The 50,456-nt window shown below is 72.0% G+C and carries 35 protein-coding genes; 16 read left to right on the forward strand and 19 right to left on the reverse strand.

All coding sequences use genetic code 11. The annotated features are described in order from the left end of the window. Positions 1–525: 525 nt before the first annotated feature. Positions 526–3,735 (reverse strand): efflux RND transporter permease subunit, encoded by a 3,210-nt coding sequence (locus tag AB0B35_RS04820; RefSeq protein ID WP_361040680.1) that lies wholly within the window; start codon positions 3,733–3,735, stop codon positions 526–528. Between the two features lie 322 nt (positions 3,736–4,057). Here AB0B35_RS04820 and AB0B35_RS04825 point away from each other — a divergent pair, with 322 nt between their 5' ends. The 4 genes from AB0B35_RS04825 (at position 4,058) to AB0B35_RS04840 (ending at position 10,189) form a co-directional block, all read left to right on the forward strand. Next, the gene (locus AB0B35_RS04825) at positions 4,058–4,771 is read left to right on the forward strand and encodes a response regulator transcription factor (protein WP_360521131.1); all 714 of its coding nucleotides are present in this window, start codon (positions 4,058–4,060) and stop codon (positions 4,769–4,771) included. Between the two features lie 8 nt (positions 4,772–4,779). Further along, entirely contained in the window at positions 4,780–6,240 is a 1,461-nt protein-coding gene (locus tag AB0B35_RS04830) for a HAMP domain-containing sensor histidine kinase (protein WP_361040683.1), read from the forward strand. Between the two features lie 392 nt (positions 6,241–6,632). Then, positions 6,633–9,239, forward strand: a complete 2,607-nt coding sequence (locus AB0B35_RS04835) for a glycosyl hydrolase family 18 protein (protein WP_361040685.1) — start codon at positions 6,633–6,635, stop codon at positions 9,237–9,239. A gap of 134 nt (positions 9,240–9,373) precedes the next feature. Continuing rightward, on the forward strand, positions 9,374–10,189 hold the full coding sequence (locus AB0B35_RS04840; protein WP_360521123.1) for a patatin-like phospholipase family protein: 816 nt from the start codon (positions 9,374–9,376) through the stop codon (positions 10,187–10,189). Positions 10,190–10,372: 183 nt separating this feature from the next. On the opposite strand, the gene AB0B35_RS04845 is transcribed toward AB0B35_RS04840, so the two are convergent. Continuing rightward, the gene (locus AB0B35_RS04845; RefSeq protein ID WP_360521120.1) at positions 10,373–10,978 is read right to left on the reverse strand and encodes a DUF308 domain-containing protein; all 606 of its coding nucleotides are present in this window, start codon (positions 10,976–10,978) and stop codon (positions 10,373–10,375) included. 79 nt (positions 10,979–11,057) lie between these two features. Here AB0B35_RS04845 and AB0B35_RS04850 point away from each other — a divergent pair, with 79 nt between their 5' ends. The 6 genes from AB0B35_RS04850 (at position 11,058) to AB0B35_RS04875 (ending at position 18,986) form a co-directional block, all read left to right on the forward strand. Next, a complete protein-coding gene (locus tag AB0B35_RS04850) occupies positions 11,058–11,498 on the forward strand; it encodes a DUF6325 family protein (RefSeq protein ID WP_361040687.1) in 441 nt (146 codons plus the stop codon). Between the two features lies 1 nt (position 11,499). After that, entirely contained in the window at positions 11,500–11,982 is a 483-nt protein-coding gene (locus AB0B35_RS04855) for an SHOCT domain-containing protein (RefSeq protein ID WP_361040689.1), read from the forward strand. Continuing rightward, a complete protein-coding gene (locus AB0B35_RS04860) occupies positions 11,982–13,565 on the forward strand; it encodes a hypothetical protein (protein WP_361040691.1) in 1,584 nt (527 codons plus the stop codon). Before AB0B35_RS04855 ends, AB0B35_RS04860 begins: the two co-directional genes overlap by 1 nt. A gap of 28 nt (positions 13,566–13,593) precedes the next feature. Then, on the forward strand, positions 13,594–17,283 hold the full coding sequence (locus AB0B35_RS04865; RefSeq protein WP_361040693.1) for a hypothetical protein: 3,690 nt from the start codon (positions 13,594–13,596) through the stop codon (positions 17,281–17,283). A 62-nt stretch (positions 17,284–17,345) separates the two neighbouring features. Further along, positions 17,346–17,864 (forward strand): SHOCT domain-containing protein, encoded by a 519-nt coding sequence (locus AB0B35_RS04870; RefSeq protein ID WP_361040695.1) that lies wholly within the window; start codon positions 17,346–17,348, stop codon positions 17,862–17,864. Between the two features lie 69 nt (positions 17,865–17,933). Further along, positions 17,934–18,986, forward strand: coding sequence for an FHA domain-containing protein (locus tag AB0B35_RS04875; protein WP_361040698.1), 1,053 nt, complete (start codon positions 17,934–17,936; stop codon positions 18,984–18,986). Between the two features lie 108 nt (positions 18,987–19,094). Here the strand turns inward: AB0B35_RS04875 and rocD are convergent, their stop codons facing one another. Further along, entirely contained in the window at positions 19,095–20,315 is a 1,221-nt protein-coding gene (gene rocD, locus AB0B35_RS04880; protein WP_361040701.1) for an ornithine--oxo-acid transaminase, read from the reverse strand. Further along, positions 20,312–21,121 (reverse strand): dimethylargininase, encoded by an 810-nt coding sequence (gene ddaH / locus AB0B35_RS04885; RefSeq protein ID WP_361040704.1) that lies wholly within the window; start codon positions 21,119–21,121, stop codon positions 20,312–20,314. The genes rocD and ddaH overlap by 4 nt, the downstream gene beginning before the upstream one ends. A 373-nt stretch (positions 21,122–21,494) precedes the next feature. On the opposite strand from ddaH, the gene AB0B35_RS04890 reads away from it, so the two are divergent. Then, the gene (locus tag AB0B35_RS04890) at positions 21,495–22,253 is read left to right on the forward strand and encodes an SDR family oxidoreductase (protein ID WP_361040707.1); all 759 of its coding nucleotides are present in this window, start codon (positions 21,495–21,497) and stop codon (positions 22,251–22,253) included. Between the two features lie 164 nt (positions 22,254–22,417). Further along, positions 22,418–23,983, forward strand: a complete 1,566-nt coding sequence (locus AB0B35_RS04895) for a CocE/NonD family hydrolase (RefSeq protein ID WP_361040709.1) — start codon at positions 22,418–22,420, stop codon at positions 23,981–23,983. 130 nt (positions 23,984–24,113) lie between these two features. Here AB0B35_RS04895 and AB0B35_RS04900 read toward each other — a convergent pair whose 3' ends face one another. From AB0B35_RS04900 to AB0B35_RS04945, 10 genes are all read right to left on the reverse strand, one after another. Beyond that, entirely contained in the window at positions 24,114–24,527 is a 414-nt protein-coding gene (locus tag AB0B35_RS04900) for a hypothetical protein (RefSeq protein WP_360521089.1), read from the reverse strand. An 85-nt stretch (positions 24,528–24,612) separates the two neighbouring features. After that, entirely contained in the window at positions 24,613–25,812 is a 1,200-nt protein-coding gene (locus AB0B35_RS04905; RefSeq protein ID WP_361040712.1) for a YibE/F family protein, read from the reverse strand. A 9-nt stretch (positions 25,813–25,821) separates the two neighbouring features. Continuing rightward, complete coding sequence (locus AB0B35_RS04910; protein ID WP_361040715.1) at positions 25,822–28,194, reverse strand: hypothetical protein; 2,373 nt, start codon at positions 28,192–28,194, stop codon at positions 25,822–25,824. Between the two features lie 76 nt (positions 28,195–28,270). Further along, positions 28,271–28,870, reverse strand: coding sequence for an ATP/GTP-binding protein (locus AB0B35_RS04915; RefSeq protein ID WP_361040718.1), 600 nt, complete (start codon positions 28,868–28,870; stop codon positions 28,271–28,273). After that, positions 28,863–29,255, reverse strand: coding sequence for a DUF742 domain-containing protein (locus AB0B35_RS04920; RefSeq protein WP_360521078.1), 393 nt, complete (start codon positions 29,253–29,255; stop codon positions 28,863–28,865). Before AB0B35_RS04920 ends, AB0B35_RS04915 begins: the two co-directional genes overlap by 8 nt. After that, entirely contained in the window at positions 29,245–29,649 is a 405-nt protein-coding gene (locus AB0B35_RS04925; RefSeq protein ID WP_203695464.1) for a roadblock/LC7 domain-containing protein, read from the reverse strand. Before AB0B35_RS04925 ends, AB0B35_RS04920 begins: the two co-directional genes overlap by 11 nt. Next, on the reverse strand, positions 29,646–31,940 hold the full coding sequence (locus tag AB0B35_RS04930; protein ID WP_361040721.1) for a sensor histidine kinase: 2,295 nt from the start codon (positions 31,938–31,940) through the stop codon (positions 29,646–29,648). Before AB0B35_RS04930 ends, AB0B35_RS04925 begins: the two co-directional genes overlap by 4 nt. Before the next feature lie 173 nt (positions 31,941–32,113). Continuing rightward, positions 32,114–33,955, reverse strand: coding sequence for a 1,4-alpha-glucan branching protein GlgB (glgB, locus tag AB0B35_RS04935; protein ID WP_361040724.1), 1,842 nt, complete (start codon positions 33,953–33,955; stop codon positions 32,114–32,116). Between the two features lie 267 nt (positions 33,956–34,222). After that, positions 34,223–35,557 carry a glycosyltransferase family 4 protein gene (locus AB0B35_RS04940; RefSeq protein WP_360521738.1) on the reverse strand — a complete coding sequence of 445 codons (1,335 nt, stop codon included), beginning with the start codon at positions 35,555–35,557 and terminating at the stop codon, positions 34,223–34,225. A gap of 146 nt (positions 35,558–35,703) precedes the next feature. Beyond that, a complete protein-coding gene (locus AB0B35_RS04945; protein WP_361040727.1) occupies positions 35,704–37,665 on the reverse strand; it encodes an amylo-alpha-1,6-glucosidase in 1,962 nt (653 codons plus the stop codon). Between the two features lie 299 nt (positions 37,666–37,964). Between AB0B35_RS04945 and AB0B35_RS04950 the strand changes: the two genes are divergently transcribed. Then, positions 37,965–40,553, forward strand: a complete 2,589-nt coding sequence (locus tag AB0B35_RS04950) for a glucosidase (RefSeq protein ID WP_361040871.1) — start codon at positions 37,965–37,967, stop codon at positions 40,551–40,553. A 67-nt stretch (positions 40,554–40,620) separates the two neighbouring features. Here the strand turns inward: AB0B35_RS04950 and AB0B35_RS04955 are convergent, their stop codons facing one another. The 5 genes from AB0B35_RS04955 to AB0B35_RS04975 form a co-directional block, all read right to left on the reverse strand. Then, entirely contained in the window at positions 40,621–41,949 is a 1,329-nt protein-coding gene (locus AB0B35_RS04955) for an ATP-dependent 6-phosphofructokinase (RefSeq protein ID WP_361040729.1), read from the reverse strand. Positions 41,950–42,054: 105 nt separating this feature from the next. Beyond that, a complete protein-coding gene (locus tag AB0B35_RS04960) occupies positions 42,055–43,296 on the reverse strand; it encodes a hypothetical protein (protein WP_361040732.1) in 1,242 nt (413 codons plus the stop codon). A 187-nt stretch (positions 43,297–43,483) separates the two neighbouring features. Further along, positions 43,484–44,395, reverse strand: a complete 912-nt coding sequence (locus AB0B35_RS04965) for a formylglycine-generating enzyme family protein (protein ID WP_361040874.1) — start codon at positions 44,393–44,395, stop codon at positions 43,484–43,486. Between the two features lie 68 nt (positions 44,396–44,463). Continuing rightward, positions 44,464–45,228, reverse strand: coding sequence for a DUF308 domain-containing protein (locus AB0B35_RS04970; RefSeq protein ID WP_361040734.1), 765 nt, complete (start codon positions 45,226–45,228; stop codon positions 44,464–44,466). A 163-nt stretch (positions 45,229–45,391) separates the two neighbouring features. Next, on the reverse strand, positions 45,392–46,099 hold the full coding sequence (locus AB0B35_RS04975; protein WP_360521051.1) for a hypothetical protein: 708 nt from the start codon (positions 46,097–46,099) through the stop codon (positions 45,392–45,394). Positions 46,100–46,210: 111 nt separating this feature from the next. Here AB0B35_RS04975 and AB0B35_RS04980 point away from each other — a divergent pair, with 111 nt between their 5' ends. The 3 genes from AB0B35_RS04980 to AB0B35_RS04990 all read left to right on the forward strand — a co-directional run bounded on the left by AB0B35_RS04980 (position 46,211) and on the right by AB0B35_RS04990 (position 50,398). After that, positions 46,211–48,091, forward strand: a complete 1,881-nt coding sequence (locus tag AB0B35_RS04980; protein ID WP_361040736.1) for a sulfatase-like hydrolase/transferase — start codon at positions 46,211–46,213, stop codon at positions 48,089–48,091. After that, entirely contained in the window at positions 48,091–48,993 is a 903-nt protein-coding gene (locus AB0B35_RS04985; RefSeq protein WP_361040738.1) for an HAD family hydrolase, read from the forward strand. Before AB0B35_RS04980 ends, AB0B35_RS04985 begins: the two co-directional genes overlap by 1 nt. Positions 48,994–49,126: 133 nt before the next feature. Further along, positions 49,127–50,398: an amidohydrolase/deacetylase family metallohydrolase gene (locus AB0B35_RS04990; RefSeq protein ID WP_361040740.1), complete on the forward strand. Its 1,272-nt coding sequence runs from the start codon at positions 49,127–49,129 to the stop codon at positions 50,396–50,398. Positions 50,399–50,456: the final 58 nt, after the last annotated feature.

Below are 50,456 nucleotides of genomic sequence, written 5' to 3' on the forward strand. Positions count from 1 at the left end.
GCACCTTGCGGCTGGCTCTCCAGCATCTCGTGTTCCCTCAGCCCTGCCCGCGCCGACCGCGATCCCTCGGCAGCGGCGTCCAGCGTCCACAAAAACAGATCTTGGAGTGGCGTGGCGGTCGACCCGGCACGGCGAGGCAGCCATTTCCGGGAAACGGATCCTTGTCGAGAAACCTCTGCCCTCGCGGACTTCTCTACCCCGATCCCGGCCGGGATCTGGCGCGAACCGGCTGCCGGAGACGCGGGGCGGGCCGGTGTCGGACCTGAGGAGGCGTGGCTACGCCGCGGCTGGTCGAGCTTGCCGCCCCCGCGGGCGGGTTCGCCGCTGACGACCCGACGGCAAGCCGGCCGAACGCGCAGACGCGTGATGACGGCGGAGGAGCGGGTGTGGTGAGCAGGTCACCGGCTGTGGCGCGTTAAGAAGGGCACCTTCTATATCGCGGAGCGATAAGAAGGTGCCCTTCCTTTGGTTGCTGCCCGTCCCGGGGAGGCGGCCCCGGGACGGGCAGGGTTGGGGGGACCGGCGTCAGCGGAGGGCTTCGGCCAGGTCCTCGTCGGTGAGGTCGGTACGCGGCTGCTGGGCGACGGTCGCGGCGGTCGCCTCGGTGTGCTGCTCAGGGCCCGGGGCGGCGTGCTTGCCGCCGTTGCGCTTGCGCTTGACCCGGGCCTTGAAGCCCTCCACCAGGGAGTAGAGGACCGGCACCAGGACCAGCGTGAGCAGCGTGGAGCTGACCAGACCGCCGATCACCACGACAGCCAGCGGCTGCGAGATGAAGGCACTCGACTCGGTCAGGCCCAGTGACATCGGCAGCAGCGCGAAGATGGTCGCCACCGCCGTCATCAGGATCGGGCGCAGGCGGCGGCGGCCGCCCTCGATGATCGCGTCACGCGTGGTGTAACCGTCGGCCCGGTACTGGTTGATCAGGTCGAGCAGCACGATCGCGTTGGTGACCACGATGCCGACCAGCATCAGCAGACCGATCATGGCGGCCAGGCCGAGCGGCTGACCGGTGACGGCCAGCAGGCCCAGCGCGCCGGTCGCCGCGAACGGCACCGAGATCAGCAGGATCAGCGGCTGCACCAACCCGCGGAACGTGGCGATCATGATGATGAACACCAGGGCGATGGCGACCAGCATGGCCAGTCCGAGATCACCGAAGGCGTCCTGCTGAGCCTCGGTGACACCGCCGATGGAGTACGTCGCGCCGTCGGGCAGGTCGAGGCTCTTCAGCTTCTTGTCCAGCTCGGCGTTGATCGTGCCCAGGGCCTCCTGGCTCGGGGTGCCCGTCACCTTGGCGGTGCGGACCTGGTCCACGCGGTTGATCTGGCTCGGTCCGGCCACCGTGTTGACGTCTGCGACGTCGTCCAGGGTGACGCCGGGGCCGATCGGCAGGGCGCGCAGCGCGGCGATGTCGGCCGGGGCCGCACCGGTACGCAGCACGACCGGCTGCTCGATGCCGTTGAGCACGACGCGGGTGAGCGTGGTGCCGCGGAACGCCTGCCCGACCAGCTGGCCCAGCGCGGCGTCGCTCAGCCCGGCCCGAGCCGCGGCGGCCCGGTCCAGGGTGACCTGCACCTGCGGGGTGTTGGCGGCCAGGTCGCTGTCGACCTCGGTGACGTTGGGCAGCTCGGCCACGGCTGCGCGGATCTGCTCGGCCGCGGCGCGCAGCGTGGCATCGTCGGCCGCCTCGACCGCGACCTCCAGGCCGTTGCCGCCGAAGCCGCCCTGCACCGCGCCGACCACGACCTCGCCGACGGCGCTGTCGTCCAGCGCGTCGATCTTGTCGCGTAGCGCCTCGGTGAGCTTCGCCTGGTCGGTGCCGGTCTCCGAGGTCACCTGGAAGCGGGCCTGGGTGGTGTTGGCGCCGCCGCCACCGCCGAAGATGCCGCCGCCGCCACCGACGGTGACCTGGTACGACTTCACGCCGTCGGTCTCGTCGAGGATCTTCTCGACCCGCTTGGCGGCCTCGTCGGTGCTGGCCAGCGAGGTGCCGATGGGCATCGTCTGGCTGATCGAGAACGAGTTGCCGGAGCTCTCGATGAAGCTGGTCTCGATCTTGGTGGCGAGGTAGCCGGTGCCCGCGATCACGCCGAACGCCAGCAGCAGAGTCACGAAGCGGTGGCCCAGCGACCAGCGCAGCACGGGCACGTACACGCGCTGGAGCGGGTTGCGCAGTTCCTTGGCCTCGGCCTCGGCCCGGACCTTCTCCAGCTCCTCGGCGGTGCCCTGCGGCGACTTGAGGAACCAGTACGCCATGACGGGCACGATGGTCAGCGACACCAGCAGCGAGGCCAGCAGCGCCGCGGTCACGGTCAGGCCGAACGGGCCGAACAGCTGGCCGACCATGCCGCCGACGAGCGCGACGGGCAGGAACACCGCGACCGTGGTCAGCGTCGAGGCGGTCACCGCGCCGGAGACCTCCTTCACCGCGGTGAGGATGGCCTGCTTCTTGGGTTCGCCGTACTCCAGGTGGCGTTTGATGTTCTCCAGGACCACGATCGAGTCGTCGACCACCCGGCCGATCGCGATCGTCAGGCCGCCCAGGGTGAGCAGGTTGAGCGAGTAGTCGCCGGCCCACAGCGCGATCAGCGCGATGACCACGCTGACCGGGATCGACACGGCGGTGACCAGGGTCGAGCGGACCGACAGCAGGAAGACCAGGATCACCAGCACGGCGAAGGCCAGGCCGAGCGCGCCCTCGGTGGTCAGGCTGCTGACCGAACGCTCCACCTCAGGGGCCTGGTCGAAGATGACCTGCAGCGCGCCGCCCGCGCCGAGCTGCGCGGCGAGTTCGGGCAGCTTGTCGTTGACCTGGTGCGAGATCTCGACGGCGTTCGCGCCGGGCAGGGCGGTGACGCCGACGCCCAGGCTCGGTTTGCCGTTGGTACGGGTCAGCGTGGTCGCGTCGGCGGGCGCGGAGGTCACCGTGGCGACGTCCTTGAGCTGCACCGGGGCCGCGGCGGGCTTGCCGGCCACGGGCCGCTGGCCGCCGGCCGCGCCGAGGTACAGGTTGCCGATCTCGTCGACGGTGCTGAAGCGGCTGCCGACCGCCACGGAGTAGACCAGGCCGCCGTCGGTGATCACGCCGCCGGGCATGCTGATGCCGTTGGCGGTCAGCGCGCCGGTCACCGCCTGTGCGGTCAGGCCCTTGGCGGCCAGCTTGGCCGGGTCCAGGTCGACGGTGACCTGCGGGGTGCGGTCGCCGGACAGGGTCGCCTCGCGTACGCCCTCGATGTTGTTGAGGGCCGGCAGGACGGTGGCCCGCACGCGGCGGGCCAGCTCCTGGTCGTCGCCGCCGGCGCCGCTGGCGGCCAGCTGGATGACCGGGATGTCGTCAGTGGTGCCCGCGAAGACCGCCGGGTCCACGTTCTGCGGCAGGCGGGCGTCGATGCGCGCCAGTGCCTGCTGGATGTCGCCCTCGACCTGCTCGACGTCCGCGCCGTAGTCGAAGCTGACGCCGATGGTGGCGGAGCCGTTGCGCGACGTCGAGGTCACGTTGGTGACGCCGGTGACGCCCGCGACCGCCTGCTCGATCGGGATGGCGACCTGCTGCTCGACGATCTCCGGCGTGGCGCCGGGGTACGCGGCGACCACGGAGACCATCGGGAACTGCAGGTCAGGGAACATCTGCTGCCGCAGTTGCGGCAGCACGAAAGCGCCCGCGCCGAGGATCGCCACGGTGATCAGCGCGACGAGCCCGCGGTTGGCGAGGCTCAGCCTGGCCAGGAAGGACATGACGACTCCAGGTGCAACACGGTCGAGCGGTATGGGGAATGCGACCGCCGCAGTCAACCAGCCCAACGCGCAGGAACTGTGAACCGAACCTGAAAGCCAGCCGAAAGCCGCTTCGAGTTCGTCACAGTCGGTCCTCGCCAGTTGCCCGGGGGGACAGGGGGAACGAGTCCCCAAGGTACGCGCCGCCGACCGGCGAATCAGGCGATATCGGGCGTGAGCTCGGTGACTTTCAGCATTTATTCGGGTTCTCTGCAGGGGGCATGCGGGCCGGACCGGGCACACTTGCCACGCCCGACGAAGCGCGCACCCCTGGGAGCTGTCGATGAAACCCGAGAAGGGCGAGCAGCGCCGCCTGCTCGTGGTGGACGACGAGCCCACCATCGTGTCGCTGCTGTCGGCCAGCCTGCGGTTCGTCGGCTTCGAGGTGCGCACCGCCGCCACCGGCGCGGAGGCGCTCGCGGTGGCCGCCGAGTTCAAGCCCGAACTGCTGGTGCTCGACGTGATGCTGCCCGACTGCGACGGCTTCGAGGTGGTCCGGCGGCTGCGGGCCGGCGGCGCGCACGTGCCCGTGCTGTTCCTGACCGCCCGCGACGGCGTACAAGACAAGATCACCGGGTTGACCGTCGGCGGCGACGACTACGTCACCAAGCCGTTCAGCCTGGAGGAGGTCGTCGCCCGGATCCGCGCCGTGCTGCGCCGCACCTACACCGGCGCGGCCGCGCCCACCGACGACACCACGCTGCGTTTCGCCGACCTCGAACTCGACGAGGAGACCCACGACGTGCGCCGGGCCGGCAAGCTCGTGCGGCTCAGCCCGACCGAGTTCAAGCTGCTGCACTACCTGCTGGTCAACTCCGACCGGGTGGTCAGCAAGGCGCAGATCCTCGACCACGTCTGGCGGTACGACTTCGGCGGCGACGCCCGCATCGTCGAGTCCTACATCTCCCTGCTGCGCCGTAAGGTCGACACGGTCGACCCGCCGCTCATCCACACCCTGCGCGGGTTCGGCTACTCCCTGCGGCTGCCGAGATCGTGAGGCGGCTGATGCGCGGGCCGAAGCGCTGGTCACTGCGAGCCCGGTTGCTGGCCGGGGTGCTCGCGCTGGTCTGCGCCGGCTTCGTCGTCGCCGACATGGCCAGCGTGTCGCTGCTGCGCATGTACATGATCCAGCAGATCGACGACCAGCTCGACCTCGCGATGCACGACCTCACCGCACGTGACCGGAGCGAGTTCACGCAGGACGAGGTCGACAAGTTCACCAAGGACAAGGCCGACGGCAGGTCCTTCTTCGACGCGTACGTCCTGGAGCTGCGCGACAACGACGGCGGCGTCCAGGCGCAGTACGGCCGCGATCAGCGCGGCGGGCCCGCCCTGCCGCGCCTGGACATCGAGTCGGTGCGGCGGCTGGCCGGCAAGCCGTTCTTCGTGCCCAACGAGGTCTCCTACCACCGGCACCCTGGCTACCAGGTGCTGGTGGGGGAGCGGCTCGACGGCACGGGCAGCGTCGTCATCGCCTACGACCTCACCGGGGTGGCCAAGACGATGGCCCGGCTCGGGGCGATCGAGATCGCGGTGACGCTCGCGGTGCTCGGCCTGGCCACCGCGCTCGGCGTATGGGTGATCCGGATGGGTCTGCGGCCGCTGACCGAGGTCGAGCAGACCGCAGAGGAGATCATCGCGGGCGGCGACCTGTCCCGCCGGGTGCCCGAACAGGTCGCCCCACGCACCGAGATGGGACGGCTCTCGCGCACCCTCAACACGATGCTGGCCCAGATCGAGGGTTCGTTCGCCGAGCGCACCGAGTCGGAGGCGCGGTTGCGGCGCTTCGTCGCCGACGCGTCGCACGAGCTGCGCACCCCGCTCGCGGGTATCCGCGGCCTGGCCGAGCTGCACCGCCAGGGCGTGGTCACGGACCCGGCCGAGGTCTCGGCGCTGCTGGCCCGGATCGAGACCGAGGCGACCCGGATGGGCCTGCTCGTCGAGGATCTGCTCATGCTCGCCCGGCTCGACGAGCAGCGGCCGCTGCGCAGCGAACCCGTCGACCTGGTGCCCATCGCCGCCGACGCCATCGAGTCCGCGCAGCTTCGCGAGCTGGACCGGCCGCTGCGGCTGGAACTGCTCGACGGCGAGCCGCCCGTCGTCCTCGGCGACGAGGACCGGCTCCGCCAGGTCGTCACCAACCTGCTCGGCAACGCCCTCACCCACACCCCGGCGGGCACGCCGGTGACGGTGCGGGTCGGCGTCGAGGACAACCGGGCCGTGCTCCAGGTCATCGACCGTGGTCCCGGCCTTTCCCCGGCCCACGCCGAACGGGTCTTCGAACGCTTCTACCGCGCCGACCCGGCCCGCGCCCGCGACCACGAGCGCTCGCCCGCGGCCGGTTCCGGCCTGGGCCTGTCCATCGTGGCCGCCCTGATCGCCGCCCACGGCGGCGAGGTCTGCCACCGCCCGACCCCCGGCGGCGGCGCCACCTTCCGCATCACCCTCCCCCTCTGGGCCTCCTGACCCCTCCGCCTCCGCCTCCGCCTCGGTGCGAAGGAAGGGCACCTTCTTATCGCTCTGCGTAGAGGAAGGTGCCCTTCTTAACGGCGAGTGGCGGTGGCCTGCGGCGATGATCGCGGTCTGCGGTCAGAAAGTGCGGTCCGAGCCCACTTTCTGACCACAAACAGCGATCATCGCCAGGCGTTCTTCACGCAACACAAGATGATCATGAAGTTGGGGCCGCGACACGCCGCCGAGCCGTGCCATAGGTTCATGATCAACTCGGGTGGGTGGGGAACCTTAAGCGCGGGTTAAAGATCGGCAGTCACCTCTTGTGTGGCCGGGGTCACCGGATTAACTTTTAGCAAACTTAACTAACGGTTTCCTCATAGCTGCTTCGCCCCAGGAGGGTGATCGTGCAACGCAAACCGCTCCTCAACATCTTCGTCGCCACGGCGACGGCGCTGGTCGGGACCGCTGTCGCCATCGCGGTGTCGGGCACCGCCGGTGGCGCGGCCGTCGACCACAACGCCTGCCGGCCGGATGGTCTGTATCAGACGCCCGGCGTGACCGTGCCCTACTGCGACGTCTACGACACCAACGGCCGCGAGTCGATGGGGGCGGGCCACCCGCGCCGCATCATCGGCTACTTCACCAACTGGCGCACCGGCAAGAACGGCGCCCCGGCGTACCTGGCCAACCAGATCCCGTGGACGAAGATCACGCACATCAACTACGCGTTCGCGCACGTGGACGGCACCAACAAGATCTCGATCGGGAACCCGGCCGAGGCCAACAACGCCTCGACCAACATGACCTGGCCCGGCGTGGCCGGCGCGGAGATGGACCCGGCGTTCCCGTACACCGGGCACTTCAACCTGCTCAACAAGTTCAAGAAGCAGTACCCGGACGTCAAGACGCTGGTCAGCGTCGGCGGCTGGGCCGAGACCGGCGCGTACTTCGACGGCAGCGGCGCGCGGATCGACTCCGGCGGCTTCTACCGGATGACCACCAACGCCGACGGTTCGATCAACACGGCCGGCATCAACACCTTCGCCGACTCCGTGGTGACGTTCCTGCGCACGTACGGCTTCGACGGCGTGGACATCGACTACGAATACCCGACGTCCAACAAGGACGCCGGCCACCCGCTGGACTTCGGCCAGTCGAACGCGCGCCGGGCCGGCCTGAACGCGTCGTACCAGATCCTGATGAAGGCGCTGCGGGAGAAGCTGGACACGGCCGCCGCGTCCGACGGCAAGTACTACATGGTCACCGTCGCGGCCCCGGCCTCCGGCTGGCTGCTGCGCGGCATGGAGTCGTTCCAGGCCACGCAGTACCTCGACTACATCAACATCATGTCGTACGACCTGCACGGCGCGTGGAACCAGTACGTCGGCCCGAACGCCGCCCTGTACGACGACGGCCAGGACAACGAGCTGACCGCGGGCGGCGTGTACAACGCCTACGCCGGCATCGGCTCGCTGAACACCGACTGGGCCTACCACTACTACCGCGGTGCGGTGCAGAGCGGGCGCATCAACATCGGGGTGCCGTACTACACCCGTGGCCACCAGAACGTCACCGGCGGCACCAACGGCCTGTGGGGCACCGCGGCCAAGACGGCGAACTGCCCGATCGGCACGCAGAGCCCCTGCGGCAACGGCGCGATCGGCATCGACAACCTGTGGCACGACCTGGACACGGCGGGCAACGAGGAGCCGGCCGGCTCCAACCCGATGTGGCACGCCAAGAACCTGGAGAACGGCATCGCCGGCTCCTACCGGGCGGCGTACGGCCTCACCCCGGCGACCGACCCGGCCGACACGCTGACCGGCACCTACGTACGCAACTACTCCTCGACCCTGGTCGCACCGTGGCTGTGGAACGCCACCAAGAAGGTCTTCCTGTCCACCGAGGACGAGCAGTCCATCGGGGTCAAGGCCGACTATGTGGTGAACAAGGGCATCGGCGGCATCATGATCTGGGAGCTGGCGGGCGACTACGCGTACGACTCGGCGGCCGGTGAGTACCGGATGGGCAACACGCTCACCAACACCATCGCCGCGAAGTTCGCCACCGCCTCGGCATACGGCGCGAGCCGGTCGAACACGGCGCTGCCCGCCCAGACCATCAACGTGGACGTGCAGCTCGGCGGGTTCGCCCTGGGTGACTCGAACTACCCGATCAACCCGAAGCTGAAGCTGGTCAACAACACGACCACCACCATCCCCGGCGGGGCGGTGCTCGACTTCGACTACGGCACCTCCGCCCCGGGCAACATGAGCCAGCAGTCCGGCTGGACGATGGCGGTCACCCCGGGCCACACCGGCAACAACGTCGGCGGCCTCAAGGGCGATTTCCACCACGTGAAGCTGACCCTGCCGAGCTGGCAGACGGTGGCCCCGGGCGCGTCGATCGAGCTGACGCTCAACTACGTGCTGCCGATCGCCTCGCCGTCGAACTACACGCTCACCTTCGGCGGGCAGACCTACAACCTGGCGGTCAACCGCAGTCGGGGCGGGGTCGCGCCGACGGTGTCGCCCTCGGGCTCGGTCCAGCCGAGCGCGTCCGCGTCGCCGAGCACCCCGCCCGGCACCTGCACCGACCCGGTGTGGAGCCCGACGCAGGTGTACACCGGCGGCAACCGGGTGTCGTACAACGGCCGCGCCTACCGCGCCCAGTGGTGGACGCAGGGCGAGACCCCGGGCGTCGCGTCGGTCTGGGTCGACCTCGGCCTGTGCACGGGCGGCAGCGCCTCGCCGTCGGCCTCGCCCAGCGCATCGCCGTCGACCAGCCCGTCGGCCTCGCCGAGCGTGTCGCCCAGCGCTTCGCCGAGCGTTTCGCCGAGCGCCAGCCCGTCCACCTCGCCCGGGGCCTACCCGGCGTGGGCGCCGAACACCGCGTACGCGGTCGGCGCGCGGGTCACCTACGGCGGCCGGTCGTACCAGTGCCGCCAGGCGCACACTTCCATCACCGGCTGGGAGCCGCCGAACGTCGGCGCGCTCTGGCTGGCCCTGTAACCGGTCCGGCCCGGCGCGCCGCCCCTTCCAACCGGCGCGCCGGGCCGGCCCTCATGCCGTGAAAATGTGCTGCCGGTCACCGTCTGAGCAGGTCTGACAGCTCGGACGGGGCCGGCATCGGGCATGATGGCGGCGTGGGGACTACCGCGTTCGTGCTCGGCGGCGGTGGCGTGCTGGGCGCCGTCGAGGTCGGCATGCTGCGCGCGCTGTTCCGCGCCGGCATCCGCCCCGACCTGGTGGTGGGTCTGTCCATCGGCGCGATCAACGCCGCGCTGGTCGCCGCGGACCCCGAACCCGAGGTCACCGACAAGCTTGTCCGGCTGTGGGCCACCCCCGAGATCAGCGAGGTGTACGGCGACTCGGTGCCGCGCCAGCTGCGCCGCCTGGCCACCCGAGCCCACCTGCACTCGCCCGCCCCGCTGCAGCGCGTGCTGGAGCGCTCGATGCGGGCCGGGGTGACCTTCGAGGACATGCGCGTGCCGCTGCACCTGTGCGCGGCGAACGTGGAGCGCGCCGAGGCGCACTGGTTCAGCACCGGCCGGGTCGTGGACGCGGTGCTGGCCGCGGCCGCCCTGCCCGGGGTGCTGCCCCCGGTGGAGATCGGCGGCGAGCACTACCTCGACGGCAACCTCGTGGCGTACCCGATCAACCACGCCGTGGAGCTGGGCGCGGACGAGGTGTTCATGCTCCAGGTCGGGCGGCTGGAGCGGCCGTTGCAGCCGCCGCAGCGGCCGTGGGAGGCGACCAACGTCGCCATGGAGATCGCCCGCCGGGTCCGCTTCACGCGCGAGCTGGCCGCGGTTCCCGAGGGCGTACGGGTACACGTCCTCCCGGGTGGGGCCGGCGCCGACGAGAGCCCCTGGGCGTACCGCGACGCCGCTGCCGTGGGCCGCCGTGTCAGCGCCGCCTACGCCGCCTCCCGCGACTACCTCACCGCCGTCGGCCACTGACCCGCCGCCCGCCGCCCGCCGCCTGCCGCGGCCCGGCGTGGGCGCGGCGCGAGATCATCCGACTTGCCGGGCAATCGTGCGTATCTTGAACGCGCATTCGCCCAAGTGCCTGGCAAGTCGAGCGATCTTGAGCGGTGCCGCGCCGCGGCGCGCCCCCGCGACGCGGGGTGGGGTCGGGTGGGGTCAGGCGACGCCGGGGACGGAGTTGGAGCGGGCGGCGCGTTTGGCGGCGCGGCCGGAGGTGAAGCCGAGGATCAGCTGGATGATGCCGAGGGCGATGAGCCAGAAGCCGGTGATCCAGACCAGCACGGTGAGCGTGATGCCGGGCCAGAAGAACAGGATCAGGCCGGCGGCGATGCTGAGCAGTCCCATCAGCACGGTGCCGATCTTCGGCCAGGTGCCGTGTGTGCGGGCGAAGCCGGTGACCACCTCGGCCACTCCGCCGACGATCCAGACCAGGCCCAGCACCACGGCGAGCACCTTGATCGAGTCGGCGAGGTGCCGCAGGCAGATGATGCCGACGACGATGTAGAGCACGCCCATCACGGCGATCAGGGCGCGGTGGCCGCCGCTGACTCCCTTGGCGGTCAGGCCCTCGGCGATCCGGAAGATCCCGACGACGACGAGCCAGACGCCGATCAGCGCCGCGATCAGCACGATCGTCTTCTCGGGCCAGAAGGTGAGCGCCAGACCCGCGGCGATGGAGATCAGGCCGCCGATGATCGACATGCGTTTGAACGAACGCAGGGCGCTGGCCTCTAGTTCGGCATCTCCGTACGGATCAATCATGGTGCGAAGATAACTCGCAATATCTGTGATTTCTCCCTTTTCGGATGAGTAGCCTCAGTCTGAGATGAAGGGGGCAGTGATGAAGAGGGGTCCGCTCGAGTTCGTGGTCGTCGAGTTCGCCGGCCGCATCCCCGGGCGCCGCATCGCGCCCGAGCTGCATCGCCTGGTAGACCAGGAGATCGTCCGCATCATCGACATGGTGGTCGTCGACCGGGCCGCCGACGGTGCGGTCACCTCGCACGAGCTGCGGGATTACCAGGGCGACGAGGACTTCGAGGCGATCGACCCCGCGATCCAGGCGGTCGACGGGCTCATCTCGGAGCGGGACGTGCAGGACCTGGCCGAGGCGATCACGCCCGGCGCGCAGGCGCTGGTCCTGCTCTTCGAGCACCGGTGGCTGGCCGGCGTACGCGCCGTGGTCGCGGAGGCCGGCGGCGAGATCGTGCTCGCCGAACGCATCCCCGCCCCGGTGGTCGACGCGGTCGAGGCGGTGGTGCATCCGGCACCGGTGGGAGGCTGACATGCTGCTACGACGTCCCGTGGGGACCCGGCGCGGTCCGGGCCTGCTCGGCTCGATGGCGCGCACCGCCGTCGTGGCGGGCACGGCGACCGCCACGGTGGGCGCGGTGCACCGCTGGTCCGAGCGCAGGCAGGCGGAGGCCGCCGAGGTCCGGGCCGCTCAGCAGGCTGTGCACGACCAGCAGATGCAGCCTGACGATCAGGTTCAGGCCGACCGACAGGTGGAGCAGGGTGAGCAGCGGGCACAGCCGCTCGGCCAGGCCCAAGCCGACCAGCGGATGCAGGGCGAGCAGCAGGGTCCGATCACGCGACCGGATGGCCGAGCCGGGGCCCAGCCGACGCAGGACAGGGCAGCGCGGGCCGGTTCCGTCACGCCTGGCGTGGACCTCATGTCGCAGCTCAGGCAGCTCGCGGACCTCAGGGCCGCGGGCGTGCTGACCGAGGCGGAGTTCACCGCCGCCAAGGCGAAACTGCTGGGCACCTGATGACGGAGCCCGAGGACCCGGCGCCATCCGCGTGGGAGCGGCGGCTCGCCGGCGCCGTCCACGACGTGCCCGAGCCGGCCGAGCCGGTGGCCCGGCGGCCCGGCGGCACCGCGCGCACGCTGCGCTGGGCCGGGGCGTTCGTGCTGGCGCTGCTGTCGGCGGTGCTGGTGCTGGCCTCGGTGACGGCCCGCTTCGCCCGCGCCGAGCTGCTCGACACCGACCGGTACGTGGAGACCGTCGCGCCGCTGGCCACCGATCCGCAGGTGCAGGCGGCGGTCACCGACCGGGTCACCGACGAGATCATGGCGCGGCTGCCGCTGGAGAAACTCGCCGGTGACCTGGCCGCCGCGGTCGACCTGCCGCGCGTGGAGGCGGTCATCCAGCTGGTGCTGCCCGCGGTCACCAACTGGCTGCAGGGCCAGATCCACAAGGTGGTGGGCGAGCTGGTCACCTCACCCCGCTTCCCCGCGGTGTGGAACCAGGTCAACCGCATCGCCCACCAGAACCTCGAGGGCCTGCTCACCGGCCAGGGCACGCCGATGCTGCACAGCTCCGGCACCGACGTGGTGGTGGACCTGGGCCCGGTGCTGGCCGCCGCACGGCAGGAGCTGGTCGCCCGCGGCTTCGGCCTCGCGGCCCGCATCCCCGACATGTCCATCCCGTACACGGTCGCGCAGGTGGATCAGTTGCCCGAGATCCAGCGCTACGTGCGCCTGCTCGACGTCAGCGCGAACTGGCTGCCGCCGCTGGCGCTGGTGCTGCTCGGCCTCGCCGTGTGGGCCGCCCCGAACCGGCGGCGCGGGCTGATCCTCGGCCTGACGCTCAGCGCGCTGATGCTGGTCGTGGGACTGATCGCCAACCAGATGGCGCGCGACAAGGTGGCGCAGCGGGCGACCGAGCGAGGCCTGGACCGCACGGTGACGCTGGACGTGTACGACACGGTGCTCCGGTTCCTGCTCACCGCCCTGGTCACGGTGCTCGTGGCGGCGCTGCTCGGGGTGCTGTGGGCGCTGCTGGCGGGTCCGTCACGGCCCGCGGTGCTGCTGCGGCGGGGCGTGAACGCCGTCGTCGACCGGGCCGTGCGGCCGCTGGCGCGGGAGCCGTGGGCGGTGCGGACCGGCGCGTTCGTACGCCGTCACTTCCGCTGGTTCGCGATCGTGCTCGGCGTGCTGGCCGGATGGTGGCTGCTCGCCCGGCCGTCGATCGCGACGGCGGTGTGGGCGTTCGTCCTCGCCGGTCTCGTCACGCTGGTGCTGACCATGGGCCGCCGCATGCCGGCCACGGTCCTGGAGCCGCTGCCCGCGGGCCCACCGGTCGGCGCCGACCTCGCCGCCGCCGAACCTGAGACCGCCGCCGGACCCGCGACCGTCGCCGAGGCCGCCGAGCGGGATCTCGCGGACGAGTCGACCCCGTGGGAGCTGTCGGAGCCGCTGCCCACCGAGCAGGCCGCCAAGGCCGAGGGCGATGAACCGGACTCCGCGCCGGAAGAGCCCGGCAAGCAGCGCGGAGCCGGCCCGGCCGGTCCGCCGTCGGCTTCGGACAGGTCACCGACAGACCCCACCGACCGAGCGGTCGATCCCTGATTGGCGCGACTACGGCATGCTGACCGGCATGACCGAGCACGCGTCGTACCCCTGCCCTCGCTGCAGAGCCGCTGCCACGCTGGACGGACCCTGCCCGGGTTGCGGCCGTGCGCCGGACCCGGACGCCGCGGCGGTGCTGGCCTACGACGCGCAGATCGCCGTGCTCGCGCCGCAGGTGGAGCAGGCTCGCAGCACGTACGAGTCGCTGTCGGGCCGGCTCTCGCAACTGCGCCGGGACCGCGAGGCGTACGCCACGAAGGTCCGGGTCGCGGTGGCCCGGGAGCAGTCGGCGCACCAGCCCACCCTGCTCACGCTGCCGCCCACCGCCGGCAGCACTCCGCCGGGGACCGTCCCGCCGGTCGCTGCCGCCGTGCCGGGCCGCGGGCCGGAGTCCTCGCCGCGCACCGTGCAGAACCTGCTGTTCATCCTGGGCGGGCTGCTGCTCGGCATCGCCGCGATCGTGTTCACCGCCGTGGCCTGGGCGACGTTCGACGTGGTCGGCCGGGCGCTCATCCTCGGCGTGCTCACCGTCGGCGTGCTGGCCGTGCCGCCGCTGGTGCGCCGCCGCGCGCTGACCGCGACCGCGGAGACGTTCGCCGCGCTGGGGCTGCTGCTGGTGGTGCTCGACGGCTACGCCATCTGGTACGTCAACCTCGGCGGCGTCGCCGACCACTGGGACCGCGGCTTCTACGCCGGAGCGGTGGCCACCTTCACCGCCCTGCTCGGCTACGGGTACGCGCGGGTCGTCGGGACGAGTGCGACCCGATTCGGCGCGCTGCTGGCGGCGCAGCCCGCGCTCCCGCTGTTCTTCCTGGAGTCCTCGGCCGACGTGGCGGGCTGGTCGGCGGTCTTCACCGCGGTCGCGCTCGGCGACCTGCTGCTCTACCGGGCGCTGCGGCCCGCCGCCCCTGCGCCGGAGGCCGGCCGGCCGGCCCCGGGTGAGGCGGACCTCGGCACGGCCGGGTCGGCCGCCTCGTCCAGCCGGCCGGACGAGCCATCGGTGGCGGCGGCGTCCGTGCCGAGGCAGTCCGGTCAGGACCTTCCTGCGGCCGGTCCGGCCGTGCCGCCGGTCGCGGCTTCGGCGCGGGTGGCGGCGGAGCTGCCGGGCAGGACCGGGCTGCGGGTACTGGCGCTGCTGGCGTACCTGGCGATGCTCGGGATCGGCGGCCTGCTGTCGCTGATCGCATGGCTGCTCGGGGCCGATCCGGACACCGCGGTCACCGGTTCGCTGGTGCTGCTCGCGGCAGCCGGGGTGCTGGCAGCGGGGCTCTGGCTGGCAGGCGCCGGCAGCGCTGCGGCGTTCGCCCTGCCGACGGCCGGCGGGGCGGTCACGGCGGCGCTCGCCGCGGCGCTGGTGCGGCCGGCGCTGGTGCAGTGGCAGCACTACTGGCTGCTGGTGATGGCGAGCGCGGCCGCGCTGGTGGCGGTGCTGGTGACCGTGCTCGGCGGCGCGCTGTCGGCCCGGTGGCCCGGGGTCCGCGCCGGGATGATCGGCGGCGCGGCGCTGGCGCTGAGCGTGCCCGCGCTGTGTTCCATCGGCTGGGCGCTCGGCGCGGGCTGGCAGTCCGTCGCGGACGCGACGCCGTGGTGGGCCGCCGATCCCGCGCCGTTCGACGGCTCGTACGGCTGGCAGTTGCCGGTGAGCCTCGCCCTGGTGGCCGCCGCGGCCTGGCTGCTGACCGGGCCGCCCGTGCCGGAGCCGGTGCGGGCCTGGGTCGCCGCCGGGGCGGTGCTGCTGCTCCCGCTGACGGTGCCGGGGCACCCGGCGCTGACGCCGTGGTCGGCGCTCGCCTGCGACCTGGTCGCGGTCGCCGTGGCCCTGGCCCTCGCCCTGCTGCTGCGCCGCCACGTCGTGCTCTGGGGCGTGGTGGCCGGGCTGCTCGCCGGACACGCCATGCTCGTCGGCGCGGGCAGCCGGGTGCTGTCGGCGTGGGCGCTGGGCGGCGTGGTGGTGCTGGGGCTGGCCGCGGCGGCGGTCGGCTGGCGCAGCGCCCTGGTGCCCGAGAGCGGCACGAGGAGCGTGGCCGGGGCTGGCACGGTGAGTACCGCGAGCGCGCTGCACGGCGTACGCGTGCTGGGCGGGGTGAGCGGCGCGGTGGCGCTGGCGCTGCTGCCGCCGATGACGCACAGCATGGTGGCCGCGGCCGGGGTGGACGATCCGTGGTCGCGCCGCGCGCTGCTGGCCGCCGCCCTGCTGTCGCCGCTGTGGGTGTACCTGTCGCCCGCCCGGTTGCGGGACTACGCCGTGGTCGGCGGTCTGGCGGGGGCGTTGTGGGCGCTGCCGGGCGGCCAGCCCGCGAGCGACTCCGCGGCGGTCTACGCCGCGCTGTGCACGGTGGCCCTCGCGCTGGTCGCGGTGCAGTCCCGCTGGGCGCGGGCGGAGCTCCCCGCGCAGGTCGTGCTGGCACTCACGCTGCTGATGTGCGCCGAGGCGCTCTACCTGATCTTCATCGGGCCGTGGAGCTGGCTGGGCCGCGTCTGGGCGGGGGACCCGGTCGGCACCGGCCTGACCGCCTATCCGAGCGACCGGCTCCCCTGGTCGTACGCGGTCGCGCTGCTGCTGCTCGCGCCTGCCGTCGCGCTGTGGTTCCGCCGGGGCGGGACGCGCCTGATGGCGGCGGCCGGCGGCGTCGTCGCCGGGGTCGCCGGGCTCGCGGCACTGGCCGCCGCACAGGCGCCCTGGCCGGCGATCAGCGCCGTGCAGCTGGTGCTCGGCGCGGCGCTGCTGGTGCTGGCCGGGCTGCGGCCGTACGGCGCGCTGACGCTGGCGGGCGGGCTGTTCGGGGTGCTGCTGACCGGGGCCGGTCTGGCCGGCTCGCTCGCCGAGAAGTGGTCGACGGTCGCCGCGCTCGCCCTGGTGACCGTGGTGCTGGCCGTCATCGCGGTGGGCGGACGGACGCGGCCGGTGCGCACCGCGGGCTGGCTGACCGGGGCCGCGGCGAAGGTGCTGCTGGCGATCGCCATCGGCGAGGCGGCCGAGCTGAGCTTCGAGTTCGTCGCCTACCTGGTGCTCGGGGTCGCGGCGATCATCCTGGGTCTGGCGTACGCGCCGTTCGCCCGGGAGCAGCGGGCCGCGGCGGAGGCGGCGGCTCACTCGGCGGCGCTCGTGGCGCTGACGCTGTGCCACGGATACCCCCGGTCGATCGCTCTGGTGCTGGCGGTGTGGGGGGTCGCGGTCGGACTGACCGTGTTGGCCGCGCCGCGCGGGCAGCGGGTGCTGCGTGCCGCCGCGGCCGCCGTGGCGGAGGGCGTCGCCTGGTGCGTGATCCTCGCCGCGCAGGGTGTCGGGCTGCTGGAGGCGTACACCCTGCCGGTGGCGCTGCTCGCGCTGGCTGTCGGCTGGTACGCGGCGCGGGCCCGGCCGGACCTGTCCAGCTGGCTGTTCGCCGGTCCGGCGCTGGCCGCGGCACTGCTGCCCAGCCTGGCCGGGGCGCTGACCGAGGAGTCGGGCACACCGCTGCGGCGGCTGCTGCTCGGGCTCGGCGCGCTCGCGATCACGGTCTTCGGCTCGGTGCGCCGCCTGCAGGCCCCCGTGCTGCTTGGCGGCGGCACGCTGCTGGTGCTGGCGCTGCACGAACTGCTGCTGGTGTCGCGGCTGCTGCCGACGTGGGTGCCGATCGCGGTCGGCGGGGCGGTGCTGCTGGCGCTGGCCATCACCTACGAGCGCAGCCGCCGGGACGTGGCCAGGTTGCGGGGTGCCATCGGCCGGATGCGGTAACCACCTCCCGCTGAGGCACTCTGCCCGCAAGAATGGGGGAGAGTGCCACATTAGGGGGGAAGATGGACTTCTGGGACGTCTTCTGGCTGTTGCTGATCTTCATTCCGCTGCTGCTGATCTGGGCCTTCGCGATCGTGGACATCTTCCGCCGCGACGACCTCTCCGGTTGGCTCAAGGCGCTGTGGATCGTGGTCGTCATCCTGCTGCCGTTCCTCGGCACCCTGATCTACCTGATCTTCCGGCAGCCCGGGGCCACCGCCCAGGAACGTCGGGCGATGGACCAGGCCAGCCGCGAGTTCGTCGAGAAGTACTCGCCGAGCGACTCGGCGCAGCAGCTCAAACTGCTGGCTGACCTGCACGACCGGGGCAAGCTGACCGATGCGGAGTTCGCCGAGGAGAAGTCCCGCGTGCTCGACTCCGCCCGCGCCCACGACGCCGTCCAGACGCGCGACACGTCGCCCGGCGGTGCCGTCGGCTCGCCGGCAGTCCCGGGCACCGGCGAGCCGAGCGGACCCGCCGCGCCGCCCCCGGCCACGGGCGGCAGCGAGCCGCCGCGCCGGCCCCGGGGCTTCGGCGCATAGACGGCAGGCTGTGACGCTGGACGTTTGCGGGTTGCGGCAGGTCGCGCACCGAACCTAGGGTCTTGGACTATGAGGTTCGAGGTCAGTCATGTGCTGGATGCGATCGAGCGGCGGCTGGGCACCGACCCGGCTCTCGCCGCCGGGGTGCTCGACGTGGCTGAATTGATCTATTGCGCCGACCTGGACGGCGGCCGCCCCGCCAACCTGGTCCGGCTGGGCATGGTGGTCGACGGGCTCGCCCGCCAGGTCGGCGAGGAGCACGTCTCGGCATACTGCGTCGTCGACAAGTCCCTGCTCTCCAACCAGGACCTGACGTCCAACGAGCGCATGGTCATGCGCCGCTGGGGTGACGACGGCATCGTCGAGGTCGTGGTCGGCGCGGCCGCTCGCGTCGTCGAGGTCTCCGAGCTCACCGGCCTGCCGATCGTCTCGCGCGTGCTGCCCGCGGTCTGGTCGCCGCTGCCCGGCGCGGGCGGTGTCGTGCTGCAGCCACGCGGACCCGTGCCGACCGGCCCGTCGCCGGTCGGCCGCCAGCTCACCGCGCGCTGGTGGCACTGCCCGGACCCGGACTGCGCCAACTTCGGCCCGGCCCGCCGCGGCAGCGGCCAGCCCGTGCCGCGGCTGCGCAACGGGCAGCCGATCTGCCCCCGGCACGACGCGCCGCTCGGCGACAACGGGCCGCGTCCGCCGCAGCAGGTGCTCGCGGTACGCGTCGACGGCGTGATCCGGACCCGCTTCGTGGTCACCGCCGCCGGCCCGGTCGTGGTCGGCCGCGCCCCCGACGGCGGTCAGGGCCAGGTCGGCGTGCAGCTCGGCCCGTGGCTCAGCGAGGACGCCCGTGCCAAGGTCAGCCGCGCCCACGTCTCGGTGTCGCTGAGCCCGCAGGGCATCTCCGTCACCGACCTCAGCATGAACGGCACCCTGGTCCGCCTCGGCGGCGCCGCGGACGGCGAACTCCAGCTCAGCCGTGGCGCGAGCCGCCAGCTCGGCGTCTCCGACATCGTCGAGCTCTTCCCCGGCGTCGAGATCGGCCGCATCGGCGCCCTCGCCAGCAGCCGCCCCCTCGACTCCGCCTCCGTCATGTCCGACGCCCCCACCATGACCTTCCGCCCCGGCTACTGAAAGGAAGGGCACCTTCTTATCGCTATGCGTAGAGGAAGGGCACCTTCTTAACGCAAAGGCGCTCCCTGCCAGGCAGGGAGCGCCTTTCGCTTGCCGGTGCGCGGTGGGTCAGGCGGCGCCGATGACTTCGGCGAGCTGGCGTACCGCCCAGGTGATCTCGTCTTCTTCGATGACCAGGGGCGGGGCCAGGCGGATCGTGGTGCCGTGGGTGTCCTTGGCGAGCATGCCGCGGCCCATCAGCTTCTCCGACGCCTGGCGTCCGGTCATCACGCCCGGGTCGATGTCGACACCGGCCCACAGGCCGCGACCGCGCACCGCGGTGACGCCCCGGCCGACGAGCGCCCGCAGCTGCTCGTGCATCATCGCGCCGAGCTGTGCCGAGCGCTGCTGGTACTCGCCGGTTTCCAGGAGCTTGATGACCTCGATGCCGACAGCGCAGGATAGCGGGTTGCCGCCGAAGGTCGAGCCGTGCTGGCCCGGCTTGAGCACGCCGAGCACCTCGCGGCTGGCCGCGACGGCGGAGACGGGCACGATGCCGCCGCCCAGCGCCTTGCCCATGATGTGCATGTCGGGCTTGACGTCCTCGTGGTCCACGGCGAACGTACGACCGGTGCGGGCCAGGCCGCTCTGGATCTCGTCGGCCAGGAACAGCACGTTGCGGCTGCTGCACAGGGCACGCACACCGGACAGGTAGCCGTCCGGCGGGACCAGCACGCCGGCCTCGCCCTGGATCGGCTCCAGCAGCACCGCGACGGTGTAGTCGTCGATCGCCTCGGCCAGCGCCTCCAGGTCGCCGTACGCGACGATCTCGAAGCCCGGGGTGTACGGCCCGAAGTCGGCGCGCGCGTCCTCGTCGGTGGAGAAGCTGATGATCGTCGTCGTGCGGCCGTGGAAGTTGTCCGCCGCCACAATGATCTTCGCCTGGCCGTCCGGCACGCCCTTGACCTGATATCCCCACTTGCGGGCCACCTTGATCGCGGTCTCCACGGCCTCCGCGCCGGTGTTCATCGGCAGCACCAGGTCCTGGCCGGTCAGCGCGGCCAGGCGCTGGCAGAACTCGGCGAACTGGTCGTGGATGAACGCGCGGCTGGTCAGCGTGAGCCGGTCCAGCTGGGCGTGCGCGGCGGCGATCAGCGCCGGGTGCCGGTGGCCGAAGTTCAGCGCCGAGTATCCGGACAGGAAGTCCAGGTAGCGCCGTCCGTCCACGTCGGTGACCCAGCAGCCGTCCGCCTCGGTGATCACGACGGGCAGCGGATGGTAGTTGTGCGCCGTGTACCGCTCCGCCGCGTCCACCGCGGACGGCGTACGGCTGTCGACGATCGAATTCATGACCGCAGCTCCAGGGTGCAGCACTTGGGGCCACCACCCGCCAGTCGCAGCTCGGAGACGTCGACTCCGATCGGCTCGTAGCCGGCCTTGCGCAACTCCTCCGCGAGGTGGGTGGCCTGGACCGGCAGCACGACGTTCTCGCCGTCGCTGACCGCGTTGAGTCCCAGCACCTCCGCATCCTCGATGTTAGCGATGACGGCGTTCGGGAACAGCTGACGCAGCACATTCTGGCTGCCCGGCGAGAAGGCCTCCGGCAGGTACGCGATGTTGGCCGGCTTGCCGTCGATGCCGGTCGACAGCACGGCGAGCGCGGTGTCGAGGTGGTAGAAGCGCGGGTCCACCAGCTGCAGGGTGATCACGGGGCGGCCGAAGATCTCCTGGACCTCGGCGTGCGAGGCGTGCGCGGTGCGGAAACCGGTGCCCGCCAGCACGTACTCGCCGGCCAGCAGGATGTCTCCCTCGCCCTCGTTGACGTGCTTGGCGTCGTGCACCTCGTACCCGGCGCGCTCGGCCCAGTCGCGGTAGGCGGGGCCCTCGTCGGCGCGCTCGGCGTGCCGGAACTGCGCGGTGAACATCCGGCCGTCGATCACCGTGCCGCCGTTGGCGGCGAAGACCATGTCGGGCAGGCCGGGGATGGGGTCGATGAGCTCGATCTGATGTCCCAGGTTCTCGTACGTGGCCTTGAGGCTCTCCCACTGGCTGATCGCCAGGGTGGTGTCGTACGGCGCGGCCGGGTCCATCCAGGGGTTGATCTTGTAGGTGACGGCGAAGTGGGTGGGCCGGCACATCAGAAAGCGCTTCTGCATGGCCCTAACGCTAGAGGGGAAGATCGCAGCATAACCATCATTCGCTCATGCTTATGACCTTGGTTTCTTGCGTAGTTCACCCTGTCGACCAACGATCCGTTGCGTCAACCCCGGCAGGCGCTTTCCGGCCGCCGGGCCGAGCGCTCGCTCCCGCCGACCGTAGCTCGCTTCGGCGCGGCGCGAAGGCGCACCATGATCGTTCGACTTGCCAGGCAGGTGGGCGAAAGCGCGGTCAAGATACGCACAGGTGCCCGGCAAGTCGGATGACCTTGGGCGGCGCGGCGTGGGGCGGCGCGCCCGGCGGTGTGGGGCGGCGCGCCCAGTGGTGCGGGGCGGTTCCGTGGGGCGCTGAACTGTCGTTAAAGTGCGGCGCATGACTGACAGCCAGAGAGTAGCGATCGTCACCGGTGCGGCCCGGGGCATCGGCGCGGCCACCGCCCGGCGGCTGGCCGCCGACGGGTTCGCCGTCGCCGCCGTAGACCTGACCGAGGACAACTGCGCGGACACCGTCGCCGCGATCGCCGCGGACGGCGGCCGGGCCATCGCGGTCGGCGCGGACGTGTCCGATTCCGCCGCCGTGGACAACGCGGTCGCGCACGTCGCCGCCACCCTGGGCGCGCCGTCCGTGCTGGTCAACAACGCGGGTGTGCTGCGTGACAACCTGCTGTTCAAGATGAGCGACAGCGACTGGGACACCGTCATGTCGGTGCACCTGCGCGGGGCGTTCCTGTGCAGCCGGGCCGTGCAGAAGCACATGGTCGAGCAGAATTACGGCCGCATCGTGTCGCTGTCCAGCACCTCGGCGCTCGGCAACCGGGGCCAGGCCAACTACGCCGCCGCCAAGGCCGGGTTGCAGGGCTTCACCAAGACCCTCGCCATCGAGCTGGGGCAGTTCGGCATCACCGCGAACGCGGTCGCGCCGGGCTTCATCGTCACCGAGATGACCGCCGCGACCGCGGCGCGCGTCGGCGTCGACTTCGAGGCGTTCCAGGCCGCGCGCGCGGCGGAGACCCCGGTGCGCCGCGTCGGCACGCCCGCCGACGTCGCCCACGCCATCTCGTACCTGGTGAGCGAGGGCGCCGGCTTCGTCACCGGCCAGGTCATCTACGTCGCGGGCGGCCCGCGCGGCTGACCCTGTAGACGGTGGCCTGTCTCATCGGCTATTCGTAGATCGAATTCGATGAGATAGGCCACCGTCCATTAAAAGCTACTCGCGGGTATTGTGATCTAGCTCACGGCGTGGTTACCTCTCGGTAACTTGTTCGAAGCAAGGCCGACACCCCCGTGAGGTCCGCCGTGAGGAAGCTCCCCTCCCTCCTGACGGTGGTCGTGCTGGCACTCGTCACCTGGGCCGCTCCCGCCCAGGCCGCCGCCCCGACCACCGGCTTCCGCTTCATCGACATCACCGTCCCCGACGGGACCGTGCTCAAGGCCAACGTCATCGAGCCCACCACCCCGGGCCGGCACCCCGCCGTCGTCTTCCCGGCCAGCTGGTCGCTCAACGACCTGGAGTACATCGCCCAGGCGAACGCGCTGGCCCAGGGCGGTTACACGGTCCTGTCGTACACCCCACGCGGCTGGTGGGCCTCGGGTGGCGAGATCGACACCGCCGGCCCGAAGGACATCGCCGACGTGTCCCGGGTGCTCGACTGGCTCGTCGCGAACACCACCGCCGACCCGTCCCGCATCGGCATGGCCGGGGTCTCGTACGGCGCCGGCATCAGCCTGATCGCGTCCGGCCACGACAGCCGGATACGGGCCGTGGCGGCGCTGTCCGGCTGGAGCGACCTGGTCGCCTCGCTGTACGGCGGCGACACCCGTCGGCTGCAGTCCTCGGCGCTGCTGGTCGGCTCGGCGGCGCTGCTCGGCGACACCAGCGACGAGTTCGACGCGATCATCGACGACTTCTACGCCAACCGGAACATCGCCGGGGTCAAGGAGTTCGCCCGGCTCCGTTCCGCGGGCACGTACCTGGCCGGCATCAACGCCAACCGTCCGGCGGTGCTGCTGGCCAACGGGTACGGCGACAGCATCTTCCCGCCGAACCAGCTGATCGGCTTCTACGGCGCGCTGGCCGGTCCGAAGCGGCTGGAGTTCGCCCCCGGCGACCACGCCATCCCCGAGTTGACCGGGCTCATCGGCCTGGACAACCACGTGTGGACGTCGGTGCGGCGCTGGTTCGACCGGCACCTGTCCGGCATCGCCAACGGCATCGACACCGAGCCGCCGGTGGTGCTGCGCTCGCTGACCGGCGGTCCGGCCGAGTCCTACCCGAACTGGGCGGCGATCAGCACCACGACCGGCCGGTACGGCCTCGGCGAGGTCAACTGGCTCACCGGCACCGGCAGGCTCGGCGGCGCGGCCACCACCGGCTGGTCCCGGCGGACCTGGTTCAACGACGACACGATCGCCGCGGGCGGCCTGGTGCTGCTGTCCAACGGCCTGCAGGCGCTGACCGGCATCCCGCCGACGGCCTGGCTGCCCGCGGTGGACCGGGACAACGCCGGGGTCTGGATCGGCGACCAGGCGACCGGCACGGTACGCATCCGCGGCAGCGCCACCGTGCACGCCCGCTTCACCCCCACCGAGCGCAGCGGCACCATCGTGGCGTACCTCTACGACGTCGACGCCCTCGGCACGGGAAAGTTGATCACTCACGCCCCCGTGTCGTGGCTCGACGCCACCGCGAACGCGGCCCGCACCGCCGACATCCCGCTACCCGCGACCAGCTGGGACCTGCCCGCCGGCCACCGCCTCGCCCTGGTGATCGACGGCCACGACGGCCTCTACCTGGATGAGAACGGCTGGCTCGGCTCCGTCCTCTTCTCCGGCCAGTCCTGGCTCGACCTCCCGACCCGCTGACCGCCGCCCCCAGCCCGCCCCTCCGCGCCGCAACTCTTGAAGGGTCGCGGCCTCGCAACGGTCCGAAAGGCGCGACTCTTTAAGAGTTGCGCCTTTCGGGCGGGCCGGTGGCCGGTGGCCGGTGGGTGGGTCAGTCGGCGGTGCTGCCGCGGGGTGGGACTACGAGGGCGTAGATGACCAGGATGCAGAGGCCGATGTTGATGAGGGACCAGAACGGGTACACCGGCAGGTAGAGCATCTGGAGCAGGGCGGTCGCGCCGGCCAGGCCGATGCCCGCGCCACGGGCCCACTCCTTGCCGGACCAGATGCCCGCGCCGACGGCGATCAGCACCGCGCCGAGCAGGACGTGCAGCCAGCCCCAGGTGTGCAGGTTGAACACGTACAGCTCACCCTGGGTGGACGTTGCGTACGCGGCGTACCGGTCGTTGGCGATCGCGAAGATGCCCTCCACCACGTTGAACACCCCCAGGAGCAGAATGAGCAGGCCGGCGAAGGACAGCCAGCCCGAGCCGATGCGCTCGGTCGCTTTCGCCACGGTCGACATAGCACCCACCTTCGTGCGAAACGGACGAAGCACCTTCACGTTAACGCCGAACGCTTCCCTGATCAGGGCGAACGACGGAAACAGCTCAGGCGGCGTCCGGTTCGGGATGGCTGTGCGGGTGGTCGGCCCGGTGCCGGTGTGAGCGGGCGACCGCCCAGGCGGCCAGCGCGGTCGTGATCGGAACCGCGGCGATGAGGCCGATCGTGCCGACCACACCGCGGACGATCTCGGCCGCCATCACCTGCGTGGAGAGCACGTCGCGGGTGCCCGTGCCCGCTGTGACCAGCAGCAGCATCAGCGGCAGCGACGCACCGGCGTACGCCAGGATGATGGTGTTGACCACGGAGGCGACGTGGGACCGGCCCACCCTGATCGCCGACCGGTACAGCTGCCGCGCGCTCAGCGTCGGGTCGGCCAGGGACAGCTCGCCGACGAGGGCCGTCTGGGTGATCGCGACGTCGTCCAGCACGCCCAGCGTGCCGATGATGATGCCGGCCAGCAGCAGCCCGCGCAGGTCCACCCCGGCCAGCACGTTGGCGAGGATCGCGGCCTCGTCGCTGCCGGAGCCGGTCAGGTGCAGCAGGTTCGTGGTGAGCAGGCCGAGCAGCCCGGTCAGCACCAGCGCGGCGAGCGTGCCGAGCAGCGCCATGGAGGTGCCCACGCTGACCCCGTGCGTCAGGTAGATCACCGCGAACATGATCGCGGCCGAGCCGACGATCGCCACCGCCAGCGGCGGCTCCCCGCGCACGATCGCGGGCAGGATGAAGACCAGCAGCACCGCGAAACTCACGACGAGGCCGACCAGGCTCGCCACCCCGCGCCAGCGGGCGAACGCGATCACCGCTGCCACGAACAGCGCGACCAGCGCCAGCAGCCAGCCCCACCGGTCGTGGTCGACCACCGCATAACGCTGCCCGCCCTCGGCGTCGACCGAGGCGATCAGCACGACGTCGTCGCCGACACCGACCGCGGGCGCGCTCGGCCCGGTCGGCACCACGGCGTCGACCACCTGCTCGCCGATGCGCACCTGAGCGGTGCCGCAGTCACCGCCAGGCTGGGCCGGGACCTCGCGCGGGCAGGCGGGCGTCGCCGACACGATCTCCCCGTGCAGCCGCTGCGTGGTGTCCGACGCCTGCTGCGGGCTCGGCCCGCGAGGCCACAGCACGATCAGCCCGATAAGGGTCGCCACGACCAGGGGCACGATGATCATCGTGACGATGCGGCGCAGGTCGGGCGGGGCAGGTGGCAGCGTCTCACCAGGCTCGTGACTGTGTCCGGCCCCCATGAGCCGAACCTAGCCGTCGAACCCCGCGCAGTAGGGGCCTTTGCCCGGGTTGGGCGGCCCGGTCACCAGCACGGCGTACCGCCGGCCACTGTCGGAGTACGTCACCAGCACCTTGCCGTCGCCGCTGGTCACCAGCGCGACGTGGAACAGGTCGCCGGTCAGCAGCGGCAGCGCCACCCGGCGGGCCCGGTCGGCCGAGCCGGGCGGGCAGTGCCAGAGCACCAGCCGGCCGGTGCCGTACTCGGCGGGGGCCAGCGGCACCGGGGCCGCCAGATCGGACTCCGTGCCCAGCACGTACAGGCCGGGGCCGCCCGCGCCGATCGCCACCGGCGCGTGGAAAGTGATCGCGTCGCCGCCCGCGACCAGCCGCGGTGTGCTGCCCGGCAGCAGCACGGCCTGGTCGGTGGCGCGTTCCGGAGCGCCGATCTCGGTGATTTTGGCGGTGTCGCAGGCGGCCGTCGGGCAGGTCGCGAGCCAGGCCCGGCGTCCGGCAGGGTCGCGCAGCAGCACCGTCGGCCGGTCCGACGCGTCGAGGGTGAGCTGCAGCAGCGGGGCGTACGCGGGCGCGGCCACCATGCCTTCGGGCAGCCAGGCGCTCAGCTCGACCTCGACCGTGCCGAGCACGTCCAGCGAGCGGCGGTTGCAGTGCACCGTGTTGCACCGGGTGACCGCCAGCTGGACCTTCGGCCGGGTTCCGCTGCGCACCTGGAGCGGGCGGGCCGTGGCGACCACGACCGAGCCGTCGGGCCCGGCCGCCACAGCCAGGTGTGCCTGGCCCTCGTTGCCGCCGCTGTGCCAGCGGGTGATGCCGTCCTCACAGCTGCCCGGCTTCGGTCGGGCGGTGGCCGGACCCCAGGGCGCGGTGCAGCGCTGCATCTGCACCGCGTCGTCGCCGTCGGTCTTGACCGCCTGGCTCTCCCGGCCGCGGATTCCCGCAGAGACCACGTCGCCGTCGGCGGTGATCGCGGTCGCGGGCATCGGCGCGCCCAACATCAGCGGTTCGGAGCTGCGCGATCGGACGGAGTGGCACCCGTCGTCGAGGCACCAGTGCGGGCCGTAGTCGGTGACCACGACCGGGTGGCGGCCCGCCGGCCAGGCTGTGGCCAGCACCTCGCCGCTCCACGAGACGCTGTGCCGGCTCGCGTGCGGGCTGTCCCACGGGTCGGTCGCCGCGAAGCCCAGCCCCAGCAGCGCCGGCAGCAGCAGCGAAGCCAGCGCCGCGACCAGCGCGGGACGGCCGGTCCAGGGCCGGCCGAGCGCGGCGTAGGCCCGGCCGAGCGCGGCGGCGGACCGGCGGAGTGCGGCGAGCAGCGGAGCGGGCAGGGCGAAACGTCCCGGGCGCGCCACCGCGCCGTGCCGTGGGCCGGTGGCCCGCACCGCAGCGGTGCGGGTCGACCTGGTGGGGTCGGTCAGGGCGTGGGCGGCCGATGCCTTCGCGCTGTCGGCCGAAGCGAGGGCGGTGAGGGACGGCGCCGCCGAGGGCACCGTGTCGTCAGCCGGGTCGTCTCCGGCGCGGGCCGGGCCCGCGGACGCGGGGGACAGCGCTGACAGCGTCTGGTCGACCCGGTCGAGGTCGGCCTCGGAGCCGCGGCTGCCCGCCGGGCGGCGCTGCAGGTAGACGGTGACCAGCACGGCGGCCTGGACGGCGGGCACGATGACCCCGGCCAGCGCGGCGAACAGCAGGGCGAAGGCCGGTTGTGCCTGCGTCAGGGCGGCCGCGCCCATGCCCACCAGCGCCGGGGCCACCACCACGCCGGTCGCCAGCGCGCCGCCGGTCGTCAGCATCCGGCCCGCGGCGAGCGCGTGCGCGTGCAGCAACCAGGAGACCGCGCCGTCGCCCAGCACGATCGCGGGCACCGACAGCAACCGGCTGGCCAGCACGACCAGCGTCAGCACAAAAAGGCCGAAGACGGCCGCGGTGGCCACGTCCTGCGGCAGGGCGATGTCGAAGAAGGCGACCGCGACCAGGGTGAGCACCTGCAGCCCGACCGCGGCGACGGCGATCAGCAGCAGGGCCGGCACCAGTGCGGGCAGCCGGCGCAGGGCCAGTAGCAGCGCGGCACGCGGATCGACCGGGATGCCGCGCAGGCCGCCGGACGCCACCGCGATGCCCGCGACCAGTGCCACGACCCAGCCGAGGCCGAGCGCGACCAGTCCCGCCCCGCCGGCGGCCGCCGCGGGCGCCGGGGTGAACGTCCCGTCCACCACCGTGGCGTTGGTGTTGAGCGCGAACAAGCCGATGACCTGGCGTGCCAGCAGCGCCGGCACGAGCGTGGCCGCGGCGACCACCAGCAGGCCGCGCCACTGCCTCAGGGCGAGGTCGGCGGCGTCGCGCAGGATGGCCGGCAGGCTCCGGCTGGCGAGGCGGTCGGCGTTCGGCACCGGCGCAGCGTACCGGCGACACGCGTGTCACGCCTATGGCTGAGACGTCCTCCGAAAAGTCGGCACGGGCGACAGGTCAGCTCGTACCGGCCACGGCGGTGTGCGCGGGGCCGAGCGTGATCGCGCGTACGTGCTCGATCAGGGTCACCAGCACCTCCCGCCCCGAGCGGCGGTCCCGCACGTCGCACATCACCACGGGCACGTCCGGGTCGAGCGACAGTGCCCCGCGCACCGCGTCCACACCGAACGGCTGGTGGCCGTGGAAGCAGTTCACCGCGACGACGAACGGGATGCCCCGGCGCTCGAAGTAGTCGATGGACGGGAAGCTGTCCGCCAGCCGCCGGGTGTCGGCCAGCACGACCGCACCCAACGCGCCGATCGCCAGCTCGTCCCACAGGAACCAGAACCGGTCCTGGCCCGGTGTGCCGAACAGGTAGAGCACCGCGCTGTCGCCGATGGTGATCCGGCCGAAGTCCATGGTGACCGTGGTGGTGCGCTTGCCCTCCACCCCGGACAGGTCGTCGGAGTCGGTGCCCGCGGAGGTGAGCACCTCCTCGGTGTGCAGGGGCAGGATCTCGCTGACGTTGCCCACCATTGTCGTCTTGCCGGCGCCGAAGCCCCCGGCGACCAGTATCTTGATCGCCGTGGGAATGGACCGGGCACGCTCGTCACGCATGACGGAGGCCAAGGATCACCGCCTGGAGGATGTGGTCGTCCGGAATGTGGCCGGGGGCCACTGCGGGTGCCATACGGGTGACGGCGCCCTCGTCGAATAGGTCTGCGAGGAGTACCCGGACCACGCCGAGGGCAAACCCGGCACGGGAGGACAGCTCGGCGACCGAGATGGGTTCCTGAGCGAGGGCGAGGACCGCCCGGTGCTCGGGTTGCAGGCGGACGGCGTGGCGGCGTTGCCCCGCCGGTGTCGCCACGACATAGGTGAGCAGGTCGAACGTGCTCGCTCCGGGGCGTGCCCGGCCGCCGGTGACCGCGTACGACCGCACCAGCGGCCCGGCTTCGGCATCGAGCCACTCGTGCGCATCGTCTTCGTCGTCAGCGCGCATGGGTGGAGGTGGGCCGCGGCTGCGTGCCGAGGCTGTGGCCGATGCGCTCGACGACCATCGCCATCTCGTACGCCACCATGCCGATGTCGGATTCGGCGTCGCTCAGCACCGCGAAGCAGCTGCCCTGGCCGGCGTCGGTGACGAGCAGGACGGCCTCCTCCATCTCGATCACGGCCTGGCGCACCGGGCCGGCCTTGAAGTGTCGGCCGGCGCTGCGCGACAGGCTGGCGAAACCGGCCGCGATCGCGGCCATGTGATCGGCGTCGGCCTGGGACAGGTCGCGGGACGCGCCGAGCAGCAGCCCGTCCACGGAGAACACGACGGCCCGCAGCGCCGCGGGTATGCGGTCCACGAAGTCGTCGAGCAGCCAGTCCAGGCCCGCGGGATTGCTCATGATGTCGACTCCTCAGGCGGTTCGGCCGCTGCCGGGGTGTCAGCGGGAGGGGCGGGGACGGTGCTCACCGCGGCCGCGGACCGGCCCCGGTGCGCGCCCGCGAGCAGGGACGTCAGGATGCTGCGGGTGCGCTCGGCGGGGCGCACCGGCGAGGCGGGCCCGGTGCCGCCCGGCTCGCCGTCGAGCACGATCACCGGTTCCTCGCGCAGGGGCGCGGCGAGGTGGGTCTGCGGCGCGCGTACCGGCAGTTCGGCCTCGGTGGTGGGGCCGCCTTCGAGCACGTCGGCGGGAACCGGTGCGGCGGCCGGCGCCGTCGGAGAGCCCGTGGTCAGGGCCGCGATCGGGGTGGCCAGGGCGGGCGGCGCGGCCGGGGCCTGCGCCGGGGTGCTCGTGTTGCCGTCGACGACCAGTTCGCGCGGCAGCAGCACCACCGCGGTGAGGCCGCCGTACGGGGAGGGGCGCAGGGTGACCTTGACGCCGTGCCGGGCGGCCAGCTTCGCCACCACGAACAGGCCCAGCCGGGAGCTGTGCGCCGGATCGAAGTCGGGCGGGTCGGCCAGGCGCTGGTTGGCCTCGTCCACAGCGGAGGCGGGCATGCCGACGCCGCGGTCCTCGATCTCCACCGCGTACCCGTTGGGCAGCAGTTGCCCGGCGACCGTGACGTGGGTGTCGCGCGGGGAGTAGGCGGTCGCGTTCTCCAGCAGCTCGGCCAGCAGGTGGATGACGTCGCTGACGGCCCGGCCGCGCAGCGCCAGCTCCTGCGGCGGCACCACCGTGATCCGGGTGAACTCCTCCACCTCGGACACCGCCGAGCGCATCACGTCGTGCAGCGGGACCGGGTGCCGCCAGCCCCGGCCGGGCTTGGCCCCGGCCAGGATCACCAGGTCCTCGGCGTGGCGGCGCATCCGCGCGCCGAGATGGTCGACGCGGTACAGGTCTTCGAGGTCCTGGGGGTCGGTGGTCCGCCGCTCCATCGCGTCCAGCAGGGCGAGCTGACGGTGCAGCAGCACCTGGCTGCGCCGCCCGATGTTGAGGAAGACCTGGTTGAGCCCGTTGCGCAGGGTCGCCTCCTGCACGGCCGAGGCCACGGCGGTGCGCTGCACCTGGGCGAACGCGTTCTCCAGCTCGTTGAGCTCGTCGTCGACCGCACCCGGCGGCGGCACCTCGGCGTCCACGTCCACGTCCGTGCCCGCGCGGAGCCGGGCCACCACGTCGGGCAGGCTGTGCTCGGCGACGTGCAGGGCCTGCGCGCGCAGGGCGTTGATGCGGCGGATGATCGAGCGCGCCACCCGGAACGAGACCAGGGCCAGCACCACGATGGCGATCAGACCGGCCCCGCCGGCCAGGCCGAGCCGGACCAGGATCGCGGTGGCCGCGGGCATGGTCGCGTCGATGGTGCGGGACGCGGTGGCCGACTCCAGCTCGTACAGCTTGCCGTCGACGGTGGCGTAGTCGGCGGACCACTGCTTGGCGTCGATCGCGGGAGCCGGGCGGCCGAGGTCGGCGAGCCGGTCCTCGACGGCCCGCATCCGCAGGTAGGCCGCGCTGTCCAGGATGGCCGTGTAGTGGACCGCGTCGTCGGGGTGCAGGTAGCGCGTCGCCGTGTCGTGCGCGCGCCGCTGCAGGCCGATCAGCGACACCGCCTCGGAGCGTTCCGCCGCGGACATGCCGCCACCCGCGATGGCGGCGCTGATCAGCGCGTTCTCGCGGGCGTAGAGTTCGCGCGCCTCGGTGAGCGCGATGACCGTGCCCGCCTGCCGGTTCAGCTCGTGGTCGTCGAGGCCGGAGACCGAGCCGTACAGGCCGAAGGTCTTGTCGATGATCCCGCTGTACAGCCGCATGATCTGCACCCGGTCGTACTGCCGGGTGTCCACCACGGCCCGGCCCAGCGGCAGCTCCTCCAGCGCCTTGCCGACCGCGGCCAGGTGCTGCCGGGTGAGCGGGCTCGCCGCCGACTCGGCGTCGTCGCTGCCGGTGAGCCGGCGGAACTCGGCCAGCGCCATGTCGGTCTCGGCCCGCTGGGTGCCCAGTTCGGTCGCCACGACCGGGCCGCCGCTGAGGAAGCGCATGGACAGGGCCCGCTCGGCCTGCAGCTCGCTGACGAGTTCGTAGGCGGGTGTGCCGAACATGTCCACGCCGGACTTGACGTCGAGCAGGTTCGCCGCCGGGCCGACCGTGACGGTCGTGCTGAACAGCCACATGCCCAGCAGCGGCACCAGCGGCGCCAGCAGGAGCAGCATCACCCGTGACCTGATCGACCAGCTCTGCTGGGAGAAGAAGCGTCGGGGCATAAACGACCTCATAAGCGCACCGGGGGCGGGACCACGCGAGGGAAACGTGGAAATACTACTGATCTCACGGCCCCGGCACACCTTTCGGGTGTCGCCAGTTCACCAGGTAGGACGCCGAAAACACGATGACCGGCACCGATGCCGGCGCCGGTCACGTGCTGACGTAGATCGTTTTATGCCGGGGCGAACCAGACCGCGCCGTACGGTCCGACCGCGACGGCGGCGTTGCCCTCGGCGTCGGTGCGGATGCGGCCCATGTTGCCGACCCCGGAGCCGCCGTACACCTCGGCGTCGGTGTTGAGCACCTCCAGCCACGCCCCTGTGCGCGGCAGCTTGATCCGGTGGTCGTGCAGCGGGATGCCCGAGAAGTTGGCCACGCAGGCCAGCAGCTTCTTCGAGGTCTTGCCGTGGCGGACGAAGGAGACCGTGTTGCTGCCCGAGTCATGCGGGTCGATCCAGCTGAACCCGCCCGGCTCGGTGTCCCGGGCCCACAGCGCGGCGCTGTCCCGGTAGATCCGGTTCAGGTCGCGCACCAGGCCGCGCACATCACCGTGATAGTCGGCGTGCGCCCAGTCCAGCCCGAACTGCTCGCTCCATTCCGACTCCTGGGCCAGCTCCGCGCCCATGAACAGCAGCTTCTTGCCGGGGAAGGCGTACATGTAGCCGAGCAGCCCGCGCAGGCCCGCCAGCCGCTGCCAGCGGTCGCCGGGCAGCTTGCCCAGCAGCGAGCGCTTGCCGTGCACCACCTCGTCGTGGCTGAGCGGCAGCACCCACTGCTCGTCGAAGGCGTAGCAGCTGGGCCAGGTCAGCTGTGCGTGGTGGTAGCTGCGGTGCGCCGGGTCCTTCTTCAGGTACTCCAGCGTGTCGTGCATCCAGCCCATGTTCCACTTCATGCCGAAGCCCAGGCCGCCGAACTCGACCGGGCGGGAGACGCCCGGCCACGCCGTCGACTCCTCGGCGATGGTGAGGATGCCCGGCTGGTCGGCGTACACGGCGGTGTTGAGCTCCTGGAGGAAGTCGACCGCCTCCAGGTAGGTGTTGCCGCCGTACACGTTGGGCGTCCACTGCCCGGCCTGGCGCGAGTAGTCGAGGTAGAGCATCGACGCGACGGCGTCCACGCGCAGGCCGTCGACGTGGAACTCCTCGCACCAGTAGCGGGCGTTGGCGATGAGGAAGTTGCGCACCTCGCGCCGGCCGTAGTTGAAGACCAGCGTGCCCCAGTCGGGGTGCTCGCCGCGCTGCGGGTCCTCGTGCTCGTAGAGCGGGGTGCCGTCGAAGCGGGCCAGGGCCCACTCGTCCCGGGGGAAGTGGGCGGGCACCCAGTCCAGCAGCACCCCGATGCCGGCCTGGTGCAGCCGGTCCACGAGGTGGCGGAACTGGTCCGGGTCGCCGAAGCGGGCGGTCGGCGCGTAGAACCCGGTGATCTGGTAGCCCCACGAGCCGCCGTACGGGTGCTCCATCACCGGCAGGAACTCCACGTGGGTGAAGCCCAGGTCGGTGACGTACGCGACCAGCTCGTCGGCCAGCTCCTTGTAGGACAGGCCCGGCCGCCACGAGCCCAGGTGCACCTCGTAGGTGGACATCGGCCGGGCGTGGTGATCGGCGCGCTTGGCCCGCCCGGTCATCCAGGACTCGTCGTTCCAGGTGTAGGCGGAGGAGAAGAGCACCGAGGCGTTCTCCGGCGGGCACTGCGCCGCGACGGCCAGCGGGTCGGCGCGGTAGGTCCAGCGGCCGTCCGCGCCGTGCACCCGGTAGCGGTAGCGCTGGCCGGCCACGGCGTCCGGCACGGTCGCCGCCCAGACCCCGCTGCCGCCCTGCGGGCTCATCGCGATGCCGTCGCCCGGCCACCAGCCCGAGAAGTCGCCGATGACCTGCACCTCGCGGGCGTTGGGTGCCCACACCGCGAAGCGCCAGCCCTGGCCGTCGGGCTCCGGGTTGGCCCCGAGCACCTTCCAGAGCCGCTCGTGCCTGCCCTCGCCGATGAGGTAAAGATCAAGATCGCCGATCAGGTTCATCGCTTCTCCTCGCCGTTCCGGTTGCCCCGTTGACCAACGAGCCGACGCCGTATCCGCACCGTCTTCGCTGCTCATCGCTTCGCTTGCGGTAGGGGTGGGGCGGGCCTGGCCGTCGGTCGGGCCCGCTGCGCGCGCGCTCATCGCGCCGCCTCCGGCGTCGCGATGAGCCAAACGGTGCCGATGATTCGCTCGCTCCGCTCCCTCATCGCGCCGCCTCCGGCGTCGCGATGAGCCAAACGGTGCCGATGATTCGCTCGCTCCGCTCCCTCATCGGAGGAGGTTTCCGTCAGGCACGATGATCTGGGGACGTTCACCGCCGGCCTGCTCGGCCAGGCGCTCGACCTGGAACGCGGGTTCCTGCGCGATGGCGCCGCGGTAGGTCTGCACGGTGCTGGCCGCGATGGTCTGCCAGCCGTACCGCTTGGACACCATGGTCAGCGCGCGCTTGGCGATCTGCTTGGCCTTGACCGGCTCGGCGAGCAGCGTGCCCACGGCGCCGGCCAGCGCCTCGGGGTTGCTGTGCGGGAAGGTCATGCCGGTCACGCCGGGCTCGACGATCTCGGCCAGGCCGCCGGTGTCGGCGACGGCCAGCGGTGCGCCGGCCGCGGCCGCCTCCAGGGCGACCATGCCGAACGGCTCGTAGAGGGACGGCACCACGGTGGCGTCGGTCGCCGCGAGCACGGCGGGCAGCTCGCGCTCGGACAGGAAGCCGATGAAGCTGACCTGCTTCTCGATCTTCAGTTCGTGCGTGGCCTCGACCAGCTGCTCCCGGTAGGGGCCGTCGCCCGCGATGACCACCCGCAGGCCCGGGTGCTCGTCGGCGAGCTGCGGCACGGCGCCGACCAGGTGCTGCACGCCCTTCTCGTACACCAGCCGCCCGGCGAAGCCGACCAGTGGACCGTCCCCGGCGAACCGCGAGCGCGCCTCGCGCACCGCCTGCGCGGGGGCCTTCCAGACCCGGCCGTCGACGCCGTTGGGGATGACGTCGACCTTGCTGATGGGCAGGTTGAGCAGCCGGGTGACCTCCCAGCGCATGTACTCCGAGCAGACCAGCACCCGGCAGGCGCGGTGGCCGAGCCACCACTCGACGGAGTGGATGCTCTTGTTCAGGTCCTCGGGCAGCCACCCCTGGTGCCGGCCGGCCTCGGTGGCGTGGATGGTGGCGACCAGCGGCTTGCCCAGGTGCTCGGCCAGGGTGACCGCGGTGTGCGTGACCAGCCAGTCGTGGCCGTGGATCACGTCGTAGTCGTCGGACTCGGCGGCCCGCAGCGCCGCCCGGGTGAGCGTGTGGTTGAACGCCATCGTCCAGGCCAGCAGCGTCGGGGTGGCCAGCGGGAACAGCGGCGGGTCCTCCGGCGCGCGCACGACGCGCACACCCTGGAAGCCCGGCGCGGGCGGAGGTGCGTACTCCTCCAGCGGGGCACCGGGCGCGTGCCGGGTGACCACGGTGACGTGGTGCCCCGCCAGCACCAGCGAATTGGCCAGCGCGTGCACGTGCCGACCGAGGCCGCCGACCACAACCGGCGGGTATTCCCAGGAAAGCATCATGATCCGGAGCGGCTTCGCTGCCGTCGACGGACCCGATGGAACGGGAAGGTTCATGGTCATGCGGCCCCCTCGCAGACTCCCGGGCATACGGAACTAGGCACCGGACACTCGGTGCCGTACGCCATTGGGGTTGTACAAAGTCTGACTGATACCAATTTCGAGCTGGGGACCTTGTGTTTCGTGTCTGTTACGCTCTGCTACTACTCAGTAGACGTGAGGTGAGCACGCAACGTCTCGGCCACGCTCCACGCCTGGAACGGGCAGCCCGTCGCCCCGTGCGGCGCGTCCCCGTCGGCGGTCTCGCTGACCGAACCGAGACCGAAGTCACCCAGGTGCGCCAGCAGGCCCGTCAGCACCTCCCGGGTCGGCAGCCCGGCCTTGCGCCGCGCGTCGGCCAGCGGCCCGATCAGCCACGGCCACACCGTGCCCTGGTGGTACGCGAGATCGCGCTCACGCAGCGAGCCGCCGTGCCGCGGCCGGTATGCCGGATCGGCCGGGTCCAGGCTGCGCGGCCCGAGCGGGGTGAGCAGGGCGTCGGTGATCCGGCGCAGCGCCACCGGGTCCGGCTCCATCGGGGCGTACGGCAGCGACCAGGCCAGCAGCTGGTTCGGCCGCAGCGCGGCGTCGTCCGGGTCGATCACGTCGTAGAGGTGCCCGTCCGGCGCGGGGAAACGCCGCCGGAACGCCGCCTCCGTCACCGCGTGCCGCCGCCGCACGTCGTCGCTGTGCCGCCCGGCGCGCTCGCGCAGCGCGGCCAGCGCCGCCAGCCCGTTGCACCACAGCGCGTTGATGTCGACGGCCTTGCCCGACCGCTGGGTCACGCCCATCCCGTCGACGCGGGCGTCCATCCAGGTCAGCGCCTCGCCGTCGGCGCCCTGCACGAGCAGCCCGTCGCTCTCGTCGACCTTGATGCCGTACCGGGTGCCGCGCAGGTGCGCCGCCAGCACCTCGTCCAGCGCGGGCACCAGCTCCGCGGCGAGATCGTCGTCGTCGGTCGCGCGCACGTGCCGGTCGATCGCGTGCAGGAACCACAGCGTCGCGTCGGCCGTGTTGTGCCCGACCGCGCCGCCGTCGGCCGTGTTGGCCAGCATGCCCTCCGACAGCGTCGCCGCGTACGCCCGCAGCAGCTCCCGGCCCAGCGCGGCGCGTCCGGTGATCAGGAACAGCCCTTCGTAGGAGGTCATGGTGTCCCGGGACCACGCGCCGAACCACGGGTAACCCGCCACGACGTCCGGTCCGTTCGCCGTGGTGACCACGAACGTGTCCGCGGCCAGTGTCAGTTCCGCGGTCGCGTCGACCGCGCCCGCGGTCAGGATGCGCCGGCGGTCGCGTTCGGCGTCCACGATCGCCGCAGCGGGCGGCGGCTCGACGGCCAGGTCACCGGCCCACGCGGTGATCTCCAGCGCGTCGCCCGGCTCGGCCAGCCTCGCGGTGAAACGGCCCGCCAGCAGCAGGTCCTCGTTCGCCACATAACCGCGGGCGGCCTCCATACGATGGTGCACGTTCAGCAGCCAGGCGCCGTCCGGAGCCCAGACCGCGTCGGCCTGCCGCTCGACCCACGGCCGGGTGTCGGGCGGCCCGGCGGGAGCCGTCGCGGCACGGCCGCCGCTCGCCAGGCGGCCCCGCAAGCGGTACGCGTCGGCGACGACCGCGCCGCCCGCGACTTCGCGCACCGGCAGGTCACCCGCACGGCGCTCGCCGTGCTGGTCGCGCCAGGTGCACAGGGCCTCCAGCGACAGCTCGACCGGGCCGCCACCGATCAGCCGGTCGACCACGGCCACGCAGGACGAGCCGTGGCGCATCGCGAGGGTGCGTTCCAGGACGGTCGCGCCGATCCGCCAGCGCCACCGGGGCAGCCCGTCCACCAGGGCGAACTCTTCCAGGAGCAGGTCTCCGCGGGGAGCGAGCGTGCCGTCGGCCCACTCGTGGGCGCCCAGCCGCACGACCCGGCCCTCGGGCAGGCGTACCACCGGATCCAGGGCGGCGAGGCCGACGTGCCGCGACGCCGGAGTGTCCCCGGCGACCACCAGCAGCCCGTGGTAGCGGCGGGTGCGCAGCCCGCTCACCGTGCCCATCGCGTAGCCGCCGCGCCCGTCGGCCACCAACCACTCCCGCGCCGCGCCGAGGGCCGGCTCACCACATACCTGGGTACCGAATCGCATGCAGCAACTCTGTCAAAAAACCGGGGCAATCGGGATGGTGATCGCGCGACTCCGCCAAAGTTACGCAGACCCGTAACAGACGCAGGAGACAATCACGGGGTGGGCGGCAGAGCGAGGTCAGCAGGTGGCGGGGCGGTCATGCGGGTGACGGGCGGAGCGAGGAGCACGCGTGAGCGAGCGCTGCGAGCGAACCAGGTGGCAGGCGCACACGCGGGTGACGAGCGTAGCGAGGAGCACGCGTGACTGACGCGGAGCGCGGACGGCTGGCCGATGCGGACGCCGGGGCGGAGCCGTGGCGGATGTGGGGGCCGTACCTGTCCGAGCGGGCCTGGGGCACTGTGCGCGAGGACTACAGCGAGCACGGCACGGCCTGGGAGTACTTCCCGCACGACCACGCCCGCTCGCGTGCGTTCCGGTGGAACGAGGACGGGCTGGCCGGCATCTGCGACGAGCGGCAGACGTTCTGCTTCGGCCTCGGCCTGTGGAACGGGGCCGACCCGATCCTCAAGGAGCGCATCTTCGGGCTGACCGGCAACGAGGGCAACCACGGCGAGGACGCCAAGGAGTACTGGTGGTACACCGACTCCACGCCGACGCACTCGTGGATGTCGTGGCGCTACCACTACCCGCAGCGCGAGTTCCCGTACTCGGAACTGGTCGCGGTCAACCGGCAGCTGGACCGCTCCGAGCCGGAGTACGAGCTGGCCGACACCGGGGTGTTCGCCGACGACCGCTACTGGGTCGTCACCGTCGACTACGCCAAGGCCACCCCGACGGACCTGTGCATGCTGGTCTCGGTCACCAACCGGGGCGCGGACCCGGCGTCCCTGCACGTGCTGCCCACCCTCTGGTTCCGCAACACCTGGTCGTGGGGCCTGCCGGGCCGGGACGACAAACCGGAGATCGTCGCGGAGCGGGTCGACGGCGGCGGCGAGCTGCGCGCCCAGCACCGCATCCTGGGCCGGCTGACGCTGCAGGGCGACGGCGCTCCCGAGCCGCTGGCCTGCGACAACGAGACCAACGCGGCGCGGCTGTGGGGATACGAGGAGACTCCCGACTATCCGAAGGACGGCATCGCCGACCACGTGGTGCACGGCCTGCCGACGGTCAACCCGCGGCGCACCGGCACCAAGGCCGCGCTGCACTACGTGCTGACCGTGCCGCCGGGCGAGACGGCGCAGCTCAGGCTGCGGTTGACGCAGATCGCCGCGCCGGGTGGCAAGGCCCGCCCGGCGCCCTCGCTCGGCGCGGAGTTCGACCACGTCATGGCCACCCGCAAGGCCGAAGCCGACCAGTACTTCGCCTGGCTGGTCCCGCCGGGCACCCCGCCCGCGCAGGCGCAGGTCGTGCGCGAGGCCGTCGCCGGGCTGATGTGGGGCAAGCAGTTCTACCACTACGACGTCGCGCGCTGGCTGGACGGCGACCCGGCCTCGCCCGCGCCGCCGGAGGGCCGCCGGTTCGGGCGCAACAGCGCCTGGCGGCACATGACCAGCTTCGACGTCATCTCCATGCCGGACCCGTGGGAGTACCCCTGGTACGCCGCCTGGGACCTGGCCTTCCACTGCGTCGCGCTGGCCCGCGTCGACCCGCACTTCGCCAAGGAGCAGATCCTGCTCCTGCTGCGCGACTGGTACCTGCACCCCAACGGGCAGGTCCCGGCGTACGAGTGGGCGTTCGGCGACGTGAACCCGCCCGTGCACGCCTGGGCGGCACTGCGGGTGTTCGAGATCGACGGCGGGCGCGACTACGCGTTCCTCGCCCGCGTCATGCACAAGCTGCTGCTCAACTTCACCTGGTGGGTCAACCGCAAGGACACCGGCGGCAACAACCTGTTCGAGGGCGGCTTCCTGGGCCTGGACAACGTCGGCCCGTTCGACCGCTCGGCGTCGCTGCCCGTGCCCGGCGTGCTGGAGCAGTCCGACGGCACCGCGTGGATGGCGATGTACGCCCTCAACCTGCTGGAGATCTCACTGGTCCTGGCCACCCACGACCGGGTGTGGACCGACATAGCGACCAAGTTCCTGGAGCACTTCGCGTACATCGCCAACGCCGCCTCGCACCAGGGGCTGTGGGACGACGAGGACGGGTTCTTCTACGACCTGCTGCGGCGCACCGACGGGCGGGAGGTGCCGCTGAAGGTCCGCTCGGTCGTCGGCCTGCTGCCGCTGTGCGCGACGACGACACTCAGCTCGGTGACGCTGGTCCGGCTGCCGGAGATCGCGGCGCGGCTGCGCTGGTTCCTGACCAACCGGCCCGAGTTCACCGAGGTCGTCGGGGCGCGGCGGATCTCCGACGGGGGTCAGCAGCAGCGGCTGCTCGCGGTGGTCGGGCCGGAGCAGTTGCGGCGGATACTGAGCCGGATGCTGGACACCGAGGAGTTCCTGTCGGACTACGGGCTGCGTACGCTGTCGCGGGCTCATCTCGACAAGCCGTACACGATCCGGCTCGGCGGGCACGACTACACGGTGGGGTACGAGCCGGCCGAATCGACGAACGGGCTGTTCGGCGGCAACTCCAACTGGCGCGGGCCGATCTGGTTCCCGACGAACTACCTGCTCATCGAGGGCATCCGGCACTACGCCCGGTTCTTCCACGACGACCTGCTGGTGGAGTATCCGACCCGGTCGGGGCAGAAGCTGACCCTCGACCAGATCGCCGACGACCTGTCCGACCGGCTCATCGCGCTGTGGCTGCCCGACAAGGACGGCAACCGGCCGTACCTGCCGAAACATCCGATGCTCGGTGACCACCCGGACTGGACGGCGCACCTGACGTTCCCGGAGTTCTTCCACGGCGACAACGGCATGGGCCTGGGCGCGACCCACCAGTGCGGCTGGACCGCCCTGGTCCTCGACCTGATCCTCACCCGCAACCGCCCCGGGCGCTAGCGCCGCGTTCAGAAGGGCACCTTCTTATACGCGGAGCGATAAGAAGGTGCCCTTCCTTTGCTCGGGGTCAGGCGAAGCGGCGGGGTTGGCCGGTGGTTTCGAGGACGGACATCCAGAGGTCGCCGGCCGGGTCGACCTGGTTGCGCTTGCTGATGGCGAGGGCTATGGGGACGTGGACGAAGCGGCCGCGCCAGCGGCCGACGACCATCGCGGTGCGGCCGGCCATCGCGGCGTGCACGGCAGCGTGGGCGAGGCGGATGCAGTACACGCTGTCGTACGGGTTGGCGGGCACGCTGCGGATGGCGTAGCTGGGGTCGATGTACTTGAGGCTGGTCTCCATGCCGTGCGCGGCGAAGTCGTCGGCGATGCGCCGGCGCAGGTAGAGGCCGATGTCCTTGAGTTTGCGGTTGCCGGACTTGTCGACCTGGCCGGGCTCGTCGGACTCCAGGTATTCCTGCCCGGCGCCCTCGGCGGCGACGACCACGGCGTGCCCGCGCCGGTCGACGCGGCGGCGCAGGTGGGCCAGGAAGCCGTCGTCGCCGTCGAGCTGGAACGGCACCTCGGGGATGAGCACGTAGTCGGCGTCGTTGTTGGCCAGCGCCGCGTAGCAGGCGATGAAGCCGGAGTGGCGGCCCATGACCTGCACGAGGCCGACCCCGTTGGGCACCGCGCGGGCCTCGACGTGGGCGCTGCGCAGCGACTCGGTGGCCTTGGAGAACGCGGTCTGGAAGCCGAAGCTCTGGTCGATGTACGGGATGTCGTTGTCGATGGTCTTCGGCACGCCGATCACGGCGATCTTCAGGCCGCGCTCCTTGACCACGTCGGCGATGGTCAGCGCGCCGCGCATGGAGCCGTCGCCGCCGATGACGAAGAGCACGTTGATGCTCATCGACTCCAGGCAGTCGACGATCTCGTACGGGTCCTGGCTGCCCCGCGAGGTGCCGAGGATGGTGCCGCCGTACTCGTTGACGCCGCTGACCGCCTCGGCGTCGAGGTCGATCGGCGGGTGGCCGTACTTGGCGATGAAGCCCTGGTAGCCGTTCTGGAAGCCGTAGATCTTCGTGACGCCGTAGTGCGAGGTCAGCTCCAGCACCAGGCCCCGGATGACGTCGTTGAGGCCGGGGCACAGGCCGCCGCAGGTGACGATGCCGACGCGGGTCTTCGACGGCTGGAAGAAGATCTTGCGGCGGGGTCCGCCGGGCTCGAAGCCGGGCAGCGCGTCCAGCTTCGCCTTGCGCGCGGCGACCATGTTCACGGTGTCGTCGAACAGCACCCGGTCGTTCTCGTCGACGTAGTGCTCGGTGCTCTCGGTCGAGGCCAGCAGCGGTGCCAGCGGTGATTCGATGCGGCAGTCGCCGAGCGTGCGCACGGTCAGGTCAACGGACTCGGGAGCCATCGCCGTCCTCCAAGCAGCTGCCGCAGCAGGGGCGAGCAGCCTATCGAGACAATGTTTCGCCAGGTGCGCGGCTGCGCCGCCACGCACTGGCAGGTGGATCATCGCTCAGAAAAGCAGCCAGGTCGAGAAGAGCATGCCCATCGGCAGCGCGATCACACCCGCGACGGCGGCGTACGGCCACAGCAGGCGGGCGGGCAGGTGCCGCAGCACCAGCAGCGCGGGCAGCAGCAGCGTGTGCGACCGGTACTGCGACACCCCGGGTCCGGCGATCAGCGGGCCGACGAACATGGCCACCGCGTACAGCGCGAGCCCGGCGTCGTACGGCCGCAGCCGCCCGCGGCCCGACGCGACCACCGCGGCGGCGACGGCCAGCAGCGCCAGCGCCAGCGCCCACCACAACTCGGCGTCGGTGAACGTGTGCAGCACCCAGAGCAGGTCCTGCCGCGGCTCGGCGATGACGATCACGGATGGCTCGATCGCCAGCTTGGCCAGCGAGTGCAGCGGGTTGTGCACGCCGTTGCCGTAATGATCCTGGATCAGCAGGTACGCGTTCCAGTGCCCGAGCATCAGGTGGTGCAGGCCGAACACCGCGCCCAGCCCGGCCAGCGGCAGGCCCACCACGGCCAGCCCGGCCCGCAGCGCCGCCCACGATCGCAGCTCGCGGCGGCCGATCAGGGTCACCACCGCGCCGAAGCCGATCGCGGCGACCGCGACCCCCATCGGGTACGCCGCGGCGACCAGCGCGCCCGCCACTCCCGCCAGGACCCACCGGCGGGCCGCCACGAGCGTGACGCAGCCCAGCAACAGTGCTCCGGCCAGCGCCATCGGGAACACGGCGTGCAGGTAGACACCGGCCGGCAGCAGCGCCGCCAGGGCGAGCACAGCCACGGCGACCGGCCGGCGTGTGTCCCGCAGCAACCGCCACAGCAATACGAACGACAGCAGCAGGCTGACCTCGGTGATGATCAGCGCGGCCGGGTAAGCGCCGAGGCCGGTCGATGTCAGCAACCGGATGAGACCGGGGTAGAGCGGGAACCAGCCCGCGGTGCCGCACCACGCGCCGGGCGCGAACTGCGGGGCCAGGATCGGATCGCTGTCGCACAGGAACAGCTCGTACCCCTGCTCGGCGATCTTGACGTAGAGGCCGGAGTCGGCGCGGACCCGGCCGGTGATCGGCAGGAACGGCTCGGCGACCAGCGCCCCGGCCACCGTGTACACCAGGTGGCCGACCAGGTATGCCAGCACCGGCGGCAGCAGCGCCAGTCCTCGGTCGCGCCACGTCGGCGTGCCCCCGGGAGCCGTCGCCGGTGCCTCGGGTGTGAGGACGGCGGCGGGCACTGAGGACATGGACAGAATCCTCCCCGGACCCCGTCCCCGCCCGCAGCCCGGGTCCCCGCCCGGCGGCCGCCGTCACCCAAGGTCATCCGATTTGCCCGGCAGATGTGCGTATCTTGAGGTCGAATACCCACAGGTGCCAGGCAAATCGGGCGATCATGGCGGGCGACGGCGACGCGGCCCGCGCGGTCACGGCGGGTCAGGGGCGGTTCACCAGGCGGAAGCCGAGGTGGCAGGTCGAGGTGTCGACGGCCTGGGGCATGCGGGCGGCCGGGCGGTAGCGGCGGCAGTAGTTCGGCGCGCAGAGGAACGAGCCGCCCTTGCTCACCCGGCGCGGGATGCGGACCTCGGGCGTGGCCGGGTCGTAGCTGGCCTGCTCGGCGTTTCCGCGCGGGCGCGCCGGGGCGCAGCAGGCCTGCTGCCTGGCGGGGTCGTGGAGGCCGTACCAGTCGGACGTCCACTCCCACACGTTGCCGATCATGTCGGACAGCCCGAAGGCGTTCGGCGGGAAGGAGCCGACGGGCGAGGTCGCCTCGTAGCCGTCGGCGGCCAGGTTGAGCACCGGGAACTCGCCCTGCCACAGGTTGGCCAGGTGTTCGCCGCCCGGGGTCAGCTCGTCGCCCCAGGCGAACTCGGCCGGCTCGCTCGCGCCGCCGGACGCGGCGTACTCCCACTCGGCCTCGGTCGGCAGGTCGCCGCCCGCCCAGGCCGCGTACGCGGCGACGTCGGCCCAGGCCACGTGCACGACCGGGTGGTCGTCGAGGCCGCGCAGGCCCGAACCGGGGCCGTACGGGTGACGCCAGTCCGCGCCGGGCACCAACTGCCACCAGTGCCGTATCTCGCGCAGGTCCACCCGCCGGGACGGCCTGACGAACACCACGGACGCGGGGACCAGCAGCGCCGGGTCGGCTCCCGGATAGTCGGCCGGGTCGGGGGCGGTCTCGGCGACGGTGACGTGGCCGGTCTGCCGGACGAACTCGGCGAACCGCCGGTTGGTGACCTGGTGCCGGTCGATCCAGAAACCACCGACCCGAGCCTGGTGGGCGGGGGCCTCCTCCGGGTAATGCGCGTCGGAGCCCATCCGGAACGTGCCGCCGGGCAGCCACACCATGCCCGGCCGGGGCGGCGGGCCCGGGGCTTCGCCGTCCCGGCCGGGCCGGGTCAGGGTGATCGGTTCCGTCACGCGGTGACCACCGTGCCGCCGGGGCCGGACAGCCCCTGCTCGGCCTTGTGCTTCAGGTCGCGCATCCGGAACGCCATGATGAAGTCGGTGATGCCGCGGGCCAGGCAGATCGCGCCGACGAACACGATGAGCAGGAAGAACGAGCGGGTGAACCTTCCTGCGGCCCAGAAGCCGAGCAGGATCTCGATGATGCCTACGACCAGGCCGAGCCACCAGCCGTCGTGCTCCTTCTTGGTGAGGAAGGCCAGCACGATGTCGGCGGCGCCCTTGAACAGCAGGTACCAGCCGATGAACGCGGCGAGCCAGAACACCGTGCCGCCGGGGTTGATCCAGCAGATGAAGCCGGTGATCAGGAACAGCACGCCGAGGATGGCGTGCAGCCAGCGCCAGCCGGGCGCGGTGAACGCCTGGAACAGCTCGAAGATGCCGGCGACCAGCACGACGATGCCGGCCAGGGTGGCGACGACGCCGATGCTGCGTACCGGTGACTGGTTGAATGCCAGCACGAACCAGCTGACGATGATCCAGCAGACGCCGGTGATGAGGAACAGCCACCACGGCACGCGGGACGCGGGCAGCGGTGTGGCGCCGCTGAACATGTCGCCGGTCGCCGTCGTGCCCGGTGGGACGGGACCGGGCCTGGTCCCGGTGGCGGCCGCTGCGGTGCCGGTGGCCACGCCCTCCTTCGCCGCGTGGGCGCCGGCCGCGGCGGCCTGGCCCGGCTTACCCGTGCCGGGGCTGCTGGGCGATGCGGTGCTCATGCCTTCTCCTCACTGCGTTCGACGGCCGTTGGAGCCGACCGCGTCAGAAGTGCTCGCAACGCCTGCTCATGCGTACCGCCGGAAGTAAGAGCCATCCGGTTGCAGACTATGCACCGTCTCATTCTGATATGAGGTGATTCAGTAATTCTGTGCCGACATTCGGCTAGTCCAGGGCCGACAGCGCGCCGGCCACCGCGAAGCCGAGCACCGCCAGCAGGCCGGTCGCCTTACCGCCCTGCCGGTAGGCCTCCGGGATCATCGAGTCGGCCAGCATGGTCAGCACCGCCCCGGCCGCGAACGCCTCGACGTAACCGCCGTCGGCCCGCGGCACCACCCGGTACGCCAGGTAGCCGAGCGACGCGGCGAGCGCCGACGCCGCCACGATGGTCCACCAGACTCGGTACGCCTGGGCCTTGGTGTGACCGTGGGCGCGCATGGCGGCGGTCGCGCCGAGGGCCTCGGGCAGGTTGGACACGAACACCGCGACCAGGAAGGCCACCGCGACCTCGCCGCCCATGGCCACGCCGACGCCCAGCACCAGCGACTCCGGCACGCCGTCCAGCAGCGCGCCGATCACCAGGGACCGCTCGGCCGAGGCCGCGCCCATGCTGCGGCGGCCCGCGACGACCGCGTCGGCCACGAAGAAGACGACCGCGCCCAGGCCGAACGCGGAGAACAGCAGCACGTCCTGGTGGAACCCGGTGGGCACCAGCTCGTACGCGATCGCCGCGAGCATTGCGCCGGAACCGAAGCCCATCACCATGCCGACCCGCGACGGGGGCACCGGGGTCGGCCGGTACGCCAACCACGCCCCGATGACCAGGGAGAACGCTGCGAGCGTTGCCCACCCGGCCGCGGCCAGCACGCCCATGGGACCTCCATCGTCTGCATCCGACGGTATCAACGCATTCCGTCGATAACGGAAATATGGTTCGCATCTCCGGAATACTGGACCGCGGTATCCGTGTCTCTGGGAGGCGACATGCCGCGTACGCAGCCGACGGCGAAGAAGGTCCCCGCGAAGAAGGCGGCGGCGAAGCGGGCGACCGAGAAGACGACGGCGGCGAAGCAGGCCACCCCGGTGAAGAAGGCCGCCACGAACGCGCCCGCACGCAAGTCCGCCACCACGGCGAAGGCGGTGCCGACGGCGAAGGCCGCACCGGCGAAACGGGCGCGCGGGACGACCGCGGCCGCGGGCCCGTCGTCCGGCGGCCCGGCCGCTCGCAAGGCGGGGCCGGGTAAGAAGGCCGTGGCACCCGTACCCGCCAAGAAGGCCCCGCCCTCGCGCGCGACCACCCGCACCGCGGCGGACCGCGGCCCGGCGCGCAAGTCCGCGCCACGGTCCGCGGCGGCCGGCGCGGGTGCCGGCCGCAAGCCCAACATCCTGGTGATCTGGGGCGACGACATCGGCATCACCAACCTGAGCTGCTACAGCGACGGGCTGATGGGCTACCGGACCCCCAACATCGACCGGATCGCCGACGAGGGTGTGCGCTTCACCGACTACTACGGCGAGCAGAGCTGCACCGCGGGGCGGGCCGCGTTCCTGACCGGCCAGGCGGTGTTCCGCACCGGCCTGTCGAAGGTCGGCATGCCCGGCGCGGACCTGGGCCTGCAGGCAGCCGATCCGACCATCGCCGAGCTGCTCAAACCGCACGGGTACGCCACCGGCCACTTCGGCAAGAACCACCTTGGCGACCGGGACGAGTTCCTGCCGACGGCGCACGGCTTCGACGAGTTCTTCGGCAACCTCTACCACCTCAACGCCGAGGAGGAACCGGAGCAAGAGGACTACCCGGACCTGCGGCGCTTCCCCGATTTCCGCAAGAACTTCGGCCCGCGCGGGGTGCTGCACAGCTGGGCGCTGCCCGGCGGCGGCCAGAAGATCGAGGACACCGGCCCGCTGACCCGCAAACGCATGGAGCTCATCGACGACGAGGTGTTCGAGCACGCCTCCGACTTCATCCAGCGGCAGGCCGACGCGGACACGCCCTTCTTCGTCTGGTTCAACACCACGCACATGCACTTCAAGACGCACCCGCGCCCGGAGATCAAGGGGTGGGCCGGGCCGTGGCAGTCCGACTACCACGACGTGATGGTCGACCACGACCGGATCGTCGGCGAGCTGCTCAACCTGCTCGACCAGCTCGGCATCGCCGACGACACCATCGTCATCTACGGCACGGACAACGGCCCGCACATGAACACGTGGCCCGACGCGGGTATGACACCGTTCCGCAACGAGAAGAACTCCAACTGGGAGGGCGCCTACCGGGTGCCGGCGATGCTGCGCTGGCCCGGCCGCATCCCCGACGGCTGGGTCTCCAACGAGATCGTCAGCCACCTGGACATGCTGCCGACGCTGCTGGCCGCCGTGGGCGATCCCGACATCGTCGAGGAGCTCAAGGCCGGGCACGAGGCCGCGGGCAAGACGTTCAAGGTGCACCTGGACGGCTTCAACCTGCTGCCGTTCCTCACCGACGACGAGCCGCACAGCCCGCGCGAGGGCTTCTTCTACTTCTCCGACGACGGCGACCTGACCGCGATCCGCTTCGACAACTGGAAGCTGGTCTTCATGGAGCAGCGGGCCCCTGGCACGCTGCGGGTCTGGGCCGAGCCCTTCACGGTGCTGCGGGTGCCGAAGATCTACAACCTGCGCACCGACCCGTTCGAGCGCGCGGACGTCACCTCCAACAGCTACTACGACTGGCTGCTCGACCGGGCGTACCTGGTGCTCGCCGTGCAGAAGCTGGCCGGCGACTTCCTGGCCACGTTCCGGGAGTTCCCTCCACGGCAGGAGGCGGCGAGTTTCACCATCGACCAGGTGGTGAAGAAGATGACGGAAGGGATCGGGAGTCACTGATGGCGTTCCTGCCCTCCTGGCGGCCGGGCCCCGCCCGCGACGCGATCACGTCGTTCCTGGACGAGTCGCTGGCGCTGCCCGCGGAGCAGCGGGTGGCCGTGCTCGACAACGACGGCACGCTGTGGTGCGAGAAGCCGGACTACATCCAGTACAGCTTCCTCGTGCGCACGCTGCACGACGCCGTCGAGCACGACCCCGGCCTCGGCGAGCGCGCCGAGTACCGGGCGCTGCTCGACAGCGACCACGCGGCGCTCGGCGAGCTGGGCCTGCAGCGCATCGCCATGGCACTGCTGGAGCTGTGCGCGGGCTGGACACCGGACGAGTTCACCGCCCGGGTGCGCGACTTCATGGCGCAGGAGAAGCACCCGGACCGGGGCGTGCCCTACCCGAAGCTGGTCTACCAGCCGATGCTGGAGCTGCTGGACGTGCTGCGCCAGCACGACTTCGATGTCTTCATCGTCACCGGCGGCGGCACCGAGTTCGTCCGCGCGATCAGCCGGGAGCTCTACGGCGTGCGCCCCGACGACGTGGTCGGCACGCTGGTCGAGTACCACCACGAGCAGCACGGCGACGGGCCCGCGCTGGTGCGCACCGCGCAGGCGCAGGGCGAGGTCAACGAGGGCTGGGCGAAGGTCGAGCACATCCAGACCCAGCTGGGCCGCCGCCCGATCTTCGCGGCCGGCAACAGCGCGGGCGACAGGGAGATGCTGGAGTACGCCCGCGCCGCCGGCATGCCCAGCCTCGCCGTGCTCATCGACCACGACGACGCCGAGCGCGAGTACGCGTACGCCTCGGCCGCGGTGACTCTCGCCGACACCGAACCGATCACGACCACGGCCCGCCGTCTGGGCTGGACGGTGGTGTCCATGCGCGACGACTGGTCGACCGTCTTCCCGCTCTGACCCGCACTAAACTCACACCAGCACCGACAGAGCACGGAAGGGCATCGTCGGCTCGCGTCAGCGAGACGAGCGGCGGCTCGGCACATCGCTTTGCGTCGTGCAAGGTGCCCTTCCCCACCGGAGGAGCGCTGGCATGCCTTACGACCTGCTGTTCGTGGGCGGGCGGGTGATCGATCCGGACGGTGGCCGCGACGGCACGGCCGACGTGGCGGTCGCCGCCGGGCGGATCGCCGCGGTCGGCGCGGACCTGCCCCGCGCGGCCGCCCGCGAGGTCGTCGACGTGACCGGACGCCTGGTCACGCCGGGCCTGGTCGACCTGCACACGCACGTGTTCCCCGGCGCTACCTACTGGGGCATCGACCCCGGCCCGGCCGCCTGGTGCTCCGGCGTCACCACCTGGGTCGACGCGGGCTCCGCCGGGGCGTACGGGCTCGACGCGCTGCGCACAGCGATCCGCGGCTACCGGGTGCGGGTCCCCGTGCTGCTCAACATCTCCGCGGTCGGCCTGACCGGGCTCACCGGCGAATCCCGCGACCTCACCGCCTGCGACACCGACCTCGCCATCACCACCATCACGGCCAACCGCGACCTGGTGTACGGCGTCAAGGCACGCATCGACGCCAACACCGTCGGGGCGAACGGGCTGGAGCCGCTCCGCCGGGCGATCACCGTCGCCAGGGCCTGTGACCTGCCCGTCATGGTGCACGTGGGTATCGCCCCGCCCACCGTCGCCGAACTGCTGCCGCTGCTCGGCGCGGGCGACATCGTGACCCACTGCGCCAGTGGCATCGCCCTGGGCCGGGGCGGCCTGGACCCGGCGCTGCGCCGCGCGTACGACGCGGGCGTGCTGTTCGACATCGGACACGGCTCGGGCGGCTTCGCGTACGACGTGCTGGAAGCCCAGCTCGCCGCTGACATGCCGCCGCACGTCGTCTCCACCGACCTGCACGCGCGCTCGCTGCACGGCCCGGCCTTCGACCTGCCGACCACGATGGCCAAGCTGCTCGCGGTGGGCCTGCCGCTCAAACAGGCCGTCGCGGCGGCGACGTGTGCGCCCGCCCGCGCCCTGGGGCTGCCCGTGGGCACCGGCACGCTCGCCGTCGGCGCGCCCGCCGACCTGGCGGTGTTCGCCGTGGAGCAGGGCCGCTTCCCGCTCGCCGACGTGCACGGCCAGCTCCGGAGCGCGCCGATGCGGCTGCGCAACGAGGCGACGTACGTGGCCGGGCGGCTGCTCCCACCGAGCCTGCCCGGCCCGCCGCCGCCGTGGATTCCACTCACCGCCGCCCAGCGCGACGCGCTCGCCCGCCGCGACCGTACGATCCGCGACCTGCTCACCACACCCCTGGTCACCCCCGCCGGCCTGGCGGAACAATTCCCGCGCGACTCACAGCCTGGGCAGATCTAGAAGAGTTGTGGTCGCCCCAGTCTTCCCGGACCTGAACACCGGCAACAACACGTACAAG

Source organism: Catellatospora sp. NPDC049133, assembly GCF_040648455.1.
GTDB classification, from domain to species: domain Bacteria; phylum Actinomycetota; class Actinomycetes; order Mycobacteriales; family Micromonosporaceae; genus Catellatospora; species Catellatospora aurea.

What these genes read in the sequence shown, in the direction of transcription:
- AB0B35_RS04925 (WP_203695464.1), bottom strand. Translation starts at nt 29,649, where the DNA reads ATGAGCAATCCCGCGGGCCTGGACTGGCTGCTCGACGACTTCGTGGAC.
- AB0B35_RS04940 (WP_360521738.1), bottom strand. Translation starts at nt 35,557, where the DNA reads ATGAACCTTCCCGTTCCATCGGGTCCGTCGACGGCAGCGAAGCCGCTC.
- AB0B35_RS04850 (WP_361040687.1), top strand. Translation starts at nt 11,058, where the DNA reads ATGAAGAGGGGTCCGCTCGAGTTCGTGGTCGTCGAGTTCGCCGGCCGC.
- AB0B35_RS04890 (WP_361040707.1), top strand. Translation starts at nt 21,495, where the DNA reads ATGACTGACAGCCAGAGAGTAGCGATCGTCACCGGTGCGGCCCGGGGC.
- rocD (WP_361040701.1), bottom strand. Translation starts at nt 20,315, where the DNA reads ATGAATTCGATCGTCGACAGCCGTACGCCGTCCGCGGTGGACGCGGCG.
- AB0B35_RS04930 (WP_361040721.1), bottom strand. Translation starts at nt 31,940, where the DNA reads ATGCCCCGACGCTTCTTCTCCCAGCAGAGCTGGTCGATCAGGTCACGG.
- AB0B35_RS04975 (WP_360521051.1), bottom strand. Translation starts at nt 46,099, where the DNA reads ATGGGCGTGCTGGCCGCGGCCGGGTGGGCAACGCTCGCAGCGTTCTCC.
- AB0B35_RS04860 (WP_361040691.1), top strand. Translation starts at nt 11,982, where the DNA reads ATGACGGAGCCCGAGGACCCGGCGCCATCCGCGTGGGAGCGGCGGCTC.
- AB0B35_RS04970 (WP_361040734.1), bottom strand. Translation starts at nt 45,228, where the DNA reads ATGAGCACCGCATCGCCCAGCAGCCCCGGCACGGGTAAGCCGGGCCAG.
- AB0B35_RS04960 (WP_361040732.1), bottom strand. Translation starts at nt 43,296, where the DNA reads ATGTCCTCAGTGCCCGCCGCCGTCCTCACACCCGAGGCACCGGCGACG.
- AB0B35_RS04965 (WP_361040874.1), bottom strand. Translation starts at nt 44,395, where the DNA reads ATGGTGTGGCTGCCCGGCGGCACGTTCCGGATGGGCTCCGACGCGCAT.
- AB0B35_RS04865 (WP_361040693.1), top strand. Translation starts at nt 13,594, where the DNA reads ATGACCGAGCACGCGTCGTACCCCTGCCCTCGCTGCAGAGCCGCTGCC.
- AB0B35_RS04915 (WP_361040718.1), bottom strand. Translation starts at nt 28,870, where the DNA reads ATGCGTGACGAGCGTGCCCGGTCCATTCCCACGGCGATCAAGATACTG.
- AB0B35_RS04980 (WP_361040736.1), top strand. Translation starts at nt 46,211, where the DNA reads ATGCCGCGTACGCAGCCGACGGCGAAGAAGGTCCCCGCGAAGAAGGCG.
- ddaH (WP_361040704.1), bottom strand. Translation starts at nt 21,121, where the DNA reads ATGCAGAAGCGCTTTCTGATGTGCCGGCCCACCCACTTCGCCGTCACC.
- AB0B35_RS04950 (WP_361040871.1), top strand. Translation starts at nt 37,965, where the DNA reads ATGTGGGGGCCGTACCTGTCCGAGCGGGCCTGGGGCACTGTGCGCGAG.
- AB0B35_RS04900 (WP_360521089.1), bottom strand. Translation starts at nt 24,527, where the DNA reads ATGTCGACCGTGGCGAAAGCGACCGAGCGCATCGGCTCGGGCTGGCTG.
- AB0B35_RS04985 (WP_361040738.1), top strand. Translation starts at nt 48,091, where the DNA reads ATGGCGTTCCTGCCCTCCTGGCGGCCGGGCCCCGCCCGCGACGCGATC.
- AB0B35_RS04990 (WP_361040740.1), top strand. Translation starts at nt 49,127, where the DNA reads ATGCCTTACGACCTGCTGTTCGTGGGCGGGCGGGTGATCGATCCGGAC.
- AB0B35_RS04855 (WP_361040689.1), top strand. Translation starts at nt 11,500, where the DNA reads ATGCTGCTACGACGTCCCGTGGGGACCCGGCGCGGTCCGGGCCTGCTC.
- AB0B35_RS04945 (WP_361040727.1), bottom strand. Translation starts at nt 37,665, where the DNA reads ATGCGATTCGGTACCCAGGTATGTGGTGAGCCGGCCCTCGGCGCGGCG.
- AB0B35_RS04905 (WP_361040712.1), bottom strand. Translation starts at nt 25,812, where the DNA reads ATGGGGGCCGGACACAGTCACGAGCCTGGTGAGACGCTGCCACCTGCC.
- AB0B35_RS04955 (WP_361040729.1), bottom strand. Translation starts at nt 41,949, where the DNA reads ATGGCTCCCGAGTCCGTTGACCTGACCGTGCGCACGCTCGGCGACTGC.
- AB0B35_RS04845 (WP_360521120.1), bottom strand. Translation starts at nt 10,978, where the DNA reads ATGATTGATCCGTACGGAGATGCCGAACTAGAGGCCAGCGCCCTGCGT.
- glgB (WP_361040724.1), bottom strand. Translation starts at nt 33,955, where the DNA reads ATGAACCTGATCGGCGATCTTGATCTTTACCTCATCGGCGAGGGCAGG.
- AB0B35_RS04830 (WP_361040683.1), top strand. Translation starts at nt 4,780, where the DNA reads ATGCGCGGGCCGAAGCGCTGGTCACTGCGAGCCCGGTTGCTGGCCGGG.
- AB0B35_RS04875 (WP_361040698.1), top strand. Translation starts at nt 17,934, where the DNA reads ATGAGGTTCGAGGTCAGTCATGTGCTGGATGCGATCGAGCGGCGGCTG.
- AB0B35_RS04825 (WP_360521131.1), top strand. Translation starts at nt 4,058, where the DNA reads ATGAAACCCGAGAAGGGCGAGCAGCGCCGCCTGCTCGTGGTGGACGAC.
- AB0B35_RS04820 (WP_361040680.1), bottom strand. Translation starts at nt 3,735, where the DNA reads ATGTCCTTCCTGGCCAGGCTGAGCCTCGCCAACCGCGGGCTCGTCGCG.
- AB0B35_RS04920 (WP_360521078.1), bottom strand. Translation starts at nt 29,255, where the DNA reads ATGCGCGCTGACGACGAAGACGATGCGCACGAGTGGCTCGATGCCGAA.
- AB0B35_RS04870 (WP_361040695.1), top strand. Translation starts at nt 17,346, where the DNA reads ATGGACTTCTGGGACGTCTTCTGGCTGTTGCTGATCTTCATTCCGCTG.